We start from the raw sequence: 55,882 nt of genomic DNA on the forward strand, positions 1-55,882 counted from the left end.
TGGGCCGTGGCCGGCCGGCGGGCAACCCGGCGAGGCGTGGCCGGCCGGCGGGCAACCCGGCGGGCCGTGGCCGGCGGGCGGGCAGCCGGGTGGGCCCGCGGGCGGTTCCCGGCCCGGCGTCGGGCGGCGCCTCGGGCAGGCGCCCCCGCTGGCGTTCGTCGCGGCGGGCACGGTGGTGCTGCTCCTGCTCACCCTCGCGGCCTACGCGATCGCCTCGTCCTTCGGCAACGACGACGACCCCGGCTCCAACGCCGGCGCCCCCACCCCCACGGCCACCAGCGCGTCCCCCAGTGCCTCGCCGAGCGCGTCGCCGAGCGCGAGCCCACCCGCCGGTCTCTCGTCCGAGGAGCAGGCCCTCTGGTCGACGCTGAGCGGCCGCGGCATCACCAAAGCCGGCTGCCGCTCGGGCCCCGCCCCCGACGGCGTCGACGTCGAGGCCACGCTCGTGTGCGACACGGTCGGCGCCGTCCAGACCCAGGTCAGGTACTTCAAGTTCGCGGGCTTCCGCGACTACCGGGACCACTTCGACGCCGTGAACGACTACTCGGGCGACGACGACCCGAACCACGACTGCAGCACCGTCGGCAACGAGGGCTACGGAAGCTGGAACTCGACCGGCCTGGCCGCCTGCTACTACACCGACAACAGCACCTGGTGGATCACCTGGGGCGACCGCACCTCCCTGGTCGCCGCGGAGATCCAGGACGGCGACACCTCCGGCGTGGCCGACTGGTGGCGCCAGAACAACGCCCTGACCGCCTGACCGCCTGACCGCCTGACCCCGGCCCGGTCGACGCGGGCGGTTCGAAGCCAGGCCCGGGGGCCGGTCCGGGGGCGCTCGCGCGGGACGGTCTCAGAGCTCAGCGCGCCGGCCTGGGTGCAGGTCGGCCCGCGAACCGGAACGGGACCGCTTGTTGCGGCCCGGTCGGAGGTGGGCCGGGCCGGATGCAGACCGATCGCTTCGAGCCGAACGCAGGTCAGCCACCGTGGCCCGGACGATGGGCAACCCACGCGCGCTGAACCGAGACCAGGCGCCACGCACTGAACCGAGACCAGACGCCACACGCTGAACCGAGACCAGGCGCCGCGCACTGAACCGAGACGGGGCGCCGCGCGCTGAACCGAGACCAGACGCCGCGCGCTGAACCGAGACGGGGCGCCGCGCGCTAAACCGAGACCAGGCGCCACGCTGGATGTCGCCCGCCGCGGACCGGATTGCCGAACGGCACCGGGGGCCGGCCGGAGATCAGGCCGTGGGCCGATCGAAGGTCTGCCGCCGCGGACCCGTGGACGGCCGCTGGAAGCCGACCGGTGAGCACGACCGTGCTGTCCCCGGGGGGGCGATGGCGACGGCCCCCGCCAGCGTTCCGGCGTGCACTCGGCCGCGGGCGGTCGGCAGCGGGCCGCGGAGCGGAAGCGGGCCCCGGAGCGGAAGCGTGGATGCGGCCGGGAGAGCGGTCAGCTGCCACTCCCCCGCCGCCGGGCCGCCAGGACGCCTGGAGCGCATCCCACCGCGGGCCGGTCTCAGAGGTCAGCCGGCACAGGTCAGTCGAAGGTCAGCACGTGACCCGGGCGAAGGTCGGCAGACGATCCGCCGAAGGTCGGTCCACGACCTGGGCCCAAGCCGGTCGGCGGCGCGAACGCACGAGCCCCACCGGGCCAGACCCACAAGCCCCACCGGGCCGGACGCACGAGGCCTGCGGCGCGAGCGAAGACCGGCCCCGTTGAGCTGGGGTCGCAGGTGGCCGCCGCAGGGCGGTGGAGACGGCCGGGGAGCCGACCGCACCGGCGTGAGCACGCCCGTGCTGGGCCCCGCGCGGTGGCGATGGGGCCGACCGACCGTCCGGTGTGCACGCGGCCGGTGATGGCCGGAGCAGTCGGCCGCAGAATGTGCGCCTCACTGCGGCCGTGGAACGGGGTCGGGCGCGCTCCCCGCCGCCACCACTCGGCAGCGCCCGGGGCGCGCGGCGGGCAAGCCATCGACGAGCAGGAGCGTCGCCACCGCCGGTGGGACCCCGACCCCCTCGCGCGTGCACCACGTTCAGCGTGGCCGCGAGCGCTCACGCCACCAACGGCACGTCCAGCGGGAGGTGGACGCTGATCTGGGTGCCGGTGGGTGAGCTGTCGATCGCGGCCCAGCCGGAGAGGACCCGGGCGCGGTCGACGATGCCGGCCAGGCCGCCGCCGGCCTTCGTGGCGGCGCCGCCCGGGCCGTCGTCGACGACGAAGCCGGAGGCCCAGCCGTCGGAGACGGCCACCCGGACGGTGACGGACGCGCCGCGCGCGTACTTGGCGACGTTGGTCAGGCCCTCGCAGAGAGCGAAGTACAGCGTGGCCTCGACCGCGGGCGGGAGCCGCTCGGGGTGGACCTCGACCGTCGCGGTGAGCCCGAGCCGCGCCACCACCGCCTCCAGCGCCGGGCCCAGGCCGCGTTCGGCCAGCGCGGCCGGGAGCAGCCCGCGCGCGAGGGCCTCCAGCTCGCCGACCGTGGCCAGCACCTCGCGGCGGCACTCGCCGGCGAAACGCAGGACGGCCGGGTCGGACGTGTGGTCGGTGAGCCCGTGCAGCTGGCGCTCGAGCAGGCCGAGGCGGTGCTGGGCGCCGTCGACGAGTTCCTGCTCGAGCCGCTGACGCTCGGCGAGCTCACGCTCGGCCAGACGCTCCTGGGCCGCGAGCACCTGCGCGAGGTTGGCGCTCGCCGCGGCTTGGAGCTGGGCGGTGAGCAGCGCCGGGCTGCCGGCCCGCAGCACCGCGTCGACGAGCAGCGGCCGGTCGCGCAGGGCCGCGTCGACCTCGACGACGGCGAGCGGGTGCTGGTGCCCGTCGACCGCGATGCGCCAGCGCCGGTCGTCGGGGGACGCCGACGGCACGGCGGGCAGGCCGCGCACGTCGACCCAGCCGTTCTCGGCCGGGGCCCAGAAGTACAGGCGCAGCGACCGGTCGCGCAGCGCCTCGGCGAGCGCGACGCGCACGGTGGCGACCGACGTGCCGGACGAGGTGATGCGCACGACGCGGTGCGGCGCGCTCAGCTCCCACCAGCGGTCGCGCAGCGCGCCGGAGACCAGGGCGGTGGAGACGACGAGCGCGATGACGCCCTGGTTGAAGTAGAACGCCTGCAGCTCCGACCGGGTGGTCCAGGCACTGGTCTTGACGGCGGCCTGCACCGAGCTGAACAGGACGAGCGCCGCCGCGGCCAGCAGCACCGGCACCGCGATGCGCCGGTCGAGGTGGGACAGCCAGCGGGCGCGCACCCAGAGCAGCGCGGTGAACCACGCGGCCAGCACCACCTGGGCCGCGGCGAGGACCCGGATCCACGCGCCGAACACGGCCCGGTCGGCGAAGACACCGGGCCAGGAGACCGTCGTGGGCAGACCGAGCCACTGCGGTTGCGACACCAGCAGCAGCACGACACCACCCCCCAGCATGACCACCGCCGCGCCCGCGACGAACGCCCGGTACCGACCGGCCACCAGTACACCGGTGGGGTACGACAGAATCGCGGCGCCGGCCAGCACCCAGAAGAGGCCCTGGCAGAGATAGGACACCGCCGGCCCGGGGCCGCGGTCGAAGGAGACGAGCCAGGCGAACGGCCAGCAGAACCCGGCCGCGAGCAGGAGCCGCCCGGTGAACAGGCGACGTGGGCCGCCGGTGGCGAGCAGGGCACCGGCGGCGGCGAACCCGGCGCACGCGAGACCGGCCACCAGGCCGCGGAGCGGATGGGACTGCCAGTAGGGCGCGCCGGTGGCCGCGACCAGGCAGCCGGAGAGGAGCGCGCAGAGCAGCACCCGGACGATCTGGTCGCGCGACACTCGCGCATGGTACGGACGTCACCGGCCGGGCGCTGTCCCCCGTTCGGTGGGTCACCCGGGGAGCAGGTGCTCGAGCTGCCCCACCTCCTCGATGTTGTGGCGCACCCAGGCGCGCACCATCTCGTCCGGGAAACGGCGCCGCAGCACGCGGTTGACCACCGGCAACGCCCGGGCGCCGAGGTCGAGGACGCTGACGTAGTGGGTGCGGTCGCGCCCCGGCGACCAGGTGTGTTCGAGCTGGAGGACGATGACCCCCGCCACCCGCTGGACGAGGCGGATCCCGGTCTCGTCGAGCTTCTCGACCCGGTCGACGACGTCGACGCGCCACTCGGGTCGCCCGGCGAACTGTTCGACGATGCGGAAGCGCGCGCCCTCGGCCGCGCCGCCGCCGGGTGCCGGGCGGGCCAGCTCCCACCGGATGTGGTCGATCGGGTGCCAGGCCAGGTAGCGGGGCACGGTCCGGCCGCCGTACTCGATCGTGCCGTCCAGTCCGGAGAACCAGCCGAGCAGGTCGGACGGGGTGACGTTCGCGAGCGGCCGGTGATCGATCGTCACCCGCCGCCGCCCGCGCGGCAGGCGCGTGTAGGTGACGGTCGCGGTGTCGACGGTGCGGAACTCAGGCACGAGCTTCATGAGACGGTAAGATACGGTCAAGTTTCTTATCGGGGTGGTGGGATGTCGGGTTCACGACGGCGCGGTGCGGCGCTGGAGACCGCGATCGTCGACGCGGTGCTGCGCGTCGTGGTGCGGAACGGGGTACCCGCGGTCACGATGGAGGCGGTCGCGGCCGAGGCCGGCACGAGCAAACCGGTGCTCTACCGCCGCTGGCCCGACCGCGGCGCGCTGCTGCGTCACGCGCTGCTGCGCCAGGCCACCCGGAGCGTCCCGGTCGCCGACACCGGCAGCTACCGCGGCGACATGCTGGCCGTGCTCCGCGGCTGGGCCGCGCTCTTCACCGGGCCGGAAGGGCCGGCCGTCGCCGCGATCGTCCGCGCGATGGCCGACGATCCGCAGCTGGCCGACGCGTTCCGGGACGGGGTGATCGGCTGGCGCAAGTCCGAGATGGCCACCCTGCTGGAGCGCGGGATCGCGCGCGGCGACGTACGGCCCGACGTGCCCGTCGACCTCCTGCGCGAACTCGGCCAGTCCGTTCTCTGGCACCGGTTCCTGATCACCGGCGACCCGCTCGACGACGACGTCCTCGTGCGCATCGTGGACGAGGTCCTGGTACCGCTCGCTCGTCAGGTGACCCCCGGCTTCTAGCCTCCGGTGGCGTGTCACTCGCGTTCCCTCTCCCCCGGCGACGGTTCCTGGCCGCCGGCGCCGCCGGGCTGCTCGTCCCGGTGTTGCTGGCGGCCGACGGTGACGCGGTACGGGTGCGGTCGGCGCGACCGGTCCGGGTCCCCACCGGCGCGTTCACGCTCGGGGTGGCGTCCGGGGACCCGCTGCCCGACGGCGTCGTGCTCTGGACCCGGCTGGCTCCGCGCCCGACCGACGGCGGCGGGATGCCACCGGAGCCGGTCGAGGTGCGCTGGGAGGTGGCCACCGACGAGCGGTTCCGCCACGTCGAGCGCCACGGCACCGCGGTGGCGCGGCCGAGCCGGGCGCACGCGGTCCACGTCGACGCCCGCGGACTGCGCCCGGGGCGCGAGTACTACTACCGCTTCCGCGTCGGCACCGAGGCCTCACCGGTCGGCCGCACCCGCACCGCGCCGGCCCCGGACGCACGGCCGGCCCGGCTCCGCTTCGCGACCGCGTCGTGCCAGAACTGGCAGGACGGTTTCTACACCGCGTACCGCGGGATGGCCGAGGAGGACGTGGACTTCGTCGCGTTCCTCGGCGACTACATCTACGAGGTGGGGCCGGGCGCCGACCGGCTGCGTGACCACACCGGGAGCGGGCAGACGTACACGCTCACCGACTACCGCAACCGCCACGCGCAGTACCGCACCGACGCCGACCTGGCCCGCATGCACGCGGCCGCGCCGTGGATCATGACGATCGACGACCACGACGTGGACGACAACTGGACCGGCGACCACCCGGCCGACCCGGGCGTGCGCGAGCCGGTGTCGTTCCCGGCCCGGAAAGCCGCCGCGCTCCGCGCGTTCGTCGAGCACATGCCGGTCCGGGTGGGGCCGGGGTTCCGGCTCTACCGCCGGTTCCGCTTCGGGCGGCTGGCGACGCTGCACGCCGTCGACACGCGTCAGTACCGGTCCCGGCACCCACGGACGCGACGCGAGGCCAACGACCCCGGCCGGACGATGACCGGGCCCGCGCAGGAGCGCTGGCTGGTGCGTGGCCTGGCCGGGTCGTCGAGCGCCTGGAACCTGGTGGCCAACCAGGTGATGATCGCCGCGGCCGGGTACCCGGGCACCCGCCTCGGGTTCGACGGCTGGAACGGCTACCGCGCCCAGCGTCACCGGCTGCTGGAGTTCCTCGGCACCGGCGCCGTCTCCAACCCGGTCGTGCTCAGCGGCGACCAGCACGCCACGCTCGCCTGCGACCTGCGCCCGGACTTCGACTCCCCCACCTCGCCGGTCGTCGCCGCGGAGCTGGTCGGCACGTCGATCACGTCCGGCGGGGACGCCGACGTGGCGGCCTTCCAGCGCGAGCACGCGGCCGAACGGGCCGCCAACCCGCACTGGAAGTACCTCGACAACCGGCGCGGGTATCTGGTCGGCGAGCTCTCCCCGGGCCGGCTCGACGCCCGGCTGCGGGTGGTGGGCACGGTGCTCAGTCCCGGCGACACCACCGTGACCACCGCCGCCCGGTTCGTGGTCGAAAGTGGACGTCCGGGCGTATCCCTGGATTCACTGGCCGGCTGAGCATTGATCGGTGAGCGTGCGCGTCACGCGCGGTAGTGGCATGCTGACCGGTGATTCCGGGACCGGAATGGGTCGTGTCGTCCGAGCGATGGTGGTAGGTCAATGCAGACGGGCCGGTTCGACCACGCCGCCCTCATCGTCGACTCCGACGACACCGTCGAGCGCCTCCTGGTGCCGGTGCTCCGCCGGCACGCCGCGGCCCGCCAGCACGCGCTGGTCATCGTGAACCCGGAGACCGAACGGGTGCTGCGGGCGCGGCTCGGCGCGGACGCCGGCCGCGTCGAGTGGGGCGTCCCGGACGCGTTCTACGGGCGGCTCGGCTTCGCGTTCGCCGGTTTCCGCCAGTACCTGCAGGCCCAGCACGCGCAGGGGCGCACCGTCCACGTCATCGCCGAGCCCGACGTCGCGACCGACCTCGAGGCGCCGGTGGACCGCGTCGCGGCCTACCTGAGCTACGAGGCGATGTGCAACGACGTGTACGCCGGCTACGGCTGCCCGGTCACCTGCATCTGGGACAGCCGCCGCCACCCGACGCTGGTCATCGAAGGTGTCCGCAGCATCCACGACCACGAGCTGACCGTCGAAGGCCGGCGGGAGAACCGGGCGTTCGTGCCGGCCACCGAGTACCTGCGCGGCCGGGCCGAGGTGGCGATGTCACCGGAGCCCGACGTCAGCGACCTCGACGTCACGGTCACCGGCCTCGGCGAGCTCACCCGCTGCCGGGTGGGGCTGTGGGCCTGGGCGGTGGAGTTCGGGTTCGCCGACGCCGCCGCCGACCAGGTGACGTCCGCGGCGAACGAGGTCGTCACCAACGGCCTGCAGCACGGACGCCCGCCGGTCCGCGTCCGCGCCTGGCACCACGACAAGACGCTGATCGTGCAGATCGACGACGACGGCGGCCGGGCGCTGCCGGTCGACGCGGGGTACCGCCCGCCCGGCGGTCCCGGCGACGGGATCGGGCTGTGGCTCGCCCGCCAGCTCGCGGACGTGCTCCTCACCCGCACCGACGCCGGCCGGACGTCGGTGCGGCTGTACTTCCCGTACGCCGTGACCCACCGGGAACTCGACGTACACGCCTAAGGAGCGACCGACCCGAAGTCCCGGAAGCCGGACGGGTCGTGGCGGCCGATGCTGGCGTGTTCGAACAGGCCCCAGCCGACCTGACCGTCGATCGTGGCGCGGGCCGGGTGGTCGACGACGCCCCACGGCACGCGGCCGGCGTTGGCCGGGTCGCTCATGTCGTAGCGGTCGGCCCGCGACCACTCCCGGCCGTGCCAGGTGCCGTGGGTCCAGTCCGGATCCCCGCCGTACCCGGCGCCGACGTGCAGCGGGATGCCCCCGAGCGACTCGACCTCGACGGTGAGCGGCTTGCCGTCGGGCGTGGTGCAGTGCAGGCGGGCGCCGGTCGGCACCCGGGTGCCGCTGGTGTAGCTGATCTCGATGCGTGGCCAGCCCAGCTGCTCGACCCGCCCGTCCGGGAACACCCGGGTGGCGTCGTTGAGCGTCCGGTAGCCGTCCGGCGTCTCCTGCACGATGACGATCAGTGCGAAGTCGTCGAACCGCAGCGGGACGTAGAGCCACCAGAGGCCCTCGTTCGCGTCGTCGAGCGGGCGCCCGGCCGGGATCGACTCGCCGACCGGCCGGATGCCCCAGGACCGGTCCCGGCTGCCCAGCCAGACGTCCGGGTCGACGTCGAACTCGGTGCCGTCGACGACCAGCCGGCCGCTCCACGTGCCGAGCTGCGCGAACCGGTTCGCGTCGAGCGTCACCCTCGGGCCGCTGTACATCAGGTGCGACTGTTCCAGCACGGCCGGGAACGAACCGTCCCAGGTGAGGTCGAAGCCGACGCCGAGGTCGGTGGCGTCGCAGATCAGGCGGATCCGCTGGAGCGGGTCGACGACCTCCACCCGGTACGGCCCGACCCGCTGGTCGAGCCCGCGGGCCTCCAGCGCGTCGGAGAACTTGACCGAGTAGTGCACGTCGCCCCGGCGGACCAGCGCGAACGCGTCGATCACACCCAGGTGCGGGTACGTGCCCAGGCCGGTGATCAGCGCGATGTCGCCGGTGCGGTCGTGGGCGAGGAAGTAGCTGCGGTCGTAGAAGTGGCGGTCGCTGGTCGCCGCGCGCGCGATCGGCAGCGGGGCCTGATGGATCGGGTACTCGTCGAGCGGCGTCGGTTTCACTCGCTCATCCATTCCGCGCGGCCCTCGATCATCGACCGCAGCAGCGGGTGGAACATGACGTACTCGTCGGGAGTGGGTGGCACGGGATCCTCCCCGAAGTGGATCATCCGGCGTTTGATGCGGCTCATCACGATCGCGTGCCGCAGCGCCGCGTACACGAGGTAGAAGTCGAAGTTCCGCACGGTCTCCCCGGAGGCGGCCTCGTACGTGCCGACGACGTCGGAGACGCGGAACAGGCCGGGGATGCCGGGCGTCCCGAAGATCTCCGCGATGTCTTGGAAGAACCGGTGCAGGAACACCAGCCAGGCCAGGTCGACCTCGCGCGGGCCCACGCCGCACATCTCCCAGTCGAGCACCGCGACCGGCCGGAACCCGTCGAAGATGACGTTGCCCGGGCGGGCGTCGCCCCAGCAGAGCACCGGCTCGCCCGCCTCGTCGGGCCAGTGCGCCTCCAGCCAGTCGAACGTGTCCTCGACGACCGGGATGCGCAGGCCGTCCTCCTGGTGGCTCCACCGGTAGTAGTCGCGCTGGGCGTCGACCATCGTGCGCAGCGGATCGGCGCCGGCCTCCGCCTCGAGCGCGGCCGGGCGCGGGGTGCGGTGGATGCCGGCGAGCGCACGCACGACGCCGTCCTGCAGCGCGCGCTGGTCGTCGGGCGCGGCCTCGAGCAGCCAGCCACCGAAGACGTACGGCGGGTTGTCGGTCGGGATCCGGCCGTCGACGCGTTCCATGACGATGAACGGCGAACCGAGGACGTCGGGTGACTCCTCGAACCAGTACAGCGGCGGCACCGGCACGTCGGTGTGGCGGGCGACGGCGGAGATCACGTCGTACTGGCGCCGCAGGTCGTAGGAGGGGAACACCGGGTAGGCGCTGCTGTCCGGGGGGATCCGGACGACCAGGCCGCGCCGCACCGGCCGACCGTCGGCCAGCCAGGACGCGTCGAGCAGGAGCGAGACGCTGGACAGGCCGTTCTCGGCCGGACGGTGGATCTCCCCGATGTCGGCCCGGCCGCCGGTGACCGTGGTGAGCCAGCCGGTGAGGCGGCGGCGCAGATCGGCCAGGTCGGTGATCGTGGTGGTCATGGTCTTGGGGCCCCGTTCGGGGCCGTCGGACACCGCCATTGGACGCCTCCCGTCATTGGAACGCGTTCTGATTTCGCGGAGAGTAGGCGTGGCCGAGCGCTCGGGTCAAGGGGTCCTGATGCTGGCCAGGGTCCGCTCGACCTCCCAGTAGGCACGCATCAGCTCGATGCGCCCGGACTCGTCGAGCCGGTAGACGCTCACGAGCTCGGTGTCGGCGAGGCTGCCGTCGGCCATCTCGGTGGTGAACGTGGCGACGTTCGCGCAGTGCGGCCCGTTGGCGAACGAGTCGTGGACGGTGAAGTGGAAGCGTTTCACCGGCCCGATCGCCAGATCCCAGAACGCGGCGACGCCCTCGCGGCCGCGGTGGCCCTTGGCCTCGGGGTCGAAGAAGGACGGTCCGACCGGGTCCTCCAGGACCGCGTGGTCGGCGAAGAGCGCGAGCCACTCCTCCTTGGCCTTGCGGCCGACCGCGTCGTAGGAGCGTTGCGACGCCGCCCGGGCCGGGTTCTCCCCGTCGGGCGCGTTCCAGGTGATGAACTCGGAGTCGATCATCTCGGTACTGTAACGCGTTCTAATAGGGGCCATGACGATTCGCCTGGGCTACCAGATTCCGAACTACAGCTACCCCGATACACCGGACGACCGGCTGTTCGACGTGGTGATCGCGCAGGCGCGGGAGGCCGAGGCGTCCGGGTTCGACACCGTGCTGGTGATGGACCACTTCTACCAACTGCCGGGGCTCGGCTCCCCGGACCGGCCGATGCTGGAGTGCTACACCGCGCTCGGCGCGCTGGCCGGCGTGACCTCGACGGTGCAGCTCTCGGCGCTGGTCACCGGCAACACCTACCGCAACCCGCCGATGCTGGCGAAGACCGTGACGACGCTCGACGTCGTGTCGAAGGGGCGCGCGATCCTCGGGATCGGCGCGGGCTGGTTCGAGCGCGAACACGACGACTTCGGGTACGAGTTCGGAACGTTCACCGACCGGTTCGAGAAGCTCGAGGAGTCGCTGACCATCGTCGCGCCGATGCTGCGCGGTGAGGCGCCCTCGTACGCCGGCAAGTGGTACACGGTGAAGAACGCGATGAACAACCCGCGGGTGCGCCCGACGATCCCGATCATGCTCGGCGGCTCCGGTGAGAAGAAGACGTTCCGGCTGGCGGCGCTGTTCGCCGACCACCTGAACGTCATCTGCGCCCGGGAGGACATTCCGCGGAAGGTCGCGGCGCTGCGTCAGCGCTGCGAGGAGGCGGGGCGGGACCCGGCGACGCTGCCGACCAGTTTCCTGGCCTCGGTGGTGGTGGCCGAGAGGTCGGCGGAGCTCGAGACGCTGCTCGACGGGGTGCCGCCGCGGGCGCGGGCGCGGATGATCTGCGGGACGCCGGACGAGGTCGCCGCGGTGGTGCAGAAGGAGATCCTCGACCCGGGCATCACCGGGTTGACGATCAACATGCCGCTGATCGGCCACCGCCCCGGCGCGGTCGCCCTGGCCGCCCGCGCCCTGGCCCCGCTGGTGACGTGACGGTGCGTCGACCGGCCCACGCGCGTCCCGCTCGGCCGCGCGTGCCCGCAGCGGCCGAGCGGCCCTAGTTCGGGGGGAGCTTGACGCTGCGGGCGACCCAGATGATCGCGACGACCTCGACGGCAGCGGCAAGCAGCAACACGACCATGCCCCCACCTTCCCACAGCGGTCGGTCAGATCTCGATCAGGACCTTCCCCACGGCGCCGTTCGCCACCGCCTCGTGGGCGTCGCCGGCCGACGCCAGCGGGTAGCGCAGGATCGGCAGGCCGTGCTCGGTGCCCACCGGCAGCGCCCCGTCGGCCACCGCCCGGGTGATGTCCTCGGCCGCGGCGTCCAGCGCCGGCTGCCCCACGGTGTAGAGCAGCAGGAACTGGTAGCGCACGTTCGCGGCGAAGTGCGCGATGACGTTCAGCGTCACCTCGTCGCCACCGTCGTTGGCGTAGACCGCGACCGACCCGTGGTTGGCCAGCACCGCCTGGTTGAGCGTCGCGTTGCGCGCCGGCGACACCTCCACGACCTGGTCGACGCCGCCGGGAGCGAGCCGCCGGATCTCGGCGGCCGCGTCCTGTTCCCGGTAGTTGACGACGTGGTGCGCGCCGGCCGCGGTGGCCAGCGCCGCCTTCTCCGGGCCGCTGATCGTGGTGATCACGGTCGCGCCGGCCCACCGGGCGAGCTGGATCGCCGCGTGCCCGACCGCGCCCGCGCCGCCGGCGACCAGCACGGTCCGGCCGTCCAGCGCCCCCGGGGCCAGGCGGGTCGGACCGTGCTCGGCCACGGTCAGCGCCCGGTGCGCGGTCATCGCCGGCACCCCCAGCGAGGCGCCGAGCTCCAGGCTCGCGCCGTCCGGCAGCCGCACGACGTGCTCCACCGGCTGCACCGTGTACTCGGCCGCCGTCCCGCCGGGCCGCTGGTGGGCCGAGAGGTAGGTCCAGACGGAGTCACCGGGCGCCAGGCCGGACACGCCCGGCCCGACCGCGTCCACCACACCCGACCCGTCCTGGTTCGGCACGATCTCCGGGAACGGCAGGTCGCCGGGGCGGGCCCGCGCCTTCCAGTCGGTGGGGTTCACGCCGGAGAACGCGACCCGGATGCGGACCTCACCCTCGCCCGGCTCCGGAACCGGCCGGTCGACCAGGGCGAGCACTGACGGATCACCGGTCCTGCTGTACACCACGGCTCTCATGACACCTAGTGTGCCCGTGCTCTTGAATGGGGTTCTCGCCACGGCACCTCCGGGAGTGACAATGAAGATCGTCGGGATCCGCCGCACCAGCACGTCGCCGGTCGAGGTGGCCGACCTCTCCGAGGACGGTTCGACGGTGACGGTCCTCGCCGGGCTCGACGACTTCTGGGCCGACGCCGGGACGCTGATCGCGCGCCCGCCGGCGGGTGACCGGCTGGCCCGGGCGGACGTCGAGCTGGTACCGCCGGTGCTGCCGGGCGCGCGGGTGATCTGCATCGGGTTGAACTACCTCAAGCACGTCGCGGAAGGGACGTTCGCCGCGGAGGGCGTGCCGCCGTACCCGACGCTGTTCGCCCGCTGGACCCGGTCGCTCACCGTGGACCGGGCCCCGGTGCCGGTGCCGTCGAACGAGCCGGGGATCGACTGGGAGGGCGAGGTCATGGCCTGGGTCGGGGCGACGCTGACCGACGCCGACCCGGACACGGCGCTCGCGGCCGTCGTCGGCTACTCGGCGTTCAACGACCTCACCGCGCGCACCGCCCAGAAGCTCACGTCGCAGTGGATCCTGGGCAAGAACGGCGACCGGTCCGGGCCGCTCGGGCCGCTGGTGCCGGCCGCCGAGGTCGGTGACCTGCGCGACGGGCTGCGGGTGGTCACCCGGGTCAACGGCGAGACCGTGCAGGACGGGCGCACCGACGAGATGGTCTACACCGTCGGCGACACGCTCGCGCTGATCTCGCACACGTTCACGCTGTACCCCGGTGACCTGCTGGCCACCGGCACGCCCTCGGGCGTCGGCTACGCCCGCGACCCGCAGTGGCTCCTGCACCCCGGCGACGTCGTCGAGGTGGAGGTCGAGCGGATCGGCGTGCTGCGCAACCCGATCGTCGGAAACGACGAACGCCGACCGGCCCCACCCCTAGGCTAGAACACGTTCTATTTCGACGTGGAGGTGCGCATGAGGCACGGGGTGGTGCTGTTCGCCAGCGACCGGGGGATCCGGCCGGCCGACGCGGCGCTGGCCGCCGAGCAGGCCGGGTTCGACGCGTTCTACGTGCCCGAACACACCCACATCCCGGTGCGCCGGGAGGCGCCGCACCCCGGCACCGGCGGCGCCGCCCTGCCCGACGACCGCTACTCGCGCACGCTCGACCCGTGGGTGGCGCTCGCCACCGCCGCCCAGGTCACCACCCGGATCCGGCTCGCGACCGCGGTCGCGCTCCCGGTCGAGTCCGACCCGATCACGCTCGCGAAGACGATCGCCACGCTCGACCACCTCTCCGGCGGGCGGGTCACGCTCGGCGCGGGGTTCGGCTGGAACACCGACGAGCTCGGCGACCACCGGGTCGACTCGCCGCGACGGCGCACCGTGCTGCGTGAGTACGTCGAGGCGATGCGCGCGCTCTGGACCCAGGAGGTCGCCGAGTACCAGGGGGAGTACGTCGCGTTCGGCCCGTCCTGGGCGTACCCGAAGCCGGCCCAGGCCCACGTGCCGCTGATCATCGGGGCCGGTGGGGGCCCGAAGACGTTCGCGTGGATCGCGCGCACCGCGGACGGTTGGATGACCACGCCCACCGAGACCGGTCTGGGCGGGAAGGCCGACGCGCTCCGCGAGGCCTGGTCGGCCGCCGGACGGCCCGGTGAGCCGGAGATCCACGTGCTCGCGACCTCGCGCCCCACGCCCGAGCTGCTCGGCTCCTGGGCCGACGCCGGCGTCACCGACGCGATCTGGGGGCTGCCCGACCGCTCCCCCGACGAGGTCGTCGCCTCGCTCGGACGCACGGCCGAGCGCCTGGGGCTGGCCGCCGCCCGCCCGTAACGCTCAGCTCGCCCCACCACCCGCCGATGAGAGACCGGGGTCTCGAATCGACGGATGGGGTGGCCCGGGTGCGCTGGACGATCAAGCGGAAGCTCGTCGGGATGGGTGCGGTCGCGCTCGTGGGGGTCGCGGCCATGGCCGGGGTGCAGTACTACACCGGTCATCAGTCGAGCGCCGCGCTGACCGAGATCGCCGACAACAACTATCCGTCGGTGCGGCTCGCGCTCGAGATGGAGGTCGCCAAGACCGGCCAGGCCGACGACCTGGCCAGCTACGTGGCCAGCGGGGACACCAAGCACGTCACCGAGTGGCAGGCCGACGAGGCCGAGTACGAGAAGTACCTGGAGCAGTACGCGAAGCTCGACAACACCACCGAGGAGGTCGAGCTCGTCGCGACGCTGCGCGAGCTCGAGACCCGCTACGACGCGGCCGCCCAGCAGGTGACGGCCCTGGTCGAACGGGGCGACCGCACCCGGGCAGCGCAGGTCTCGGACACCACGCTGGGCCCGATCGAGGACGCGATGTTCGCGAGTCTGACCAGGCTCGAGGACATCAACGCCAGTTTCCTCGACCGACAGAACGCCGCGGCGAAGTCGAGCGCACGCACCGCGCTCTGGTTCTCGCTCGGGCTGGCCGCGCTGATCGCCGCGGTCACGCTCGTCGTCTGCGCGCTCGTCGTCCGCTCGATCCTCGCCGCGCTGGCCCGCACGTCGGCCGTGCTCGGCGCGGTCGCGGCCAACGACCTGACGCGCAGCGTCGAGGACGTGGGCGACGACGAGATCGGGGAGATGAACGCGTCGCTGAACACCGCGATGACCTCGGTGCGCAAACTCGTCGGCGCGGCCGGCGAGTCCGCGCACGCGCTGGCCGCCGCGGCCGAGCAGCTGACCGCCTCGGGCGTGCAGATCGCCCACAGCGCCGAGGAGACCTCCGCGCAGGCGCAGGCCGTCGTGCGCGCCGCCGAGCAGGTGGCGATGAACGTGCAGACGGTCGCGGCCGGCTCGGAGGAGATGAGCGCGGCGATCCAGCAGATCTCGGAGAGCGCGAACGAGGCCGCGACCGTCGCCGCCGAGGCCGTGCAGGCCGCCGAGTCGACCAACTCGACGATGCACCAGCTGGGTGACTCGTCGATCGAGATCGGCAACGTGGTCAAGGTGATCACCTCGATCGCCGAGCAGACGAACCTGCTCGCGCTCAACGCCACGATCGAGGCCGCGCGCGCCGGCGAGTCCGGCAAGGGGTTCGCGGTCGTCGCCAACGAGGTCAAGGACCTGGCCCAGGAGACCGCGAAGGCCACCGAGGACATCGCGGCGCGGGTGGAGGCCATCCAGGCCGACAGCCGGACCGCGGTGGGCGCGCTGGACGCGATCCGCGACGTCATCGGCCGGATCAACGACTACCAGGTGACGATCGCGGCGGCCGTCGAGGAGCAGGCCGCGACGACCGGCGAGATGAACCGGAACGTGTCCGGCGCGTCCGAGGGCGTCGGGGAGATCACCGCGAACATCAGCGGGGTCGCCGAGGCCGCCCAGATCACCGGGCAGGGCGTCACCGAGTCGGCACGGGCGACCGCCGACCTGTCCCGGATGAGCAACGACCTCCAGCGGCTCGTCAGCGCGTTCCGTGTCTGACGCTGAGGTCGAGGGTTAGAGGTCCAGCTCCAGGGTGTCGGTTTCGCTGCGCGAGACGCAGCACATCACCGCGGTGCCGTGCTCGGACTCGTCCAGGTACTCGTCGCGGTGGAGGGGCGTGCCGGCCAGCACCGGGGTCCGGCACTCGCCGCAGATGCCCTGGCGGCACAGGTTCGGCACGGCCACGCCCGCGCGCTCCAGCGCGTCGAGCAGGCTGGTTCCGGACGGCACGACGACGTCGCGCCCGGATCGGGCCAGGCGCGCGACGAACTCGGTGCCGGGCTCCAGGTCGGCGGGCACGAAGCGTTCGAGGTGCAGGCGCGGTGGCACCCACCCGGCGTCGGCGGCGTCGGTGAGCACCCGGTCGGTGAGCCCACCCGGGCCGCAGACGTAGAGGTGCGTGCCGAGCGGCTGGGCGGCGAGCGCGTTCCGGGTGACGCGCACGAACTCGGCGCGCCCGGTGACCCGGTGCAGGCGCGGCCCGAGCGTCGCGGCCAGCTCCGCCGCGAACGCTCCGGCGTGCGGCCGGTGCACGTAGATCAGTTCGACGTCGCGGTGTCGGCGCCGGGCCTCGCGGACGTGGGCGACCATCGGGGTGATGCCGATCCCGCCGGCGATCAGCAGGTGCTTGCGTGCGGTGCGGACCGGGGCGAACGCGCTGCGCGGGCGGGACGCGGCGACGCGGTCGCCGGGTCCGAGGCCGTGCAGGTGGGTCGAGCCGCCGCCGCGGCGCAGCACGGCGATCGTGTACTCCCCCGGCGCGGTGCCGTCGTTCGTCAGCGAGTACGCGTTGCGTGCGGGGCCGCACTCGAGCACCAGGTGGCTGCCGGCCGGGTGCGGCGGGAGCGGGCCGGCGTCGGCGGCGGCGAGGGCCAGCTCGCGGATGCCGTCGGCGAGTTCGGTGGTGCGCCGGACGACCAGGTCGAGCACGCTCACGCGGCCGAGCCCAGGTAGGCGGCGTGGACGCGGGAGACGTGGGCGTGCACCACGAGCGTGCGGCCGCACCCGGCGCAGCGCACGTGTTCGTCCGGGCGGACGTCGGCCTCGGTGGTGGCGGTGCAGTGGGCGCAGCGCACCCGGCGGCGCCGGTCGTCGGTCACCAGGACGCGCAGCTCGGCGTCGAGCGCGCCGCCGTCGAGCGCCACCGCGTGCGCACGCAGGACGTCGATCTCCGGGCCGGCCAGCAGGAGACGCCAGCCGACGGTCGCGGTACGGAGCCGCTCGGCGAGCGCGGAGAGCGCGTCGTCGTCGGCCCGGTCGCCGCGCTTGACCCAGAGCGGGCGGCCCAGCGAGCGGCTCCGCTCGCACCAGCCGGCGGCCACCCCGGCGGCGTCCCCGCCGAACGCCATCACCGCGTACGCGCGGCCGCTCCCGTCGATTCCGGGATCGGTCCTCGGCCAGCGCGGCACGCTCGTGTGCGGTGCACCCATCCCCCCAGGGTCCCAGTCGTACGTCAGACGTCCGACGTGAGGAGCCGGAAGAAGCGGCGCCGCCCCACCTTCGCCTCGGCCTCCTCGGTCGCCACCAGCGCCGCCGCGACCGTCTCGGCCACCGGTGCGGGTACCGTCCGGTCGGCCGTCGGCGCCGGGGTCGCCCGGTCGGCCGGCGGGACGCCGGGTACCGGCACGGGCATCGGCGCCGGGGTGGGCACGGAGCCGGGCGCGGGGGCTCCGATGAGCTGGTCGTCGTCGACGTCCGGGGAGCCGTTCATCAGGTGTTCGATGCGCGCCGCCAGCTCACGGGGGCTGAACGGTTTGGCCAGGAAGTCGTCGGCGCCGGAGTTGAAGCTCTCGCCGATGTACTGCGGCTGGCTGTGCGAGGTCACCATGATGACCGGAACCCTGGCGGTCGCCGGGTCCGCCCGGATGAGCCGGACGACGTCGAGGCCGGAGAGCCCCGGCATCTGCATGTCCAGCACCACGACGTCCGGTACCGACCGCTTGACCGCGACGATCGCGGCCGCGCCGTCCTCGGCGGCCGTCACCTGATGACCGGCCCGGGACAGCTTCTGGGTGATCATCGCCCGGATATCGGGGTCGTCCTCCGCGATTACAATCGCCCCCATATACCCCTCCTTTTCCGCTTCATACCGATCTTGGCGCGGCACTGTCTCGGAAAAGTTGCAAAACGGGTGCAGCCCGGGAGCGGCCTTCGTCGTCGGACGGGTGACACCCTTCCCGCACCCGAACCGAAGCCACCCGGCACCCCACGCCGTCGATGATCGAGCCGTCGGGGTGACGAACGCGGAATCGGGGTGGGCATGGCCAGGTGGACCGTCGGACGGCTGGTGGCCTTCGGCTACGTCCTCGCGATGCTCGTCACCGCCGTCCTCGGCGGCAGCGCCTACGTCCGCATCGAGTCGATGAGCCACACGCAGGCCTCGGTCGAACACAGCTACCAGGTGCTCGACCGCATCGCCGCGCTGCGCGCCCAGCTGCAGGACGCCGAGCGCGGCCAGCGCGGATACCTGCTGACCGGCCGGGACACCTACCTGGCGCCGTACGCGAGCGCCGTGCGCGACGTGACCGCGACGATGAGCGGGCTGGCGTCGGCCGCCGCCGGCGATCCCGTGGCCCGGCGGGCGCTGACCGACCTGCGACCGGTCGTGGCGGGCAAACTCGACGAGCTCGCCGAGACCGTCCGGTTGCGCCGCGTCCAGGGCTTCGCCGCGGCCCAGAGCGTCGTGCTCACCGACCGCGGCGACCAGGAGATGGACCGGATCCAGACGATCATGGCCGGCCTGGAGCGCCACGAGCGCTCCGTGCTCGCCACCAACCGGGCGGCGCGTGCCGCCGGCGCCACCGCCACCCAGCAGCTGCTGCTCGCCGGCTCGGCGTTCGCCGCGCTGGTGATGGGCGGCGTCGCCGCGTGGGTGACGCGTTCGCTGACCTCGCCGGTCCGCCGGATCACCGCCGCGGCCGACCAGGTCAGCGCCGGTGACCTGGGCCAGCGGGTCCGGCCCACCGGCCCGGTCGAGCTGCGTCGCGCGGCCGAGGCGATCAACGCGTCGGTCGACGCGATCTCCGCCGCCCGCGACGAGGCGATCGCGGCCACCGCGGCGAAGTCCGCGTTCCTCGCGACGATGAGCCACGAGATCCGCACCCCGATGAACGCGGTGATCGGCCTGACCGGGCTGCTCCTGGACACCGAGCTGGGCGACGACCAGCGGCGGCTGGCCGAGACCGTGCGCGACAGCGGCGAGTCGCTCCTCGCGATCATCAACGACATCCTCGACTTCTCCAAGATCGAGGCCGGTGAGCTCGGCCTCGAGCACACCCGGTTCGACCTGCAGGAGTGCCTCGACACCGCGCTGAGCCTGGTGGCGCTGCCCGCCCACGCCAAAGGACTGGAGCTGGTCGGCTCGCTCGCCGACGACTGCCCCACGTTCCTGAGCGGCGACGTGACGCGGCTGCGCCAGGTGCTGGTCAACCTGCTGTCGAACGCGGTGAAGTTCACCGAGCGCGGAGAGATCGCGGTGTCCGTCGACGGGCGCCGGATCCCGGGCGGCACGGTCGAGCTGGAGATCAGCGTCCGCGACACCGGCATCGGCATCCCGGCCGACCGGATGGACCGCCTGTTCCGGGAGTTCAGCCAGGTCGACGCGTCGACGACCCGGGTGTACGGCGGCACCGGGCTGGGCCTGGCGATCAGCCGGCGCCTGGTCACCGCGATGGGCGGTGACCTGCGGGTGACCAGCGAGGTGGGCGTCGGTACGACGTTCACGTTCACGGTGCCGCTGACCGCGCACGCCGACCGTCGCCGCACCGCGGCGCCGGCCGCGCTCGCCGGGAAGTCCGTGCTCGTCGTCGACGACAACCCGGCCGCCCGGCGGATCCTCGCCGCGCGCCTGGCGTCCTGGGGTCTGCGCTGGGCCGAGGCCGACTCGGCCGAGGCCGCCGTGCTGGCGCTCACCGACGGCATCGGCTACGACGCCGCGCTGATCGACGCGAGCCTGCCCGGAACCGACGGGGCGCGCCTGGCCCGCCGGCTGCGCGACCTGCCCGCCGGGCGGGACCTGCCGCTGGTGCTGCTCACCGGCGCGACCGGGCAGCCGGACCTCACCGGCGACGGCCTGTTCGCCGGCGTGCTCACCAAGCCGCTGCGCCCGGCGCTGCTGGCCGCGACGCTGGGGCGGCTGCTCGACCCCGACCACGTCGAGACCGGGCGGCGCTCCACCGACCTGGCCGAGGCGCCGGTCGCCACCCGGCGGCTGCGTGTGCTGCTCGCCGAGGACAACCCGATCAACCAGCAGGTCGCGCAGTTCATCGTGGAGAAGCTCGGGCACCGGATCGACACCGTCGGCAACGGCCAGGAGGCGGTGGAGGCGTTGGCACGCACCCGCTACGACGCGGTGCTCATGGACGTGCAGATGCCGGTGCTCGACGGGCTGGAGGCCACCCGCCGGATCCGGGCCGAGGTGCCGGTCGAGCGGCAGCCGCACATCATCGCGATGACCGCGAGCGTGCTGGTGGAGGACCAGGCCGCGTGCCGGGCCGCCGGGATGGACTCCTACCTGCCCAAGCCGGTGCGCGCCGCCGACCTGGCCGCGGCGCTGGCCGCGGTGGGCGGCGGCGCTCCGGCGCCGGTGGTGCGGGCCGAGGTCGCCACCGACGACGACGACGCCGGTGCGCAGAACACGGCCGACATGCGGGGACGGCTGGAGGACCTGATCGAGCCGGACTCGGACGCCGACGAGCGGGCCCTGATCGGGCGGATGTTCACGTCGTTCGTGCAGCGGCTGCCCGGGGCGCTGGAGAGCGTCGAGTCGGCGATCGGCGCCGGTGACGCGCCCGCGGTGGCGACCACCGCGCACAGCCTCAAGGGGATGGCGTCGAACGTCGGGGCGATGCGGCTGTCCCGGCTGGCCGCGTCGATCGAGGACGCCGCCCGCTCCGGCGCGCCGGTGCCGGCGGACGTGTGGTCACGCCTGTCCGGCGAGGCCGGGGACGCGGCGGCCGCCGCCGAGGCGATCGGGGCCGAGCTCGCCCCCGCCGCGGCCGCGGTCTGACCGGGCTCAGCCGAGCATGGTGACCGCGGCGGTGATGCCGCCCAGGACGACGAGGACACGCAGGAGGGTGGCCGGGAGGCGGCGGCCGATCAGGGCGCCGACGTAACCGCCGCCCGCGGAGCCGAGCGCGAGCAGCCCCGCGGCGGCCCAGTCCACGTCGGCGATCACGACGAACAGCACCGACGCGACGACGTTCCCGGCCGCGATCGAGAGCGTCTTGAGCGCGTTCACCACCCGCATCTCCAGATCGGCGCCGAAGCCCAGCACCGCCATCATCATCACGCCGGACCCGCCGCCGAAGTACCCGCCGTACACCCCCACGAGGACGCAGGCCACGGTGGTCGCCGCGGAGAGACGCCCCCCTCCGCGGTCGCGGCGCCGCAGCCGCCCCGAGACGAACGGCTGCGCACCGACGAGCAGGCAGGTGACGAGGATCAGGTACGGCACGACCGCCGCGAACACCCCGGGCGGCAGCGCCAGCAGCAGCACCACGCCGAGCACCGCGCCGCCCGCGCACGTCACCAGCACGACCGTCGTCACCAGGGGCTTCTCGCGCAGTTCGCGGCGGTAGCCGAACGAGCCGGACAACCCGGCCGGCGTCAGACCGATGGTGTTGGCGACGTTCGCGACGACCGGCGGGAGCCCGACCGCCAGCAGCACCGGGAAGCTCAGCAGCGACGCGAACCCCACGGTGGAGATCAACACCCCGGAGCCGAGCCCGGCCAGCAGCACCAGCGCGTACTCGGCCGGTGAGTTCACCGCAGCAGTATACCTAAGTGACCCTAGTCACTCTAAACTGGACACACCGACCGGGAGGTGTGTCATGGGACCGGAATGGGTGGCGATTCTCGCGCTGATCGCGCTGTTCGTCGCGGGTACGGCGTTACCGATCAACATGGGCGCGCTGGCGTACGTGGCCGCGTGGCTCGTCGGCATGTACTCGCTGGGGCTGGACGAGAAGGAGATCCTCGCCGGGGTCAGCGGCGACCTGATCCTGACGTTGATCGGCGTGACGTACCTGTTCGCGGTGGCCCGCGACAACGGCACCGTGGACGTGATCGTGAACTCGGCCGTGCGTGCCGTGGGCGGGCGGGTCGCGCTCATCCCGTGGGTGATGTTCGCGGTGACCGCGGTGCTCACCGCGATCGGCGCCGCGAGCCCGGCGGCGTGCGCGATCATCGGCCCGATCGCGCTCGGGTTCGCCGGTCGGTACGGGATCAACCCGTTGATGATGGGCATGTTCGTGGTGCACGGCGCGCAGGGTGGGGGCTTCTCGCCGATCAGCATCTACGGCACGATCACCAACTCGGTGATGGAGGAGGCCGGTCTCCCGACCGGGGAGATGACCGTGTTCCTCGCGAGCCTCGTGATCAACCTGGTGATGGCCGGGATCCTGTTCGTGCTGTTCGGCCGCGGGCTGCTCCGCCGCCGGGTGACGACGGACCCCGCCGCCGACGCGGAGGTGGCCGTGCCCGCCGGAACCGCGCCCGCCGGGACCGCGCCCGCCCGGATTGCGGCCACCGGGACCGCGACCACCGGGACCGCGACCACCGGAGCGGGGCCCGACGGGGAGCGCACCGCGGACGACCCGCCGGACGACGGCGCCGGCGGGAGCACCCGGCGGCGGACCGTCGGGACCGGGGGAACCGGGGCGTCGGCGGAGACCGACGACGCCGAGCACACCGGCAGCCGGCGCGACCACGTGCTCACGCTCGTCGCGTTCGCGCTGGTGGCGATCGTGGCGCTGGCGTTCGACAAGAACATCGGGTTCGTGGCGATCACCGCCGCGGTCGTGCTCGCGATGCTCTCCCCCACCCGGCACCGCGACGCCGTCCGGCAGATCGCCTGGCCGACCGTGCTGCTCGTCGCCGGCGTCAGCACGTACGCGACGGTGCTCAACGAGGCCGGGTCACCGGAGTTCGTCGGGAAATGGGCGGCCGGGCTCGGCGCGGTGGTGATCGGCGCGCTCGTGCTGTGTTACGTCGGCGGTGTGGTCTCCGCGTTCGCCTCGTCCACCGCGCTGCTGCCGGTGATCATCCCGATCGGGGTGCCCCTCGTCGTCGAGGGCGGCATCGACGCGGCGCTGTTCGTGGCCGCGCTCGCGATCTCCTCGACGATCGTCGACGTCAGCCCGTTCTCCACCAACGGCGCGCTGATCCTCGCCAACCGTCCGGACGCGGTCCCGGAGGCCCGCTTCTACCGGCAGATCCTCACCTACAGCGTGATCGTGGTGCTGGTGGGACCGCTGCTGGTGTGGGCGGCACTGGTGCTGCCCGCGTAGCGCGCCGCCGACGTTTAGCCCGGCTCGGTGGGGTATGCCGCCCGCTACCGCAGACCGAGAGGTGGCTGTCCCATGCCAGGAACACGCGTTGTCACGACGGTGGCCGCGGTCGGGGTGACCGGGTGGGCCGCCCGCCGGGTACTGACCCGGCGGGCCGCGCGCAACAGTTCGGTTCCGAACCGCTGGCGGTTCGTCACGGTCAACGTCTCCCCCGACCGGGTGACGCCGTATCCGGAGCCGCTCCGCAGCCTCGGCCCCGACGCGGAGATCGTGGTTCGTCCGGCGCCCGGCGGCAAGGGCACCGAGATCGGCGTCCGGCTGGCCGAGGGTGAGCCGACCGGCGCGAAGGCGGCCGCCCAGCGGTTCGCCGGCACCGATCCGCGCCAGGCCGTGCGTGCCGCGCTGCGCGATGCCAAGCAGCTGCTGGAGGTCGGCGAGGTGCTCTCCCCCGACCGTCCCGGCACGACGGAGAAGACGCTGACCGGCAAACCGCTGGAGCTGGCGATCGCACATGCGAAAGGAGAGGGCCGCTCGTGAAGGCACTGACCTGGCAGGGCGTCAACAAGCTGTCGGTCGAGGACGTCCCCGACCCGCAGCTGATCAACTCACGCGACATCATCGTCAAGGTGCGCAAGACCGTGACCTGCGGCTCCGATCTGCACCTGCTGGGCGGCTACATCCCGTTCATGAAGAAAGGCGACGTCCTCGGCCACGAGTTCGTCGGCGAGGTGGTCGAGGTCGGCCCCGAGGTGCGTAACCACACTGTCGGCGACCGAGTCGTCGTCTCGTCGTTCATCGCCTGCGGGAAGTGCTGGTACTGCTCCCAGGAACTGTTCTCCCTGTGCGACAACGGCAACACCAACCCCGCGATCACCGAGGAGCTCTGGGGCTACGCGCCGGGCGGCTGCTTCGGCTACTCGCACGCGATGGGCGGCAACGCCGGCAGCCACGCCGAGTACATCCGGGTGCCGTTCGCCGACGTCGGCGCGTTCTCGATCCCCGACGACGTCAGCGACCTGCGTGCGCTCTTCGCCTCGGACTCCGCGTCGACCGGCTGGATGGGCGCCGACCTCGGCGGCGTCCGGCCCGGCGACGTCGTCGCGGTGTGGGGCGCCGGCGCGGTCGGGCAGATGGCGGCGCGGGCCGCGGTCCTGCTCGGCGCCGAGCGGGTCGTCGTCGTCGACCGGTACGAGTACCGGCTCGAGGCGGTCCGCCGTCACGTCGGCGCGGAGACGCTCAACTACGAGAAAACCGACGTCGGGGGCGAGCTGCGGGAGCGCACCGGTGGGCGGGGACCGGACGTCTGCATCGAGGCGGTCGGCATGGAGGCCCACTCCACCGGGCCCGACTACGCCTACGACCAGGTGAAGCAGCAGCTGCGCCTGCAGACCGACCGGCCCACCGCGGTCCGGCAGGCGGTCCACCACTGCCGCAAGGGCGGCTCGGTGTTCGTCCTCGGCGTGTTCGCGGGCGTGGTCGACAAGTTCCCGCTCGGCGCGATGATGAACAAGGGCCTGACCATGCGGGGTGCGCAGATGCACGGCCAGCGGTACATCCCGATGCTGCTCGAGCGCATGCGCACCGGTGAGCTGGTGACCGAGCACCTCGCCACCCACACGATGCCGCTGACGGACGGCCCGAAGGGCTACGAGCTGTTCAAGGAGAAGGAGGACGACTGCGTCCGCGCCGTCTTCGAGCCCTGAACCGCGGCCGGCCGGCGTCACGCGAACAGTGACGCCGCGCCGGCGGCGAACATCCCGGCGACCACCAGCCCCGCCAGCACCCGGGTCACCGGCGAGAGCCGCCAGGCGCCCATCGTCCGCCGCTGCGCGGAGAACCAGACCAGCGGCACCAGCACCAGCGGCAGCGCCACGGTGAGCAGCACCTGGCTCCAGACCAGCACCGTCACCTGCGGCAGGCCGCTCCCGGCGATCAGCGCGGCCGGGATCAGACAGGCGATCCGGCGGACCGCGGGCGGGGCCGGGAACCCGGGCACCAGCCGGCTGATCACGTCCGCGCTCACCATGCCGTTCGCGGTCGAGGACGCCAGCCCGGCGCCGATCAGCGTGATCGCGAACAGGACCGTGGTGACCGCGCCGACCGAGCCCAGCGCGTCGGCCAGGTCGGTGCCGCTGCCCGCGCCACTGGCGGTGATCGACATGATCGCGCAGTTGACCGCGAACGCCACGCCGAGCGCGGCGCCGGTGGTGATCAGCGAACGGCGGCTCAGCCGGGCCAGCCGGCGCGGGGTGGCCCGCCCGCCGTCCGTGCGGTCGGCGGCCTCGCGCAGGTCCCGGGCCAGTGCGCTGTGCAGCAGGATGTTGTGCGGCATGACGACCGCGCCGATCAGCCCGGCCGCGACGACGATGCCGCCCGGGGGCAGCGGCGCGGGGCGCAGGCCCGCGACGACGTCACCCACGCCGTGCTGGAACAGCACCGACAGGTAGACCGCGCCGACGAGCCCGAGGCAGGTGTAGACGGTGCGCCGGCCGACGCCGGGTGGCGCGACGAGCACCGCGAGGATCAGGGCGGTCGCGACGGCCACCGAGGCCCCGGTCGACCAGCCGGTGAGCAGCTGGACCCCGATGACGACGCCGAGCACCTCGACGATCTCGGTGATGACCAGCACCCCGAGGATCGGGGGGACGAGCGCGGCGCGGGCCGGGCGGGGCAGCCGGGTGCGCAGCAGCGACGCCAGGTCCTGGCCGGACGCCAGCCCGAGCCGGGCCGAGAGGTACTGCAGGAACAACGCGAGGACGGTCGCGAGCGCGAGCACCCAGACCAGCCGGTACCCGAACTGGGCCCCGGCCGCGACGTCCGTGCCCCAGTTGCCGGGGTCGACGTACCCGGCCGAGACCAGCAGCGCCGGGGCGATCGTCCCGGCGCTCGCCGGGAGCAACCGCCGTGACGCCCGGACGGCCGGGGCGTCGACCGCCACCGCGGTCACGGTCGTCCCCCGCGGGCCGCCGCCAGGCGAACTCGGAGTCCCAGGACCAGAAGGAGCACGAGCCCGGACACCACCAGCGCCGGGTGCCGCGACCAGGCGGCGAGCGGAACGAGCAGCGCCACCAGCACGACGAGACCGGGCCGGTGGCGGGCCACCACCAGGAACGGCGCCTCGAGAGTGTGGGAGATCAACGGAGCCTCCAGGGCAGGCCGCGGTGCCCGGCGCCGCGACGCCGGGCACCCGCGGGATCAGTCGGTGCCGGTGACCTTCTTGACGACGTTCGCGATGCCCTGCGCGGTCGAACCGGCGGCGGTGCCCGGCTTGCCGCGGCCCTGCGAACCGTCGTAGGTGGCGTACAGCTTCGGGTCCGGCGGCGGCAGCAGACCGATGTCGTCGCTGGGTACGGGCGGGTTCTGGACCAGGATCTCCTGCTCGTCGACGAGCGTCAGCCCGCGCGCCCAGCGTCCCTCGGGGCCGGTGCTGTCCTCGTCGAACACCCAGTAGGTGTGGTCCTGGACCTTGTCCTCGTTCTCGAAGTTGGAGTCCTCGATGATGTCGGCGAGGCCGTCCTCCTGAAGCTGCTCGATGCCCAGGAGCCACTGCTGCTGGTGGAAGGTGTCCCGCGCGAGGTTGAACTTCAGCATGCCGCGGATACCCGCGTCGTCGGTCATGTTGTAGATGCGGCTGGTCTGCAGCCGGCTCTGCGCCTCGGCGTGGACGTTGGAGCGGAAGTCGGCCAGCAGGTTGCCACTGGCCACGATGTACGCGCTCTGCCACGGCACGCCCTGGCTGTTGAACGGCAGCGCGCCGCCACCGGAGACGATCGCGTGCTGCGGGTTCATGCCGCCGAGCACGGCCCCCAGAACCGGGTTGGCCGCGGCGGCCTTCTCCGTGGTCTCCGACGGGGCGCCCTCGAGCAGCCGGGCGATCATCGTGCTGAGCATCTCGACGTGGCCGATCTCCTCGGTGCCGATGTCGAGCAGCATGTCCTTGTACTTGCCGGGGATCCGGCAGTTCCAGGCCTGGAACAGGTACTGCATCATCACGGTCATCTCGCCGAACTGACCGGCGACGAGTTCCTGCAGCTTCATGGCCATGATCGCGTCCGGCTTCTCCGGCTTGGCCTCGAACTGCAGGTTCTTCACGTGGCGGTACACGGGTGCGCTCCTCGCGTCGGGGTGGCGGCCGGCGGATCCGGTCGCTGCGAGGACACTCGCGGACACTCGTCGCCCACTCGTCCGTCCGCTCGTGCGCGGCCCGCCCCGGTTCGCGGGCGATCGGCGTTCGCGCCGCGTCCCCGGCGCGTCTCCCGGGCGTCCACGACGCGTGAATTCCTGCGAAGGATCAGGTGTAGACGATCGGCGACGGGTCATCCCGCCGCATGCCGTGAGGCGCTCGGGACACGGGGCGGACACGCGGCATCCGCGACGAAGGGTCGACCTCCGATGACGTCCTCGCGCCCGAGCGGCATGGCGCTCCGGCTGCTCAACACGTTCGACCTGAGCCTCGACGAACAGCCGGTGCGGGTGTGCGGCTCGGCGCAGCGCCTGCTGGCGTTCCTGGCGCTGCACCGCCGGCCCGCGCACCGGCGGACGCTGGCCTCGTCGCTCTGGCCGGACCTGACCGACAAGTCGGCCGCCACCCGGCTGCGCTCGACGCTGTGGCGGCTCCCGTCACCGGACGGGGGGCGTCTGGTCGATTCCGACGGTGGCCAGATGCGACTGACGCCGGTGCTGGAGGTGATCTGCACCTGGTCGAGGACGACACGATGGCCGAGCGGGTCGACATCACGCAGCTCGTCGGTGAGGTACTGCCCGACTGGGACGAACCGTGGGTGGAGGCCGAGCGCGAACGGTTCCGCCAGCTGCGGTTGCACCGCCTCGAGGAGGCCGCCGACCGGGCCCTGGACGACGGGCACCACCACCTGGCCCTGCAGGCGGCGCTCTCCGCGTGCGCCGCCGAGCCGCTCCGGGAGAGCGCGCACCGGCGGGTGATGCAGGTGCACCTGGCCGAGGGCAACCCGGCCGAGGCGCTGCGCCACTACCACACGATCCGCCGCCTGCTCCGGGACGAACTCGGCCTGCCCCCGGCGTCGGCTACCCGCGCGGTCGTCTCCCACCTGCTGGGCCGCCCGGTCGACACCCGATCCGCGTGAGCGCCGTAGTGCGCTCGAGCACCGGTCCGCCCGAGCACCGATTCGCCTGGGCACCGATTCGCCCGAGCACCGATTCGCCCGAGCACCGATTCGCCCGAGCACCGATTCGCCCGAGCACCGATTCGCCCGAGCACCGATTCGCCTGAGCACCGATTCGCCTGGGCACCGATTCGCCTGAGCACCCGCGGTTCGCCGGAGAACCGGTCGCCGGAGAACCACCGTCCGCCTGCACCCGAAGGAGAGCGTCATGGCCACCGCACGCGACGAACTGGCGTTGCCCGACTACGACCGTCTGACCGCGGACGAGCTGCGTGAACGGCTGGAGCCGCTCACCGCCGCCCAGGTCGAACGGATGCACCGGCACGCCCGCGACGCCGACGCACCGAACGCGACCGTCGAGATCCTGGCCGAACGGTCCGAGGCGCTGCGCGACGCCCTGAGCACCCCGCCCACCGACGACGCCCCGGCGTTCCCGCACCACGGGGCGGGCACACCGGGCGGCACCGTCTCCCCCGCCACCAGCACGGCGCCCCCGATCAACCCGCCCTCCCACGGCGACCCCACGAACCCGTCCCAACCCCGCGGGTGAACCATCGGCGCAGCCCGGCGAGCGTGCCACCCGCTCATCCCGCGAGAGCCGCTCGCTAACCCGGCGAGCGAGCCGCTCGCACACCCCCGCGAGCGAACCACCCGCACAGAGCCCATGGGTGAACCGCCCGCACAGCCCCACGGGTGAGCCGCCCGCACAACCCCGCGGGTGGAGCGCCGGCTCAGTGGGCGCGGAGCTGGTCGCGTTGCTGGAGGCTGAAGAGCAGCGCGAGGGACGGCACGACGATCACGAACGCGATCGCGGCGACGATCGTCAACGCCCAGAGCGTCGGGGCCGGCGCGGCGGCCTCGGCGATCGTCACGTGGGTACCGAGCACGTACGGGTACTGCGCCACGCCCCAACCGGCCACGATCGTGCCGGCCGCGGTGATCGCGAGCCCTTGGAGCAACCGGGGCGCCGCCCGCCCGAGCAGCAGCAGCGCCGCCACCCCGCACGCGCCGGAGGCCAGCACGAACGGCAGCCCCCGGGCCAGCAGGCCGTCGAACAGGCGCGGTGAATCGGCGTGCAGTACCGCGATACCGGCGAGCGCGACCACCCCGGTGACCACGGCGGAGATCCGCGCCCGCCGGGTGAACCACCGCCCGAGATCGGCGATCTTCCGGCGCTCCAGCTCGGCGGCGGGCACCGGACGACGCCGGGCCTCCGCGGTGAGGAACACCGCGGCGACGAACGCGCACACCAGCACCGCGAGCACGCCCCCGAGCAGCGACGTCGGGTTCACCCAGCTGGTGATCGCGTCGCCGTGCCCGCCCGCGGGCACCCGCCCGGACGCGATCCCCCCGGCCACCGTGCCGAGGAAGAACGGCGTGATGACCGACGAGGTGGCGAACGCCGCCCCGGTGACGCGCTGCTGTTCGGTGTGCACGACGACTTTCCGGAACGCGAACCCCGAGCCGCGCACGACGATGCCCAGCGCCGCCAGCCCCAGCGGAACGTAGAGCGTCGTCGTGATCGCGGCGAACGCGGCCGGGAAACCGGTCCACAGCATCACCAGGCAGAAGATCAGCCAGACGTGGTTGGCCTCCCAGACCGGCGCGAGCGTGGTGTCGATCAGGTGCCGTGGTTCGCGGCCCCGCCGGGCGCCGCCCGCGGTGAGGTCCCAGAAGCCGGCGCCGTAGTCGGCCCCGCCGAACACCGCGTAGGCGACGACGCCGACGAACAGCACTACCGCGGCGAACGTACTCACGAGGAGGCCCCCGGTCCGTAGGGCACGGCGGTCTCGGTCTCGGTCTCGGTCTCGGCGCCGGTGCCCTCCGCCGCCGCGTCGTCGTCGGCGCGCCACCGTTTGCGCAGCAGGCCGAGCACGTAGAAGGTGGCGACGCCCACCGCGGCGTAGAGCACGACGGTGGCGGCGAAGAGCAGCCAGATGTTGCCCTCGGTGGTCACCGCGTCCCGGGTGAGCAGGTGCCCGACGACCGTCCACGGCTGCCGACCGACCTCGGTGACCACCCAGCCGGCCTCCAGCGCGACGATCGCGGCGACCCCGCTGAGCGCCGTGGCCCGGAGGAACCACGGGCTGCGGGGCAGGTCACGCCGGCGCCACCAGGCCCAGCCGAACCACGCCGACAACCCCAGCAGCGCGGTCCCGATGCCCACCATCACGTCGAAGCTCAGGTGGACGACGGTGACCGCCCGATCGGTGGGCCGGTACTGCGGCGGAATCTCCTCCAGGCCCCTGATCTCGGTCGACGGCACGTACCCGGAGAGGATCGACGCGCCCCACGGGATGCCGACGCCGTAGTGCACCTTCTCGTCGGAGTACCAGCCGCCGAGCACCTCGGGCACGTGCGTGTCGGTCTCGTACAGCGCCTCGATCGCGGCGAACTTGGCCGGCTCGTTGCGGAACACCTCGCGGGCGGCCACGTCACCGACGACGATCTGCACCGGCGTGACGAGCGCCGCGACGGTCAGCGGGATGAGGAGCCCGAGCCGGTGGTAGCGGTCCCGGCGGCCACGCAGCATCCCGACGGCGTAGACCCCGGCGACGGTGAACCCCGCGACCATGTACGCGGCCAGCAGCATGTGCAGCGCCTCGTACCAGAACGCGTCGTTGAACAGCACCTCCACCGGGCGCACGTCGACGATCTGCCCGTCGCGCAGGGTGAACCCGGCGGGCTGGTTCATCCAGGCGTTCGCGGCGACGACGGACGAGGTGCCGCCGACCCCGGACAGGACCACCGGAACACCCGACCAGAAGTGCGGCCAGGGTTTCATCCGGTTCCAGCCGTAGATGTAGATCGCGACGAAAATCGCCTCGATGAAGAAGAACAGGCCCTCGATCGCGAACGGGATGCCGAACGCGGCCCCGTACGTGCCCATCAGCCCGGGCCAGAGCAGGCCGAGCTCGAAGCTCAGCACCGTTCCGGAGACCGCGCCGACCGCGAACAGCACCGCCGCGACCTGCGACCACCGGCGGGCGAGCCGGAGCGCGACCTCGTCGCCGTGCCTGATGCCCCGGTAGTTGGCGATGAGCATCAGGAACGTGAACGCGACTCCGAACGGCACCAGGATGATGTGGAAGCCGAGCGTGAACGCCATCTGCTCGCGGGCGGGCCAGAGCTGTTCCGGGTCCGCGGCCAGCACCCACTCCATGGGACCTCCCGATTCGGTCGGTACTCACCGTAGACACGTGCGTCGGTTGCGCCGGGGGACGACGCGCACCATGTATTGACGCGACGTCGCCGGGTAACCGTCCCCATGGCTACCAGTACCCACCGACAGGATGTCGTCGACCTGCTGATCGAGCAGCACGAGCAGGTCAGGTTCCTGTTCACCGAGGTGAAATCGGCGTCCGGCGACGCCCAGCGGGACGCGTTCGGGCGGCTCGTGCGGCTGCTCGCCGTGCACGAGAGCGCCGAGGAGCTCCTCGTGCACCCGGCCGCGCGGCAGTCGGCCGGCGACGAGGTCGTGAGCGCACGCCTGCACGAGGAGCACGACGCGAAGAAGGAACTGTCGGAGCTGTACGACCTCGGCGTCGGCGGAGCCGGGTTCGACAAGCGGTTCGCCGCGTTCGAGCGGGCCGTGCTCGACCACGCCGCGCACGAGGAGAGGGAGGAGTTCCCGGAGCTGCGCCGCACCGTCGACGCGAAGCGGCTGGTCGACATGGCCGGCGCGGTGCGGGCCGCGGAGGCCGTCGCGCCGACCCGTCCGCACCCGGCGGCGGGTGAGTCCGCGCTCGGCAACCTGCTGGCCGGCCCGCCGCTCGCCCTCTTCGACCGTGCACGCGACGCGGTCGGCGACTGGACCCGCGGCAACCGTCCGTGAGCCGGGTTCCCCGCCGGGCGCGATAATCGGGCGGTGGGCGGTACGCGGATCGGGGTCGTCGGGGCGGGGATCGTCGGGCTGGCGATCGCGCGCCGGCTCGCGCGGCGCGGCGCGGACGTCGTCGTGTTCGAGAAGGAAGCGGACGTGGCCCGGCACCAGACCGGGCACAACTCCGGCGTCGTGCACGCGGGCATCTACTACACCCCCGGGTCGCTGAAAGCGACGCTGTGCCGGCGCGGGGTGTCCCTGCTCGCCGAGTTCTGCGCCGCCCACGACCTGGCCTACCGCGAGATCGGCAAGGTCGTGGTCGCGCGGGACGAGGCCGAGGTGGCGCGGCTCCAGGACATCGAGGAGCGCGCGCACGCGAACGGGGTGCCGGGCGTGCGGTGGCTGTCCGCGGCCGCGCTGCGTGAGATCGAGCCGCACGTCACCGGGGCGGCCGCGCTGCACTCGCCGACGACGGCGATCGTCGACTACGTGGCGGTGGCACGGGCCATGGCGGCCGATCTGTCCCGGGCCGGTGGCGAGGTGCGGCTGAACGCGCCGGTCACCGCGATCGAGCCGGCCGGCGACCGGCTGCGGGTGCGCGGCGAGGTGCTCGACCGGCTCGTGCTCTGCGCCGGGCTGCAGTCCGACCTCGTCGCGCGGCTCGCCGGGGACGATCCGGGGCCGGCGATCGTGCCGTTCCGCGGGGAGTACTACCGGCTGACGCGGCCCGGCCTGGTCCGCGGCCTGGTGTACCCGGTGCCGGACCCGGCCTACCCGTTCCTCGGCGTGCACCTGACCCCGCGCGTGGACGGCACGGTCGACGTGGGCCCGAACGCGGTGCTCGCCACCGCGCGTGAGGGCTACCGCCGCCGGGACGTCGACCTGCGCGACCTGGGCCGGACGCTGGCCTGGCCGGGGTTCCGCCGGCTGGCCGCGAGACACTGGCGCGCCGGGGTGCGCGAGATCCGCGGGTCGGTGTCGACGGCGGCGTTCGCGGCCGCGGCCCGGGACTACGTGCCCTCGTTGACGCCCGGGGACCTCGTTCCCGCGCCGGCCGGGGTGCGCGCGCAGGCCGTCGACCGCGACGGTGCGCTCGTCGACGACTTCCGGATCAGCACGCTCGGCCCGATCACCGCCGTGCGCAACGCCCCGTCCCCCGCGGCCACGTCGTCGCTGGCGATCGCGGAGTACGTCGTCGACCGGATCTGAAACCGGCGTCGACCGGGGGCGTCACGGTACCGATTGACAGGCAAGTAGCCACTTGCCTATGGTTCCCGGCATGGCGGACGTGTTCAAGGCGCTGGCCGACCCCACCCGCCGCACCATCCTCGACGAACTGCGTGAACGCGACGATCAGACGCTGTTCGAGCTCTGCGGCCGGCTGACGATGAAACACGGCCTGAGCTCGTCGCGGCAGGCGATCTCGCAGCATCTCGACGTTCTCGAGGAGGCCGGTCTCGTCACCACCCGGCGCGAGGGCCGCTACAAGTACCACCGGCTCGACACGTCACCGCTGCGGGCCATCGTCGAGCGATGGCCGCTCACCGACCAGGAGTAAGCGATGAAGATCTACCTCACGAACGTCTTCGTGGACGACCAGGCCACCGCGCTGGCCTTCTACACCGACGTGCTCGGGTTCGCCACGAAGGAGGACATCCCGCTCGGCGACGACCGGTGGCTCACCGTGGTCTCCCCCGACCAGCCCGACGGGCCCGAGCTGCTGCTCGAGCCGTCCGGGCACCCGGTGGTGCGCCCCTACAAGGAGGGCCTGGTCGCCGACGGCATCCCGGCCGCGTCGTTCGCGGTGGACGACGTCGCCGCCGAGTTCGCGCGGCTGTCCGGGCTGGGCGTGACGTTCACGCAGGAGCCCACGGATCTGGGCCCGGTCGTTCTGGCCGTCCTCGACGACACCTGCGGAAACCTCATCCAGCTGGTGCAGCGCAAGTAACGCGGGCCCGGTCCCGTTGCGGGGCCTTGTCGCAACGGGACCGGTCCCCAGTTGGTCAGGCCGGATGTGCCGCCACCTCGGCCGCACCGGGCCGGCGCGCCCGGCGCCACCGCCGCCACCCGCGGAAGCGGCCGGCGCCGAGTCCTCCGGTCACCCGGTCCAGGAAGATCGCCAGGATCACCACCGCGAGCCCACCCTCGAACCCGGTGCCGATGTCCAGCTGCGTCACCCCGCGCACCACGATCTCGCCGAGGCCGCCGGCCCCGACCATCCCCGCGATCACCACCATCGACAGCGCCAGCATGATCACCTGGTTCACCCCGGCCATGATCGACGGCAACGCCAGCGGCAGCTGCACCTGACGCAGCACCTGCCCGGGCCGCGACCCGAACGCGTGCGCGGCCTCGACGATCTCCGGGTCGACCTGGCGGATCCCCAGCTCGGTCAGGCGCACCGCGGGCGGGATCGCGAACACCGTCGTCGACACCGTGCCCGGCACCACGCCGATGCCGAAGAAGAACACCGACGGGATCAGGTACACGAACACCGGCAGCGTCTGCATGAAGTCCAGCACCGGCCGCACGATCGCACCCGTCCGTGGGCTCCGCGCCGCCAGCACCCCCAGCGGCACCCCGATCAGCACCGCGGCGAGCGCGGCGATCAGCACCACGGTCAGCGTCTGCATCGCCGCGGTCCACAGCTCCATCGACACGACCAGCAGGAACGCGGCCACGGTGAAGACCACCAGCTGCCACGACCGCGCCGCGACCCAGGCCAGCACCGCGAACACCGCGATCACGACCCCGTAGGGCGGCGTGTGCAGCACCCGGTACAGCCCGTTGATCACCTGCGTCACGACCGACGCCAACCCGTCGAACACCCCACCGAAGTGTTCGAGCAGGAACGTCACCAGCGCGTCGACCCACTCGCCGACCGGAACCCTAGGCACGGACACCTCCCAGCGCCGTCAGGAGGTCGCGGTCCGAGACCACGCCGACCAGCCGACCGTCGTCGACGACGACCAGCGGCGCCGACACCGCCAGGTGCGCGAACTCCACCAGCGGCCGGTCCGGCGGCACCACGTGGTACCCGTCGGCCACCCGCGCCGAGAGGTCCGGCTCCCCCGCGTCGAGAGCGGCGGCCACGTCCGCGGACCCCACCAGGCCCAGCAGCTTGTCGTCGGCGTCGAGCACGAACACGTCGGAGCCCAGGACGTCGGCCGGAGCGGTGGAGAGCACCGCGGTCGAGGGCGCCGGGCGCATCACCGCGGACGCGGTCAGCACCCGGGCGCGGTCGACGTCGGCGACGAACTCACCGACGTAGTCGTTGGCCGGCGCGGCCAGGATCTCCGGACCGGTGCCGCACTGCTGCACCCGCCCGTCCTTGAGCACCATGATCCGGCTGCCGATCCGCATCGCCTCGTTGAGGTCGTGGGTGACGAACACGATCGTGCGCGGCCGGTCGGCCTGCAGGTCCAGCAGCAGGTCCTGCATGTCCCGGCGGATCAGCGGGTCCAGTGCGCTGAACGGTTCGTCCATCAGCAGCACGTCCGGGTCGGTGGCCAGGGCCCGGGCCAGCCCGACCCGCTGACGCTGGCCGCCGGAGAGCTCCTGGGGCCGGGCGTCCCCGCGGTCCCCCAGCCCCACGCGCTCCAGGGCCCGGTCGGCGCGGTCCAGCCGCTCCGCGAGCGGAACCCGACGGACCTCCAACCCGTACGCCGCGTTCTGGCGCACCGTCCGGTGCGGAAACAGCGCGAAGTGCTGAAAGACCATGTTGACGCGCCGGTTACGCAGTTCGCGCAGCTCCGCCGCTCCCAGCCCGGCCAGGTCGACGCCGTCGATCGTCACCGTGCCCGACGTCGGCTCGACCAGGCGGTTGATCATGCGCAGCAGCGTCGACTTGCCCGAGCCGGACAGGCCCATGAGGACGAACAGCTCGCCGGCCTCGACGGTGAAGTCCACGTCGTCGACGGCCCGCTTCGTCCCGTAGACCTTCGTGAGGCCGGTGCCGGTGATCATCCGCCCACCACCGCGGCCACGCCGTCCTTGCCGTCGACGGTCTTCACGCCGTCGAGCCACGTCGTGACGACGTCCTTGTTCGCACCGAGCCACGTCGACGCGATGTCCTTCGCGGGCTTCTTCTGCGGGCCGAACGCGTCGATCCACTGCGACGCGGTCTCGGCGTCGACAGTGATCTGGGACAGGAACCTCGCGAGGTTCGGGTCGTCGGACCCGAGGCCCTTGCGGGTCAGCACCCGGATCTCGCCGGCGCCCGGCCACACCTTCTGCGGGTCGTCGAGGAACGTCACGTCCCACTTCACCACCATCCAGTGCGGCTTCCACGCCAGGAACACCACCGGCTGGTTCTTCGCCACCCGGCGGGTGACCTCGGCGAGCATCGCCTCGGTGCTGCTCGGGGTCAGCGTCCAGTCGCCCAGCCCGTAGGCGTCCGTCTTGATCGCGTCGAGAATGGCCTGGTTGCCGGGGGTGCCGGGCTCGATGCCGAGGACCTCCTTCTTGAAATCGGCGGCGTGCCGGTCCAGATCGGCCAGCGACGTGACGCCGAGCGTCGACGCCTGGTCGCCGGGGACGCCCGGGGCGTACCGGGTGCCGGTGAGCAGCGTGCCGGTGACCTCGACCGACCCGGCGTCGATCAGCGTGCCGAACACCGACTCCTGCGACGGCCACCAGTTGCCCAGGTAGGCGTCGGCCTTGCCGGTGGAGAGGGCCTGGGCGCCGAGCGGCACCGCGACCTCCTGCACGGACGGCGCGTAGCCGAGCTTGGTCAGGATGTCGCTGACGATCTGGTTCTCGACGATCAGGTCCTCCCAGGGTTGCTGGACGAGCCGGACCGTCTTCGTCGCGTCGCCACCGTCGTTCTCGCCGAACGCGGTGTCGCCGGAGTCCCCGCAGGCCGCCAGCACCGCGGTCAGGGCGAGGGCGCCGGCCAAGAACCGTACTTTCATCGAGTCTCCTTAGTCGGTGTCCACCCACACCGGGGAGGACCAGGCCATCTCGCCGTCCACCTGGATCACGCGGACGTAGTAGTAGGCGCCGTCGCCCACCTCGTCGGTCCAGTGCAGACGCTGCTCGCGGGCGCCGAGCGAGGTGAGGCCCCCGGTCGCGCGGAGGACGGTGAGCCGCCCGCCGTCCCCGCCGGGAAGTTCCAGGCCGACGAGCGTCTCCAGGCTCGTGCGGGCCCCGTTGAGGGTGACCGTCGCGTCGGGCGGGCCCACGAGCGTCAGCTCGACGCCGCCGCGCTGGGCGCCGTAGGGCTCCCCGAACGACTTGGTCGACGCGTGCCAGCGGGCCGTCGTGCCGGTCACCGCGGTGAGCTCGGGCGACAGGTACGGCGTGGCCAGTATCTCGCCGCCGGCGATCGTCAGCTCACCGGACCAGTCGGTGGTGACCGCGCTGCGGCCGAACTCGATCCGGATCGGCAGCTCGAGGTGCCCGTCGGGCAGGCCGAGGTCGGGGCGCAGCTCGCGTACCGTCTCGCCGTTCCGGACCAGCTGGACGCGGGCCAGGTCGCGGTACCCGCGGGCGTAGACCTCGATGTCGACCGGGCCGCTGCGCCGGATCTCCGAGCCCATGAACGCTCCGCCGACCCGCACGTCGACGAGCACGTCGCGGGTGGTGGCGCCGAAGACGCGCCGGCCGGTCAACGCGGTGAAGACGCCGTCGCGGGTGAGCCGGTCGGCGAACGCACCGACGTAGCTGGCGCCGTTGCCGTGGTCGGAGCTGGCGATCAGGCCGAACCGGTGGCCCCGGCCCAGCCCGTCGGCGACGAACGTGCCGTGCCGGGTGGCGTCGGAGTACTGGCGGAAGACGCCGTCGGCCTCGTAGTTGCCGCGGCAGGCCTGGAAGACCTCGACCAGGCGCAGGTACTGCGGGTCGGCGTAGTCCCAGTCGTAGGGGATCATCGCCGAGCCCGGGTGGTGCGGGATCGTGAGCGCCGGGTAGTCGGGGTGGCGGCGCAGGCTCGCCCAGAGCTCGTCGGGGGTGCGTGAGCCCTGCGCGAAGCTCGAGTAGATCGGGGCGCCGCGCTCCACCGAGCCGTAGATGACGTTCTGGTGGCCGGTGTCACCGGTCCACTCGAAGCCGTAGAACGGCACGAACCGGTCGTCGACGCGGAACAGGTCGGCGATCTTCTGGATCGACCACCACTGGTAGGCGCTGCTGTTCTCGGAGTGGTCGGTGACCGCCCAGAAGTCGTAGTCGCAGACGTCCCAGCCGTAGCGGTAGAAATCGTCGAGCGAGGGTTCGTCGCCGGACGTGCAGCGGCTCACCAGCGAGTGCCGGTGCAGGTCACCCCAGTAGAGCGTGAGCGTCTGCCCGTCGACGTCGGTGGTGTACCGGTCGGTGTCCGCGCCGAGCCAGCCGCGGACCTCGCGGCGGGTGCTGCTCCCGGCGAGCGGGAGCGGACGCTCGGCGCGCGCGGGCCCCGCGGCGCCCGGCCGGGTGGCCGAGCGGATCACGCCCACGCCGTGCAGGCCGTGCCACACCACCGAGCCGAGGTGCTCGAGCAGCACCGGGCACTCGCGCCCGCCGAAGCCCTCGGTCCAGGTGAGGCTGCGCTCCAGGCGCCCGTCGGCCTGCCAGGCCACCCGGACGCCGTCCGGGGCGGCGCAGACCGCGGGTTCCTCCAGCGTGCCGTCGCTGCCGCCGAACGTGACCGGAGCCGACCAGCCGTCCGGGCCGAGGGTCTGGGCCGCGACCTCCCAGTAGTAGGTCATCAGCGGCAGCTGGCGGTGCACCCGGTAGGCCACGGTCAGGCCGCCGTCCGGGTCCGCGGCCAGGCGCGGCAACCCGCCGGGAACGACGTTCAGACCGGGCGCGAGGACACCGCGGGCCTCCCGGAGCCCGTCGTCGCCGACGCGCACCACACGCAGCGCCGCGGTGACGTCGGGAAGGAGTTCGGGCGGGACCGAGTCGCCGGACTCGCGGGCGCCGACGACCGCGGGTGCGTCGGCGAGCTCGGCGGCCGGGCGCAGCCGGGTGGGCCCGGAGCCGCCGTGCCCGTGCACGGCGATGAGGTCGAACGCGCACCAGATCGCGCCGTCGGTGGTGACCGCGAGGCTCGGGTGCAGCGCGTAGTCGGTGCCGGAACTCACCGGGCGGGCCGGTCCGCCGCCGGTGCGCACGACGACCCGGTACGACCCGTCGACGTACTCCGACCACGCGTGGACGCTGCGGCCGTCGGGCGTCACGGCCACCGCCGGGTCCCAGGCGTTGCCCGCGGCGCCCGCGCTGGCGAGCACGGTCTCGCCCCAGACCCCGTCGCGGTACCGGCGCGACCAGATGCCGAAGCCGGTGCCGTGCGGGCCCTGCCAGACGACCTCGAGGCCGTCGGGGGTCGCGGTCACCTCCTGGTTGAAGCTCGGGTGCCCGCTGCCGCTGATCCGCTCCGGTGCGCCGCCGAAGCGCTGCGCGTGCACGGCGACGTGCCCGGCGTCGTCGGACCGGCCGTAGAGGACCCAGGCGACGCCGTCCGGGTCGAAGACCGCCGACGGGCGGAAGCAGTCGCCGGGCTCGGGGGTGAGCACGAGCCGCTCGCCGTCGAGCTCGGCGACGATCCGCTCCCCGGCGCCCTCCTCCCAGTCGATCCAGACGTACAGCTCCCGCCCGTCGGGCGCGACGGCCACCGCGGGCCGCGCCGCCGCGCTCCCGGCCCGGGCGGAGACGTCGTGGCCGGGTACGCGGTGGTGGCCGGGGAGGCGGGGTGCCGCGGCGAGGTGGGCGTCGGCGGTGGCCAGGTAGTCGGTGAGGCGGCCGCCGCCCTCGTCGACCCACATGTAGCGCAGCGGATCCGGATCCAGCACCGCGACGACGTCGCCGACGTCCCGTGACTCGTCGATCGCCGCCGCGAGACGCCGGTTGAACGCCAGCACCCGCTCCAGGTCGGCGCGCTGGCGGTCGGTGTACCCGTCCGCGTGATGGTCGAGACCGCAGCACTCCATCATGGGCAGAACCTTCTCGTCCGGCGTCGAACGAGAACAATCCCCTGGAGCCGGGGGACCGATACCAATTCCCTACCGACCCCATAGGATTTACGAATGGACCGCCGCCAGCTGGAGTACTTCCTCGCCATCGTCCAGACCGGCGGCTTCACCAGCGCCGGCCGGCGCCTGCGCGTCGCCCAGCCCTCGCTCTCCCAGGCGATCCGCGCCCTCGAACGTGACCTCGGCACCCCGCTCTTCGACCGGCTCGGGCGCGGCGTCGGCCTCACCGCCGCCGGCGAAGCCCTGGTCCGGCCGGCCAAGCAGGTGCTGCGTGACTTCGCGACCGCCCGCGCGTCGGTGGAGAGCGTGCTCGGCCTCACCGGCGGGCGGCTCGACATCGTCGCGCTCACCACGCTCGCCGTGGACCCGCTCGCCGCGCTCATCGGCCGGTTCCGCGCCGCGCACGAGCGCGTGGACGTGCGGGTCACCGACCCCGAGCTCGACAACGCGGTCACCGGGATGGTGCTCGAGGGCGACTGCGAGCTCGGGCTGGCCGAGTCGCCCGGCGGCGTCGAGGGCCTCGACCATCTGCGCCTGCGTGACCAGGAGTTCTTCGCCGTGCTCCCGCCGGGCTCGGCGATCGACCCGGCGCACCCGATCGAGGTGGCGGAGCTCGCCGGCTGGGCCCTGGTGTCCACGCCGGAGGGAACCGCGATGCGTACGCTCGTCGACCGCGAGCTCGGCCGGTGCGGCGCCGCGCCCCGCGTCGCGGTCGAGACGACGCACCGCGCCGCGATCGTGCCGCTCGTCCTGGCCGGGGCGGGCGCGACCGTCTTACCGCCGCGCCTGGCCGAGGACGCGGCCGGGCGCGGCGCCGTGGTCGTGCCCACCACCCCCCGCCTCGTGCACGGCGCGGTGATGATGTGGCGCAGCGGCCAGCTCTCCCCCGCCGCCCGCGCGTTCGTCGAGCTGGCCCGGCTCGACGAGACCGCGCTCCCCCCGGCGGGCACCGCCGGCCCGACGCGGTCACCGTGACCCGGACCCACCCGGCCGGCGCCGAGTCGATCACGTGCTCGCTGCGCGGGTCGGGCGGCGAATAAGCTCCCGGTATGGCTCCCGAACCGACCCCGGCCGAGGTGCTCGTCCTCCGGCGGGCACTGGAGGGATCGGTGCTGCCGCGCCACCAGGCCGGTGGCTCGCCGCAGCGTTTACTCACCAGCCTGCTCGGCGAGCACTGGCTCGACGTGGACGCCGCGGTGCCGCTGGGGGTGCTGATCGACCTCGTCGCGGAGTTCGGCATCAGCGAGACCAGCGCGCGGGCCACCGCGAACCGGCTGGTCAAACGGGGTGCGCTGGAGGCGGGCAAGGTCGGGCGCCACGCCTACTACCGGCTGTCGGACACCGGCAGGCAGGACATCCGGCACAAGACCGGCACCGTGCTCGGCTTCGGCCCGTCGGCCCGGCCCTGGGACGGCCGGTGGACGCTGGCCGCGTTCAGCGTGCCCGAGGAGCAGCGCCGGCTGCGGCACCAGCTGCGCAGCTACCTGCGGTGGCTCGGGTTCGCGCCGCTCTTCGACGGCCTCTGGATCTCCCCGCACGCCGGGCTCGACGCGCTGCGCGAGGTGTTCCAGGCCGTCGGCGTCGACAACCTGAGCGCGTTCCGGGTGGTGGAGACCGCGGTGGGGTGCGCGCCGCTGACCGCGTGGGACCTCACCGAGATCCAGGCCGCCTACCAGACCTTCGTCAAGGACCACGGCGCGCTGCCCGAGCAGCTCGAGGCCGGCACGGTGACGCCGGCCGCCGCGCTCGTGCAGCGCACCCACCTGATCGAGACCTGGCGGATCTTCCCCGGCCTCGACCCGGACCTGCCGGCCGAGCTGCTGCCCTCCGACTGGCCCCGGCCGGCGGCCCACGCGCTGTTCAGCGAGCTCTACGACGGGCTCGGGGAGCTGGCGACGCTCCGCTTCCGGCAGATCGTCGCCAAGCACGAACCCGACCTCGCACCGCTCGTCGGCCACCACACCGTCGCGAGCTGGACCTAGGGCTCAGCCGACGCCGGGCAGCGCGATCAGCCCTTCCTCGCGGCGGAACTCGGTGTCGAGGCCGGCCCGGCGCGTGATGTCCTCGATGTAGTCCGCGACCCGGTCGTCGGTGGCGGGCCGGGGCACCGCGTCGCCGTCGATGTAGAACGGGATCAGCCCGGCCGAGACGAGCCGGCCGTCGTCGGCGAACGTGCACGTCGCGAGCGCGGTGTTCCGGCTCTCGGGGTGGAACGGGTAGGTGGGCATGGCCGGGTCCGGTGCGAAGCCGAACAGCTCCACCCGGCGCTTGGCCCAGGCGGTGCGCTCGGCGCTCTCGCCGCCGGTCGGGTTGAGCGCCTGGGTGACGGTGACGAAGTTGCCGAGCCCGTGGTAGATCGGCGCGCCCCGGTAGATCTCGACGCCGCGCATGATGTGCGCGTGGTGGGCGATCACCACCGACGCCCCGGCGTCGACCGCGGCCCGCGCGACCTGCGGCTCGTACATCTCGATGGCGGCCGGGGTGTGCCCGACGCCCTTGTGGAGAGCGACCACGACGGCGTCGGCGCGCTCCCGGGCGGCACGCACGTCGGCGGCCATCGCGTCCAGGCTCGCCGGGTCGGCGAACGTGAAGATCTCGGGCGGGCCACCCGGGCTGGCGTGGTCCAGCTCGTAGTGGGTGAGCACCCGCACGTAGGCGCACCCGGCCTTCTGGCTGCGCGCCCACGAGTCGCGCGGTCCGACGCAGTTGTAGCTGAGCACCGCGATCGTCGGGCCCGCCGTCGGCACGATCGCCGGGGTCCGCGCCTCGGTGAGGTTCGCGCCGGCGCCCGCGGTCACCAGCCCGGCGTCCCGGCAGGCGGCGATCGTGTCGAGCACACCCTGCTCACCGACGTCGAACACGTGGTTGCCGGCCAGCGTGGCGACGGTGAACCCGGCCGCGCCGAGCGCCTTGAGGTGCGCCGGGTCGGCCGGCGGCGCGGGCACGTCGGTGGAGAGTTGCGCGGTCGACGTGCTGTGCGGGACCTCGACGTGCCCGATCACGACGTCCGCGCCGCGCAGGACGTCGCGTGCGCCGTCGAAGAACGAGTCCGGGTCCGGCTCGTCGAGGACGAGGTCGCCGGTGGCGAGCAGGGTGGTCATCGGGCGGCTCCCAATCTGAAGCGTGCGAGGAACTCACGCAGGCGGGGTGTCTGGGGATCAGTGAACAACTCGGCCGGCGGCCCGGTCTCGACGACCCGCCCCGCCGCCATGAACACGACGCGGTCGGCGACGTCGCGGGCGAACGCCATCTCGTGGGTGACCAGCAGCATCGTGGTGCCGGCCGCGGCCAGGTCACGGACGACCCTGAGCACCTCGTCGACCAGCTCCGGGTCCAGCGCGCTGGTGGGCTCGTCGAAGAGCATGATCCGGGGACGGGTGGCCATCGCCCGCGCGATCGCGACCCGCTGCTGCTGCCCGCCGGAGAGCTGCCGCGGGTACTTCCCCGCGTGGTCGGACAGTCCCATCGTGGCCAGCAGTTCCTCGGCCCGCGCGGTGGCCTCGGCCCGCGGCGTGCCGTGGACGAGCACCGGCGGGTCGACGACGTTCTGGCGCACCGTGCGGTGCCCGAACAGGTTGAACTGCTGGAAGACCATGCCCATCCGGCGACGCTGGGCCGCGACCGCCTTCTCCGGCAGCACCCGCAGGCGCGCTCCGGTGCGCCGGTGGCCGAGCAGCTCACCGTCGAGGTACATCGCGCCGTCGTCGATCGGCTCGAGCTGGTGCACGCAGCGCACCAGCGTCGACTTGCCCGACCCGGACGGCCCGATCACCGCGACCACCTCGCCGGCGTCCACGTCGAGGTCGACGCCGTCGAGCGCGACCTGGTCGCCGTAGCGTTTGCGCAGGCCGCGGACCGTCAGTACCGGGGTCATCGGTGCGCTCCCCGGCCGAAGTACCGCTCCAGGCGCTGCTGGCCGAGGCTGAACAGCGAGACGACGACCAGGTACCAGAGCACCGCGACGATCAGCAGCGGCACGACCTGGTAGGTGCGGCCGTAGATCGTCTGCACCGAGTACAGCAGGTCGGCCATCGCGATGACGCTGACCAGCGACGTGCCCTTGAGAACGGTGATGAACTGGCTGCCGGTGGGCGGGATGATCGTGCGCATGGCCTGGGGCATCGTGACCCGCGCGAACGTCTGCCACCCGCTGTAGCCCAGCGACTTCGCGGCTTCCCGCTGGCCCCCGTCGACGCCGAGCAGGCCGCCGCGGACGATCTCGGCGAGGTACGCGGCTTCGTTGAGGCCGAGGCCCAGCACGGCGGCGGTGACCGGGGTGATTAGGTCGTTGCTCGACCAGCCGGCGAACTCCGGCCCGAACGGGACGCCGACCGAGATCCGCGGCAGCAGGTAGCCGAGGTTGAACCAGAAGATCAGCTGCACCAGCGGCGGGATCGACCGGAACACCGTGACGTAGGCGGTGCCGGCCCACCGCAGCGGTGCGAACGCCGAGAGGCGGCAGGCCGCGATCGTGGTGCCGAGCAGCAGCCCGACGAGCATCGCGGCGACCGCCAGCAGGATCGTGGTGCCGAGGCCGCGCAGCACCGCGGGGTCGAACAGGTACCGGCCGACGACGTTCCACTCGAACGCCGGGTTGAACACCAGGAAGCGCACGAGCTGGGCGGCCAGGACGAGCAGGACGACGCCGACGGCCCAGTGGCCCCATCGCACGTGCCCGGTGGCCCGCCCGGCGTAGTCGGCGGTGTCGGGGGGCTGGTGCGCCGTGAGCGTCACGGCTTCGCGGCCACGTTCAGCGCCGGGGCGTCGACCGCGACGTCGGTGAGGCCGTAGGCCTTCATGATCCGGTCGTACTGCCCCGACTCGAACAGCACCCGGAACGCGTCGAGCAGCACCGGCCCGAGCCCGCCGGTCTTCGGGGCCAGCAGCGCGAGCTGGTCGACGCCGGCGCCCTGCTCGTCGCGCTGCAGCACGTACTTGTACTGGCCTTTCGCGGCGTTCTGGATGTCGAGCACGCCGGCCTGCGTCGCGCCGAGCGCGTCGGCCCGGCCGGAGCGCACCGACAGGACCGTGGCGTTGGTGTCGGCGAGCGGCTGCCCCTTGACCGCGGGTTTCGTCGCTTTGGCGCACCAGGTGGAGAGGCCCTCGAGCTGGCCCTCGACGATGCTGCCGGACACGTAGGCGACGGTCTTGCCGCAGAGGTCGGCGGCGTCCTTGACGTCGGAGTCCTGTTTGAACAGGTACGCGGTGCGCGAGGTCATGTAGACGACGTTGTCGAAGTCCTTCTCGCGCGCCGGGGTGTCCTTCACCGGGCCGTTGAACGCGTCGAACCGGCCGGCCTTCATGCCGGTGAGCGCGGCGGGCAGCCCGGCGATCACCTCGATCCGGGTCTTGACGCCGAGCACGGCCCCGAGGGCTTTCTGCAGGTCGGGGTCGAACCCGGTGACCGTGCCGTCCTGGGCCACGACCCGGTAGGGCGGGTGCGGGTCGCCGGCGAACACGATCTCGCCCTTGTCCTGGATCGCTTTCGGCAGCTTGTCGTGCAGCTCCGGCCGGAACAGGGCCTGGGCGTCGACCGAGGGAGCTTTCGCGCCGGACGGGGTGGTGTCGGAGCCTCCGCCGCAGGCCGAGAGGGCCAGCACGACGATTCCCAGCGCTCCGGCCAGGGCGAACCTCGCTAACGTCATCATCTCTGACCCCTCTGTCATTGAGACGTATTGTTTGACGCGCGCCAGGATGACTGTCACACGTCGAGGTGCTGAGTGTCGTATGCCGCACCCCCTCCGCGTCAAGAGGTCGGGCGGAAACGAGGCCGTAGAGTCGTCGTGTGACAGTTTCGTCGTCGAACGTGCTACCGCGCGCACGGGTTGGGGCCAACCCGCAGCATCTGCTGGTGACGGTGCTGGGTGACTTCTGGCTCGACGAGGACGCCGAGGTGCCGCTCGGAGCCGTCGTCGAGATGATGGGCGCGTTCGGCACGTCGGCCGCGAGCGCACGGCGGGCGATCGCCCGGCTGGCCGACCGCGGGACCGTACTGAGCACGCGCGCGGGGCGGCGCGCCCGGCTGCGCCTCTCCCCCGCCGCGCGCGCGAGCGTCCGGGAGGCCGCCGGGCGCATTCTGCGTTTCGGCCGCCCCGACGACGACTGGGACGGCCGCTGGACGCTCGTCGCGTTCAGCGTGCCGGAGGAGCGGCGTCAGGTGCGTCACCAGGTACGCACCGCGCTGCGCTGGTTCGGGTTCGGGGCGCTGTTCGACGGCGTCTGGATCTCGCCGCGGGCCTCGGTCACCGCGGTCGAGGACGTGCTGCGCGCGCACGCGCTGGACACGATGTCGATCTTCCGGGTGGAGACGGTGGGCTCACCGCCGCTCGGGGCCTGGCCGCTGCGTGGCGCCGAAGCGGCCTACCTCGACGTGCTGGCGACCTACCGGCCGATCCGCGACCGGGTGCGCGCGGGCGCGGTCGGCGCGGCCGAGGCGCTGGTCGCGCGGGTGCGGCTGATGGACGCGTGGCGGCGGATCCCGGCGCTCGACCCGGGGTTACCGGACCGGCTGCTGCCCGCGTCCTGGCCCCGCGCCGCCGGGTACGCGCTGTTCGCCGAGGTCTACGACACGCTCGGCCCGCTGGCCGAGTACCGCGCGCGCCAACTCGTCACCCAGCACGACCCGGACCTGACTGCCCTGACCCGCCACCACACCTCGGCGGACTGGGACTAGGGCCTGTTTCAAAGGTTCAGGCCGCCGTGGGCGTGGTCCAGGCGGCGAGCGGCAAGGCGGAGGTCTTTCCGGATACCGCTGTTGTATCCGGAAAGACCGACAACGCGGCCGGTCGTCGCCTGGGCCGCGGCCACGGTGGGCTGCTGGCCTTTGAAACAGGCCCTAGGAGACCTCGGCCCGCAGGATCGCGGCCGCGTCGGCGAGGGCGCGCATCTTGCCCTGGGCGGACGCGCGGGGCAGGTACTTCATGCCGCAGTCGGTGGAGAGCACGATGCGCTCCGGCGGCACGTGGTCGAACGCGCGGCGCACCCGGTCGGCCACGACCTGCGACGACTCCACCTCGGGCGTCGACAGGTCGATGACCCCGAGGATGATCGTCTTGCCGGCCAGGTCCTCGAGCACCCCCAGGTCGAGCTTCGACTGCGCGGTCTCGATCGAGATCTGGTCGGCCGTGCACGCGGCCAGCTCCGGCAGGAACGAGTACCCGGCCGGCCGCTCGTGCACCAGCGCCGCGTACCCGAAGCACAGGTGCACGGCGGTGGTGCCGACGACGCCCTCGAGCGCGCGGTTGAGGGCCCGGACGCCGAACTCGCGGGCGATCTCGGGGCGGGCCTGCAGCCACGGCTCGTCGATCTGGACGACGTCCGCGCCCGCGGCGTGCAGGTCCTTGATCTCGGCGTTCACCGCGGCCGCGAGATCCATCGCCGCGGACTCGGCGTCCGGGTAGTGGTCGTTCTGGGCCTGCTGCGACATCGTGAACGGCCCCGGCACGGTGATCTTGATGATCTTGTCGGTGTGGGCGCGCAGGAACTTCACGTCCTCGACCTGGATCGGCGCCGGCCGGCTGATCGGCCCGGCGAGCCGCGGAACCGGGTACGGCTCGCCGTTGCGGTTGATCGTCGTGCCCGGGTTGTCGATGTCGACGCCCTCGAGCGCGGTCGCGAAGTGGTTCGAGTAGCTCTCCCGGCGCATCTCGCCGTCGGTGAGGATGTCGAGCCCGGCCTCCTCCTGCGCCCGGATCGCCACCAGCGTCGCGTCGTTCTGGGCCTCGGTGAGCTGGTCGGGCGCGACCCGCCACAGCTCCTTGGCCCGCACCCGCGGTGGCATCCGGCCGGCCAGCTTGGACCGGTCGATCAGCCATTCCGGCTGCGGGAGACTACCGACCACCGACGACGCGAGCAGCATGGGCCGAATTTACGCCAGGCTTTCCTCGACGAGTCCGGGCGGGGCCGCGTCCAGCATCCGCAGGATCGACTCGGCCAGCCGGCGGGCCGCCGCCGGGTCGAGCTCCACCGCCACCCGGGCCGCGGCGCCGCGCTCGGGGTTGCGGAAATCGATGTTGAGCGTGTGGGCCTGCGGCGCCGACACCGGGTGGTCGAAGTACACGGTGGCGTCGGTGAGCGGGAACCAGCCTTCGCGGCCCTTGCCGGCGCCGCTGATCGTCAGCGTGGCGGTCTCGTAGGTGCACATCGTCAGGCCCCCAGGTGCTCGCCGAAGAAGGTGTGGATCCGCTGCCAGCCGTCCACCGCGGCCTCCGGCCGGTAGGAGGGGCGGTCGGTGGCGAAGAACGCGTGGCCGGCGCCGTCGTAGCGGTGGAACTCGTAGGGCTTCCCGGCGTCCTTCAGGGCCTGCTCGAGTTCGTCGACGTGCTCCGGGCTCGGGTACTTGTCGTCGTTGCCGAACAGGCCGAGCAGCGGGGCCCGCAGCTCCGGCGCGCGCTGCACCAGCGGGCCGACACGCAGCGGGAATCCGTCCGGCGGCGTGCCGACCACGAACGCGCCGTAGCAGTCGACGGCCGCGTCGACGTCGATGCTCAGCGCGGCCAGGAACGACTGCCGGCCGCCGGAGCAGTAGCCGATCGTCCCGACCTTGCCGGTGGAGCCGGGCAGCCCGCGCAGGTGGGCGACCGCGCCGGCCGCGTCACCGACGAACCGCTCGTCGGGCACGCCGCCGTTCGCCCTGGCCACCGCGGCCGCGTCGTCCGGGTCGGCCCCGGGCGCCTCCCGGCTGTAGAGGTTCGGGCAGATCGCGGCGTAACCCAGCGCGGCGAAGCGCCGGGTGATCTCCTTCGTCGCCGCGTCGTAGCCGGGCAGGTGGTGGATGACGACGACGCCGCCGCGCGGGCCGTCGTCCGCCGGGAGCGCCAGGTAGGCCTCGATCTCGTCACCGTTCGCACCCTCGATGCGCACGGTGTCCGCTCGCAGATCGCCGATCAACGGAATCCCCTTCGTCGGTTGCTCCGCTCAACCCTAGTCTTGGACGTAATTACGTAGTTGCGTAATAATGGAGGAGTGACCGACGAATCGCTCGCTGACCGGGTGGCCGCGCTGGAGCGCAGGCTGGACGCGCTCGAGAGCACCGGAGCAGCCGCTCCGCCCGTCCCGGACGACGTCTTCTGGGCCCTGGACGGGCTGAAAGCACGCACCGACAACGGCGTGCTGTTCACCGGGACGGTCGAGCTACCCACCGGCGAGCACTACGACTGGCAGTACGGCACGCCCGTGCCCGCGCTGCTGGAGGCGGACTGGTCGGCCTGGGCCGACCGGCTCGCCGCCCTCGGTCACCCGGTGCGCCTGAGGTTGCTCCACCGGATCCTCACCGGCGCACGCACCACCGCGGAACTGGCCGACGACGAAGAGCTCGGCACGACCGGCCAGCTCTACCACCACCTCCGCCACCTGGTCGCGGCCGGCTGGTTGCAGTCGGCGGCCCGCGGACGCTACGCCGTGCCGCCGGAACGGGTGGTGCCCCTGCTCGTCATCCTGTCGGGAGTGAGGACATGACCGCCACCGTCACCGAAACCCCCCGCGCACCGGGACACCGCGCGCTGACCGGTATCGCCGTCGGCGTCGTCGTCGCCGCACTGGCGTTACTCGGAGGGCCGGCGCCCCACCACCTTCGCGACACCCACCGCGGCGACGACGCACTGGCCCGGCGGGTGCTCGACGTCGTCGGCGACGAGGCCGGCGGCTACCGCGGTCTCGCGGTCGCGCGGGTCGACCGGTCGGGCACCGCGACCACGCTCGTCGGCGACGACGCCGGCGGACCCCGGTTCGAGATCGGCTCGATCGGCAAGGTGTTCACCGGCATGCTGCTCGCCGACCTGGTCGCCGCGGGCGACGTCCGCGCCGACGAGACGCTGCGTACCGCGTTCCCCGACGTCCGGTTCACCGACCCGGCCGTCGGCGACGCGACGCTCGCCGAGCTCGCGAGCCACCGCTCGGGGCTCCCCCGGCTGGGCGGCGGACCCGCGACCGTGCTGTCCGGCGCCTGGACCAACGTCACCGGCGGCGACCCGTACGGCCAGAGCGTCGAGGACCTGCTGCGTGAGGCCGCGGGCACGTCGGTGGGCGGCGGGCGCGGCGAGGTGCGCTACTCCAACCTGGGCCTGGCGCTGCTCGGCCACGCGCTCGCCGCCCGCACCGGCACGCCCTACCCGCAGCTGGTCACCGAGCGGATCCTGCGTCCACTCGGGATGTCCGGCACGACGATCGACGCCGGCCCGGACCGCGGGTGGGCCGAGGGCGCCACCGCGTCGGGCCGCCGCACCGCCGCCTGGACCGGCCTCGGGTACGCCCCGGCCGGCGTCGGCGTCCGCTCGACCGCGGCCGACCTGGCGAAGCTCGTCACCGCGACGATGGACGGAACCGCGCCCGGCGCCGACGCCACCACCCCGCGGTGGGCCGACGGCGACGAGCGGCGCGTCGGGTACGCGTGGTTCACCGACGGCGACATCACCTGGCACAACGGCGGCACCGGCGGTTTCCGGTCCTACGTCGGCCTCGACCGGGCGGCGGGCGAGGGCGTGGTGGTGCTCGGCAACACCAACCGGGACGTCGAGTGGATCGGCATCCGGATGCTGGGCGCCGACGCCGAGCCCTCGGGCACCGCGCTCGTGCCCTGGCAGTGGGCGGTGACGGTTCTTCTCGTGCTGTACCTGGCGCTCACGCTGCCGCTCCTGGCGGTCGCCCGGCCCGGCGAGGCGCACCGGTACCGGTCGGCGCCCGATCGGCTGCGCGTGGTGCAGTCGGCGCTCGCGGCCGTGGCGGTGGCGCTGCTGGCCCACCGGCTCGGTGACTGGCTGACGATCCCGCCGGTGTTCTGGTCGCTCGGCGCCGGCGCCGCGGCCGGTGGCGCGGTGCTGCTCGCCCTGCGCTGGCGCGACCTGCCGGTGCGCGCGGGCGGCCACGCGTGGGTGCGGTGGCTCGGGTTCGCGGGATCGGCCGCGGCGAGCGTCGTCGTAGCGGTGGTGGTTCTGCTGTAGACGAATCAAGGCCCGCGTCCGGCACGGATGCCGGGCGCGGGCCCTGAGAGCGAAGTCTAGTTACAGCGGCGTGATGTTCGACGCCTGCGGGCCCTTCTGGCCCTGCGTGATGTCGAACTCGACGGACTGACCGTCGGTCAGCTCCTTGTAGCCCTGTCCCTGGATCGCCGAGTAGTGGGCGAAGACGTCAGGTCCGCCTCCATCCGGGGCGATGAACCCGAATCCCTTCTCCGAGTTGAACCACTTCACGGTGCCAGTAGCCATGCTTTGTATTCCTCCGAAAAAAAACCACACGCCCCGAACGGGGACGCCGCCCTCAGCTTTCCCCATCTGTCAAACCAATGGGTGAAGGCACGCCGAAGATTACGCCGGTCTACGTGGTGGGCGCCACTCCTGAGCGACACGAGTCAAAATATTTGCGTCAGGTGACGCGCCGGGCAGCCGCTCGCACCCGCTCCGCAGCCCGTCGAGCGCCACCGCGAGGTACCGCCGCCACAGCCCCGGCGCGGCGTTCTCGGAGTACTCCAGCACCGCCGCGACCATGAACTGCAGCATCACCAGGTCGCCGCCCGCGACGCCGGGCCGCAACGCACCGGCCGCGTGCGCACGGGCCACCAGGTCGTCGATCTCCGGCTCCAGGCGCGCCCGGGCCCGCTCGACGTGCTCGCGCCCGTGGACCCGGCTGAACACGACGTCACGCAGGCCCCGGTCGGCGGCCATGTCCGCGGCCGAGAGCTCGGCGAAGCGCACCAGCGCGGCCCAGGGGTCGGGGTCGGCGCGCGCCTCGGCGGCCAGCGCGACCAGCCGCTCGAGCCGCTCGGCGAACAACGCCTCGACGAGCAGCTCGCGGCTCGGGAACCGGCGGTAGACCGTGCCCACCCCCACGCCGGCGTGGTGCGCGATGTCGTCGAGCGTCACGTCGACGCCCCGGGCGGCGAAGACCTCGCGGGCGGCGGCCAGGACGCGCTGCCGGTTGCGCTCGGCGTCTCGCCGCAACGGCCGGTCGGGCATGCTGCTCAGCCTAGCCATCCGGCGGGGTTGCATGACCATGCACCACTATGCATATACTTGCTTCGTGTCCAAGGTGCTGACCTCCCTCCCTGTTGGCGAACGCGTCGGAATCGCTTTCTCCGGCGGCCTCGATACCTCCGTGGCCGTCGCGTGGATGCGTGAGAAAGGCGCGGTGCCGTGCACCTACACGGCCGACATCGGGCAGTACGACGAGCCCGACATCGCGTCGGTGCCCAGCCGTGCCGGTACCTACGGCGCCGAGATCGCGCGCCTGGTCGACTGCCGTGAGGCGCTGGTCGAGGAGGGCCTCGCCGCGCTGGCCTGCGGTGCGTTCCACATCCGCTCCGGCGGCCGGGCCTACTTCAACACCACGCCGCTGGGCCGGGCCGTCACCGGCACGCTGCTCGTCCGCGCCATGCTGGAGGACGGCGTCCAGATCTGGGGCGACGGCTCCACGTTCAAGGGCAACGACATCGAGCGGTTCTACCGCTACGGCCTGCTGGCCAACCCGTCGCTGCGGATCTACAAGCCCTGGCTCGACGCCCAGTTCGTCACCGAGCTCGGCGGCCGCACCGAGATGTCGGAGTGGTTGCTCGCCCGCGACCTCCCGTACCGCTCCAGCGTCGAGAAGGCGTACTCCACCGACGCGAACATCTGGGGCGCCACCCACGAGGCGAAGTCGCTCGAACACCTCGACACCGGCATCGAGATCGTCGAACCCATCATGGGCGTGCGCTTCTGGGATGCGTCCGTCGAGATCGCCCCGGAAGAGGTCACGATCGGCTTCGAGCAGGGCCGCCCGGTCACGATCAACGGCAAGGAGTTCGCTTCCGCCGTCGATCTGGTGCTGGAGGCCAACGCGATCGGCGGGCGTCACGGCCTGGGCATGTCCGACCAGATCGAGAACCGCATCATCGAGGCGAAGAGCCGCGGCATCTACGAGGCGCCCGGCATGGCGCTGCTGCACGCCGCGTACGAGCGGCTGGTCAACGCGATCCACAACGAGGACACGCTCACCAGCTACCACGTGGAGGGCCGCCGCCTCGGCCGTCTCATGTACGAGGGTCGGTGGCTCGACCCGCAGGCGCTGATGCTGCGCGAGTCGCTCCAGCGGTGGGTCGGGTCCGCGGTCACCGGGCAGGTCACGCTGCGCCTGCGCCGCGGTGAGGACTACACGATCCTCGACACCACCGGCCCGGCGTTCAGCTACCACCCCGACAAGCTGTCGATGGAGCGCACCGAGGACGCCGCGTTCGGCCCGGTCGACCGCATCGGCCAGCTGACCATGCGCAACCTCGACATCGCCGACTCGCGGGCGCGGCTCGAGCAGTACGTCGGCCTGGGCATCGTGGGCACGGTGCCCGCGCGCACCGACCGGCCGAGCCTGACCGGCGCGGCCCAGGCGGCCTCCACCGGCCTCATCGGCGCCATGTCCGAGGGCGGCGCCGAGGCCATCGCCGCGGGCGGCGCCCGCACCCGCCGAAGCGACGTCCCCGGCGACGACGAACTGCTCGACCTGGCCGCCTTGGAGTCGGGCACCGACTGACGGGGCGGCGGCGGTCGGCTAGGTCGCGGTGCCCTGAACGACCGGTGGCCGATGGTCAGCCCGCCACCACCCGCGAGGGTGACCCAGAGCCTCGAGCGGACAGGCGGGCCTCGGGCGCAGACGATGCGCCCGAGTCCGACGCGGCGCGGTCAGCCGCCCGGCGGCTCGGCTGCGGCCGCGCTGAGGGTCGCGGCCCTGTAGGTACAGCTGCAGGACAGCTGGGGCCGGTGGGCGCCTGGCACCTCCAGAGCAGCTGGCGGCTTCGGGTCGGCTAGCGGCTTCGGGTCGGCTAGCGGCTTCGGGTCGGCTAGCGGCTTCGGGTCGGCTAGCGGCTTCGGGTCGGCTAGCGGCTTCGGGGCGGCTAGCGGCTTCGGGGCGGCCTCACAGCAGCTGCGGCCCCCCGCGGCGGCGGTCGAGCGCAGCTCCACTGCGGCTGCGGCCCACCGCGGCTGCGGCCCCTCGGGGCGGTGGCCTAGGGCGGCTCCCCTGCGGCTGCGGTCCACTGCGGCTGCGGCTCAGCAGCGGCATGCGGAAGCGTGCGATGGGAGCCACCACCGTCACGATCGAGGCCGCGGACCGCGTCGACCGGCCCGGCGATGGCCGCTACCGCCGCGGAACACGGCATACAGCCCGCCGTCTCCGCCGGCGCCTTCCAGGGCAGCGACCCGTGTTTCAATCCCACCTGCGCGGCCGCGCCCACTACGAGACAGCGCGACCCCGGCGATCGCGCCCACCCGCGCGATCGCGCCCACCTTCGCGACCGCAGTCGCTGCCCCGATCGCGCTGTCATTTCCGGGCTGGCCGCGGCCACCACCCACCCGGCTGTCATCTCCGGGCTGGCTGCGGCCACCACCTACGCGAATCGGACCTGAGCCCGATCCCGGTCACGAACGGGCTGATCGCCGGCCTGGCCCAGCACATCTGCGGCTCGCCATTTCCGCCCGCGTCGTCCCGGGCCGCAGGAGCGCACCTTCCGGGGCCTACGACGGCCAACCGGGCCTACGACGGCCAACCGGCCCTACCGGGGCCCGCGTAGCCCCAAGAACCCGTCGAAGCCCCGATAACTCGTCGGCACCGACGGGGTGCACCCACGTTCATAGGCACCGCACCGGTCACCATTCACACACCGTGCCGCCGGTCCACCCACGGCGCGGTGCCGCTCATCACCGGCATTGGCAGCGACGTACCGGACATGCATCTCGGCCGCCCGACCACGTCGTCGCGCTCACCCGGCTGCGCGGCCCTCATGGCGCGGTCGTGGAGCAGCGCACTCGCGGCCGGTCACCGCGGTCACCGCCGAACTCATCAGCCTGATCAGCGGACCGCTCCCTCACGAGCCCCACCAGCCGTCTCCCTCACCGGGCTCACCGGGCTCACCCACCCAGCAGAATCACGCCCCAGCAGAGCCACGCCCCAGCAGAGCCACGCCCAGTGAACTCACCGCCCAACGAACTCACCGCCCACCGGGCCCGATCGGCTCACCCTCACCCGGCTCGTTGGGCGCAGGCCTCGGAGCGCGCCACGACCTCCACTCCGCTCGCGCTGGCCTCGGGTTTTGCGGGGCCCGGTGGGTTCGTGGGCCGGGAAGCGACCGCTGCGGGAACTCCTGTCGTACCCCGCACGTAGGGTTTAGCTGTGAGGACGACTGGATCCGGATGGCGGGAACGGCTCACCGGGGCCGTGCACCGGCTACGGAACGAGCCCGGCACGACCGACCTGACGCCGCTGCAGCCGCTGGTCGACGCGGCCGACACGCGGCGGGACGAGTTCGCGGAGCTCGACGACGACGCGCTGCGCGAGGCCGCGCGGGCGCTGCGTACCGGTGAGGCGCTGGGCGACACCGACCTGGCCGAGTTCTGCGCGATCGCCCGCGAGACCGGGCGCCGGGTCTGGAACCTCGACGCGTTCGACGTCCAGTTGCTCGCCGTGGTCAACATGCTGCGCGGCCGGGTCGTCGACATGGCCACCGGTGAGGGCAAGACGCTCGTCGGGGTGCTGGTGGCGGCCGCGTTCGGGTGCGCCGGGCGCCGTGTGCACGTCCTGAGCGTCAACGACTACCTGGCCCGGCGGGACGCGGCCTGGTCACAGCCGTTCTTCGACGAGTTCGGGCTCACCGTCGCGTCGG

Annotated in this window: 52 protein-coding genes and 1 pseudogene (1 of these 53 cut by a window edge); 25 read left to right on the forward strand and 28 right to left on the reverse strand. The window is 73.1% G+C overall.

The genetic code is table 11. The features are described 5' to 3' along the window. Nucleotides 1-763: pseudogene (locus ABD437_RS19525) on the forward strand (hypothetical protein); the annotation flags it as partial. 1,297 nt (nt 764-2,060) lie between these two features. Here ABD437_RS19525 and ABD437_RS19530 read toward each other — a convergent pair. Next, nucleotides 2,061-3,809, reverse strand: a complete 1,749-nt coding sequence (locus tag ABD437_RS19530) for a sensor histidine kinase (protein WP_344650304.1) — start codon at nt 3,807-3,809, stop codon at nt 2,061-2,063. A 51-nt stretch (nt 3,810-3,860) separates the two neighbouring features. Next, complete coding sequence (locus ABD437_RS19535) at nt 3,861-4,442, reverse strand: hypothetical protein (protein WP_344650305.1); 582 nt, start codon at nt 4,440-4,442, stop codon at nt 3,861-3,863. 42 nt (nt 4,443-4,484) lie between these two features. Between ABD437_RS19535 and ABD437_RS19540 the strand changes: the two genes are divergently transcribed. From ABD437_RS19540 to ABD437_RS19550, 3 genes are all read left to right on the forward strand, one after another. Continuing rightward, nucleotides 4,485-5,072 (forward strand): TetR/AcrR family transcriptional regulator, encoded by a 588-nt coding sequence (locus tag ABD437_RS19540; RefSeq protein ID WP_344650306.1) that lies wholly within the window; start codon nt 4,485-4,487, stop codon nt 5,070-5,072. A gap of 11 nt (nt 5,073-5,083) precedes the next feature. Next, a complete protein-coding gene (locus ABD437_RS19545; RefSeq protein ID WP_344650307.1) occupies nt 5,084-6,637 on the forward strand; it encodes an alkaline phosphatase D family protein in 1,554 nt (517 codons plus the stop codon). 102 nt (nt 6,638-6,739) lie between these two features. After that, the gene (locus ABD437_RS19550) at nt 6,740-7,717 is read left to right on the forward strand and encodes an MEDS domain-containing protein (protein WP_344650308.1); all 978 of its coding nucleotides are present in this window, start codon (nt 6,740-6,742) and stop codon (nt 7,715-7,717) included. On the opposite strand, the gene ABD437_RS19555 is transcribed toward ABD437_RS19550, so the two are convergent. The 3 genes from ABD437_RS19555 to ABD437_RS19565 all read right to left on the reverse strand — a co-directional run bounded on the left by ABD437_RS19555 (nt 7,714) and on the right by ABD437_RS19565 (nt 10,457). Then, nucleotides 7,714-8,820, reverse strand: a complete 1,107-nt coding sequence (locus ABD437_RS19555; RefSeq protein WP_344650309.1) for an Rv3169 family protein — start codon at nt 8,818-8,820, stop codon at nt 7,714-7,716. The genes ABD437_RS19550 and ABD437_RS19555 overlap by 4 nt on opposite strands. Further along, a complete protein-coding gene (locus tag ABD437_RS19560; RefSeq protein WP_344650310.1) occupies nt 8,817-9,944 on the reverse strand; it encodes a phosphotransferase family protein in 1,128 nt (375 codons plus the stop codon). Before ABD437_RS19560 ends, ABD437_RS19555 begins: the two co-directional genes overlap by 4 nt. Nucleotides 9,945-10,010: 66 nt before the next feature. After that, the gene (locus tag ABD437_RS19565; RefSeq protein WP_344650311.1) at nt 10,011-10,457 is read right to left on the reverse strand and encodes a nuclear transport factor 2 family protein; all 447 of its coding nucleotides are present in this window, start codon (nt 10,455-10,457) and stop codon (nt 10,011-10,013) included. Between the two features lie 31 nt (nt 10,458-10,488). Between ABD437_RS19565 and ABD437_RS19570 the strand changes: the two genes are divergently transcribed. Then, on the forward strand, nt 10,489-11,427 hold the full coding sequence (locus ABD437_RS19570) for an LLM class F420-dependent oxidoreductase (RefSeq protein ID WP_344650312.1): 939 nt from the start codon (nt 10,489-10,491) through the stop codon (nt 11,425-11,427). Nucleotides 11,428-11,600: 173 nt separating this feature from the next. On the opposite strand, the gene ABD437_RS19575 is transcribed toward ABD437_RS19570, so the two are convergent. Next, nucleotides 11,601-12,611 carry an NADPH:quinone reductase gene (locus tag ABD437_RS19575; RefSeq protein WP_344650313.1) on the reverse strand — a complete coding sequence of 337 codons (1,011 nt, stop codon included), beginning with the start codon at nt 12,609-12,611 and terminating at the stop codon, nt 11,601-11,603. Between the two features lie 61 nt (nt 12,612-12,672). On the opposite strand from ABD437_RS19575, the gene ABD437_RS19580 reads away from it, so the two are divergent. From ABD437_RS19580 to ABD437_RS19590, 3 genes are read left to right on the forward strand one after another with little or no spacing between them, the layout of a single operon-like run. Then, nucleotides 12,673-13,539, forward strand: coding sequence for a fumarylacetoacetate hydrolase family protein (locus ABD437_RS19580; protein ID WP_344650314.1), 867 nt, complete (start codon nt 12,673-12,675; stop codon nt 13,537-13,539). Nucleotides 13,540-13,569: 30 nt separating this feature from the next. Continuing rightward, nucleotides 13,570-14,430 (forward strand): LLM class F420-dependent oxidoreductase, encoded by an 861-nt coding sequence (locus ABD437_RS19585; RefSeq protein WP_344650315.1) that lies wholly within the window; start codon nt 13,570-13,572, stop codon nt 14,428-14,430. A gap of 26 nt (nt 14,431-14,456) precedes the next feature. Then, on the forward strand, nt 14,457-16,061 hold the full coding sequence (locus tag ABD437_RS19590) for a methyl-accepting chemotaxis protein (RefSeq protein ID WP_344650316.1): 1,605 nt from the start codon (nt 14,457-14,459) through the stop codon (nt 16,059-16,061). 15 nt (nt 16,062-16,076) lie between these two features. Here the strand turns inward: ABD437_RS19590 and ABD437_RS19595 are convergent, their stop codons facing one another. The 3 genes from ABD437_RS19595 to ABD437_RS19605 are packed head-to-tail and all read right to left on the reverse strand — an operon-like array spanning nt 16,077 to nt 18,126. Next, nucleotides 16,077-16,997, reverse strand: a complete 921-nt coding sequence (locus tag ABD437_RS19595; RefSeq protein WP_344650317.1) for a PDR/VanB family oxidoreductase — start codon at nt 16,995-16,997, stop codon at nt 16,077-16,079. Further along, nucleotides 16,994-17,491 (reverse strand): dimethylamine monooxygenase subunit DmmA family protein, encoded by a 498-nt coding sequence (locus ABD437_RS19600; RefSeq protein ID WP_344650318.1) that lies wholly within the window; start codon nt 17,489-17,491, stop codon nt 16,994-16,996. Before ABD437_RS19600 ends, ABD437_RS19595 begins: the two co-directional genes overlap by 4 nt. Nucleotides 17,492-17,514: 23 nt before the next feature. Next, nucleotides 17,515-18,126 carry a response regulator transcription factor gene (locus ABD437_RS19605; RefSeq protein ID WP_344650319.1) on the reverse strand — a complete coding sequence of 204 codons (612 nt, stop codon included), beginning with the start codon at nt 18,124-18,126 and terminating at the stop codon, nt 17,515-17,517. A gap of 195 nt (nt 18,127-18,321) precedes the next feature. Between ABD437_RS19605 and ABD437_RS19610 the strand changes: the two genes are divergently transcribed. Next, nucleotides 18,322-21,069, forward strand: coding sequence for a hybrid sensor histidine kinase/response regulator (locus tag ABD437_RS19610; RefSeq protein WP_344650320.1), 2,748 nt, complete (start codon nt 18,322-18,324; stop codon nt 21,067-21,069). Nucleotides 21,070-21,075: 6 nt separating this feature from the next. On the opposite strand, the gene ABD437_RS19615 is transcribed toward ABD437_RS19610, so the two are convergent. After that, the gene (locus tag ABD437_RS19615) at nt 21,076-21,828 is read right to left on the reverse strand and encodes a sulfite exporter TauE/SafE family protein (RefSeq protein WP_344650321.1); all 753 of its coding nucleotides are present in this window, start codon (nt 21,826-21,828) and stop codon (nt 21,076-21,078) included. A 64-nt stretch (nt 21,829-21,892) separates the two neighbouring features. On the opposite strand from ABD437_RS19615, the gene ABD437_RS19620 reads away from it, so the two are divergent. The 3 genes from ABD437_RS19620 to ABD437_RS19630 all read left to right on the forward strand — a co-directional run bounded on the left by ABD437_RS19620 (nt 21,893) and on the right by ABD437_RS19630 (nt 25,053). After that, nucleotides 21,893-23,350 (forward strand): SLC13 family permease, encoded by a 1,458-nt coding sequence (locus ABD437_RS19620; RefSeq protein ID WP_344650322.1) that lies wholly within the window; start codon nt 21,893-21,895, stop codon nt 23,348-23,350. Between the two features lie 72 nt (nt 23,351-23,422). Next, nucleotides 23,423-23,887, forward strand: a complete 465-nt coding sequence (locus tag ABD437_RS19625; protein ID WP_344650323.1) for a hypothetical protein — start codon at nt 23,423-23,425, stop codon at nt 23,885-23,887. Continuing rightward, the gene (locus tag ABD437_RS19630) at nt 23,884-25,053 is read left to right on the forward strand and encodes a zinc-dependent alcohol dehydrogenase (protein ID WP_344650324.1); all 1,170 of its coding nucleotides are present in this window, start codon (nt 23,884-23,886) and stop codon (nt 25,051-25,053) included. Before ABD437_RS19625 ends, ABD437_RS19630 begins: the two co-directional genes overlap by 4 nt. 17 nt (nt 25,054-25,070) lie before the next feature. On the opposite strand, the gene ABD437_RS19635 is transcribed toward ABD437_RS19630, so the two are convergent. Genes ABD437_RS19635 through ABD437_RS19645 form a run of 3 tightly spaced genes read right to left on the reverse strand, consistent with a single transcriptional unit; the run spans nt 25,071 to nt 27,454 of the window. Beyond that, complete coding sequence (locus ABD437_RS19635) at nt 25,071-26,297, reverse strand: Nramp family divalent metal transporter (RefSeq protein ID WP_344650325.1); 1,227 nt, start codon at nt 26,295-26,297, stop codon at nt 25,071-25,073. Beyond that, nucleotides 26,294-26,488, reverse strand: coding sequence for a hypothetical protein (locus ABD437_RS19640; protein WP_344650326.1), 195 nt, complete (start codon nt 26,486-26,488; stop codon nt 26,294-26,296). Before ABD437_RS19640 ends, ABD437_RS19635 begins: the two co-directional genes overlap by 4 nt. A 57-nt stretch (nt 26,489-26,545) precedes the next feature. Next, nucleotides 26,546-27,454, reverse strand: a complete 909-nt coding sequence (locus ABD437_RS19645) for a manganese catalase (RefSeq protein ID WP_344650327.1) — start codon at nt 27,452-27,454, stop codon at nt 26,546-26,548. Nucleotides 27,455-28,065: 611 nt separating this feature from the next. On the opposite strand from ABD437_RS19645, the gene ABD437_RS19650 reads away from it, so the two are divergent. Then, complete coding sequence (locus tag ABD437_RS19650) at nt 28,066-28,452, forward strand: AfsR/SARP family transcriptional regulator (RefSeq protein WP_344650328.1); 387 nt, start codon at nt 28,066-28,068, stop codon at nt 28,450-28,452. A 247-nt stretch (nt 28,453-28,699) separates the two neighbouring features. Beyond that, nucleotides 28,700-29,041 carry a hypothetical protein gene (locus tag ABD437_RS19655; RefSeq protein ID WP_344650329.1) on the forward strand — a complete coding sequence of 114 codons (342 nt, stop codon included), beginning with the start codon at nt 28,700-28,702 and terminating at the stop codon, nt 29,039-29,041. Between the two features lie 181 nt (nt 29,042-29,222). Here ABD437_RS19655 and ABD437_RS19660 read toward each other — a convergent pair whose 3' ends face one another. Together ABD437_RS19660 and ABD437_RS19665 are read right to left on the reverse strand one after the other, a co-directional pair. Then, nucleotides 29,223-30,248, reverse strand: coding sequence for a cytochrome d ubiquinol oxidase subunit II (locus tag ABD437_RS19660; RefSeq protein ID WP_344650330.1), 1,026 nt, complete (start codon nt 30,246-30,248; stop codon nt 29,223-29,225). Beyond that, complete coding sequence (locus tag ABD437_RS19665) at nt 30,245-31,654, reverse strand: cytochrome ubiquinol oxidase subunit I (protein ID WP_344650331.1); 1,410 nt, start codon at nt 31,652-31,654, stop codon at nt 30,245-30,247. The genes ABD437_RS19660 and ABD437_RS19665 overlap by 4 nt, the downstream gene beginning before the upstream one ends. A 105-nt stretch (nt 31,655-31,759) precedes the next feature. Between ABD437_RS19665 and ABD437_RS19670 the strand changes: the two genes are divergently transcribed. The 4 genes from ABD437_RS19670 (at nt 31,760) to ABD437_RS19685 (ending at nt 34,262) form a co-directional block, all read left to right on the forward strand. Then, the gene (locus ABD437_RS19670; RefSeq protein WP_344650332.1) at nt 31,760-32,326 is read left to right on the forward strand and encodes a hemerythrin domain-containing protein; all 567 of its coding nucleotides are present in this window, start codon (nt 31,760-31,762) and stop codon (nt 32,324-32,326) included. 33 nt (nt 32,327-32,359) lie between these two features. Further along, a complete protein-coding gene (gene lhgO, locus ABD437_RS19675) occupies nt 32,360-33,523 on the forward strand; it encodes an L-2-hydroxyglutarate oxidase (protein WP_344650333.1) in 1,164 nt (387 codons plus the stop codon). A gap of 70 nt (nt 33,524-33,593) precedes the next feature. Further along, on the forward strand, nt 33,594-33,872 hold the full coding sequence (locus ABD437_RS19680) for an ArsR/SmtB family transcription factor (RefSeq protein ID WP_425558186.1): 279 nt from the start codon (nt 33,594-33,596) through the stop codon (nt 33,870-33,872). Nucleotides 33,873-33,875: 3 nt separating this feature from the next. Next, complete coding sequence (locus ABD437_RS19685; RefSeq protein WP_344650335.1) at nt 33,876-34,262, forward strand: VOC family protein; 387 nt, start codon at nt 33,876-33,878, stop codon at nt 34,260-34,262. Between the two features lie 55 nt (nt 34,263-34,317). Here ABD437_RS19685 and ABD437_RS19690 read toward each other — a convergent pair whose 3' ends face one another. Genes ABD437_RS19690 through ABD437_RS19705 form a run of 4 tightly spaced genes read right to left on the reverse strand, consistent with a single transcriptional unit; the run spans nt 34,318 to nt 40,224 of the window. Next, nucleotides 34,318-35,211, reverse strand: a complete 894-nt coding sequence (locus ABD437_RS19690; RefSeq protein ID WP_344650336.1) for an ABC transporter permease — start codon at nt 35,209-35,211, stop codon at nt 34,318-34,320. Further along, a complete protein-coding gene (locus ABD437_RS19695; RefSeq protein ID WP_344650337.1) occupies nt 35,204-36,280 on the reverse strand; it encodes a quaternary amine ABC transporter ATP-binding protein in 1,077 nt (358 codons plus the stop codon). Before ABD437_RS19695 ends, ABD437_RS19690 begins: the two co-directional genes overlap by 8 nt. Continuing rightward, nucleotides 36,277-37,227, reverse strand: a complete 951-nt coding sequence (locus ABD437_RS19700; RefSeq protein ID WP_344650338.1) for a glycine betaine ABC transporter substrate-binding protein — start codon at nt 37,225-37,227, stop codon at nt 36,277-36,279. Before ABD437_RS19700 ends, ABD437_RS19695 begins: the two co-directional genes overlap by 4 nt. 9 nt (nt 37,228-37,236) lie before the next feature. Further along, nucleotides 37,237-40,224, reverse strand: coding sequence for a DUF3604 domain-containing protein (locus ABD437_RS19705; RefSeq protein WP_344650339.1), 2,988 nt, complete (start codon nt 40,222-40,224; stop codon nt 37,237-37,239). Between the two features lie 93 nt (nt 40,225-40,317). Here ABD437_RS19705 and ABD437_RS19710 point away from each other — a divergent pair, with 93 nt between their 5' ends. Further along, the gene (locus tag ABD437_RS19710; protein WP_344650340.1) at nt 40,318-41,238 is read left to right on the forward strand and encodes a LysR family transcriptional regulator; all 921 of its coding nucleotides are present in this window, start codon (nt 40,318-40,320) and stop codon (nt 41,236-41,238) included. A gap of 74 nt (nt 41,239-41,312) precedes the next feature. After that, nucleotides 41,313-42,245, forward strand: coding sequence for a PaaX family transcriptional regulator (locus tag ABD437_RS19715; RefSeq protein ID WP_344650341.1), 933 nt, complete (start codon nt 41,313-41,315; stop codon nt 42,243-42,245). Between the two features lie 3 nt (nt 42,246-42,248). Here the strand turns inward: ABD437_RS19715 and ABD437_RS19720 are convergent, their stop codons facing one another. From ABD437_RS19720 to ABD437_RS19735, 4 genes are read right to left on the reverse strand one after another with little or no spacing between them, the layout of a single operon-like run. Further along, nucleotides 42,249-43,364: a CapA family protein gene (locus tag ABD437_RS19720; RefSeq protein ID WP_344650342.1), complete on the reverse strand. Its 1,116-nt coding sequence runs from the start codon at nt 43,362-43,364 to the stop codon at nt 42,249-42,251. Continuing rightward, nucleotides 43,361-44,137, reverse strand: a complete 777-nt coding sequence (locus ABD437_RS19725; protein WP_344650343.1) for an amino acid ABC transporter ATP-binding protein — start codon at nt 44,135-44,137, stop codon at nt 43,361-43,363. The genes ABD437_RS19720 and ABD437_RS19725 overlap by 4 nt, the downstream gene beginning before the upstream one ends. Then, nucleotides 44,134-44,997, reverse strand: a complete 864-nt coding sequence (locus ABD437_RS19730; RefSeq protein ID WP_425558187.1) for an amino acid ABC transporter permease — start codon at nt 44,995-44,997, stop codon at nt 44,134-44,136. The genes ABD437_RS19725 and ABD437_RS19730 overlap by 4 nt, the downstream gene beginning before the upstream one ends. Beyond that, nucleotides 44,994-45,911 carry a transporter substrate-binding domain-containing protein gene (locus ABD437_RS19735; protein WP_344650344.1) on the reverse strand — a complete coding sequence of 306 codons (918 nt, stop codon included), beginning with the start codon at nt 45,909-45,911 and terminating at the stop codon, nt 44,994-44,996. Before ABD437_RS19735 ends, ABD437_RS19730 begins: the two co-directional genes overlap by 4 nt. A gap of 203 nt (nt 45,912-46,114) precedes the next feature. On the opposite strand from ABD437_RS19735, the gene ABD437_RS19740 reads away from it, so the two are divergent. Then, entirely contained in the window at nt 46,115-46,936 is an 822-nt protein-coding gene (locus ABD437_RS19740; protein ID WP_344650345.1) for a PaaX family transcriptional regulator, read from the forward strand. Nucleotides 46,937-47,098: 162 nt separating this feature from the next. Here the strand turns inward: ABD437_RS19740 and ABD437_RS19745 are convergent, their stop codons facing one another. Genes ABD437_RS19745 through ABD437_RS19755 form a run of 3 tightly spaced genes read right to left on the reverse strand, consistent with a single transcriptional unit; the run spans nt 47,099 to nt 49,152 of the window. Next, nucleotides 47,099-48,121 (reverse strand): uroporphyrinogen decarboxylase family protein, encoded by a 1,023-nt coding sequence (locus ABD437_RS19745; RefSeq protein WP_344650346.1) that lies wholly within the window; start codon nt 48,119-48,121, stop codon nt 47,099-47,101. Between the two features lie 9 nt (nt 48,122-48,130). Then, nucleotides 48,131-48,406: a DUF6295 family protein gene (locus tag ABD437_RS19750; protein ID WP_344650347.1), complete on the reverse strand. Its 276-nt coding sequence runs from the start codon at nt 48,404-48,406 to the stop codon at nt 48,131-48,133. Nucleotides 48,407-48,408: 2 nt separating this feature from the next. Continuing rightward, the gene (locus ABD437_RS19755; protein ID WP_344650348.1) at nt 48,409-49,152 is read right to left on the reverse strand and encodes a dienelactone hydrolase family protein; all 744 of its coding nucleotides are present in this window, start codon (nt 49,150-49,152) and stop codon (nt 48,409-48,411) included. Between the two features lie 75 nt (nt 49,153-49,227). Here ABD437_RS19755 and ABD437_RS19760 point away from each other — a divergent pair, with 75 nt between their 5' ends. Next, nucleotides 49,228-49,719 (forward strand): ArsR/SmtB family transcription factor, encoded by a 492-nt coding sequence (locus ABD437_RS19760; RefSeq protein ID WP_344650349.1) that lies wholly within the window; start codon nt 49,228-49,230, stop codon nt 49,717-49,719. After that, a complete protein-coding gene (locus tag ABD437_RS19765; protein ID WP_344650350.1) occupies nt 49,716-51,200 on the forward strand; it encodes a serine hydrolase domain-containing protein in 1,485 nt (494 codons plus the stop codon). Before ABD437_RS19760 ends, ABD437_RS19765 begins: the two co-directional genes overlap by 4 nt. A 60-nt stretch (nt 51,201-51,260) precedes the next feature. On the opposite strand, the gene ABD437_RS19770 is transcribed toward ABD437_RS19765, so the two are convergent. Together ABD437_RS19770 and ABD437_RS19775 are read right to left on the reverse strand one after the other, a co-directional pair. Beyond that, nucleotides 51,261-51,464, reverse strand: a complete 204-nt coding sequence (locus ABD437_RS19770) for a cold-shock protein (RefSeq protein ID WP_035855122.1) — start codon at nt 51,462-51,464, stop codon at nt 51,261-51,263. Nucleotides 51,465-51,563: 99 nt separating this feature from the next. Next, nucleotides 51,564-52,211 carry a TetR/AcrR family transcriptional regulator gene (locus ABD437_RS19775; protein ID WP_344650351.1) on the reverse strand — a complete coding sequence of 216 codons (648 nt, stop codon included), beginning with the start codon at nt 52,209-52,211 and terminating at the stop codon, nt 51,564-51,566. A 64-nt stretch (nt 52,212-52,275) separates the two neighbouring features. Here ABD437_RS19775 and argG point away from each other — a divergent pair, with 64 nt between their 5' ends. Then, complete coding sequence (gene argG, locus ABD437_RS19780) at nt 52,276-53,757, forward strand: argininosuccinate synthase (RefSeq protein ID WP_344650352.1); 1,482 nt, start codon at nt 52,276-52,278, stop codon at nt 53,755-53,757. Nucleotides 53,758-55,392: 1,635 nt separating this feature from the next. After that, nucleotides 55,393-55,882: the beginning of an accessory Sec system translocase SecA2 gene (gene secA2 / locus ABD437_RS19785; RefSeq protein ID WP_344650353.1), read on the forward strand. It continues 1,820 nt past the right edge of the window; the window shows 490 of its 2,310 coding nt (coding positions 1-490); it begins with the start codon at nt 55,393-55,395; its stop codon lies off the right edge, out of view.

Origin of the sequence: Cryptosporangium japonicum (assembly GCF_039524755.1) — a bacterium.
Taxonomy (GTDB): Bacteria; Actinomycetota; Actinomycetes; order Mycobacteriales; family Cryptosporangiaceae; genus Cryptosporangium; species Cryptosporangium japonicum.

What these genes read in the sequence shown, in the direction of transcription:
- ABD437_RS19600 (WP_344650318.1), bottom strand. Translation starts at nt 17,491, where the DNA reads ATGGGTGCACCGCACACGAGCGTGCCGCGCTGGCCGAGGACCGATCCC.
- ABD437_RS19655 (WP_344650329.1), top strand. Translation starts at nt 28,700, where the DNA reads ATGGCCACCGCACGCGACGAACTGGCGTTGCCCGACTACGACCGTCTG.
- ABD437_RS19540 (WP_344650306.1), top strand. Translation starts at nt 4,485, where the DNA reads ATGTCGGGTTCACGACGGCGCGGTGCGGCGCTGGAGACCGCGATCGTC.
- ABD437_RS19605 (WP_344650319.1), bottom strand. Translation starts at nt 18,126, where the DNA reads ATGGGGGCGATTGTAATCGCGGAGGACGACCCCGATATCCGGGCGATG.
- ABD437_RS19650 (WP_344650328.1), top strand. Translation starts at nt 28,066, where the DNA reads ATGGCCGAGCGGGTCGACATCACGCAGCTCGTCGGTGAGGTACTGCCC.
- ABD437_RS19775 (WP_344650351.1), bottom strand. Translation starts at nt 52,211, where the DNA reads ATGCCCGACCGGCCGTTGCGGCGAGACGCCGAGCGCAACCGGCAGCGC.
- ABD437_RS19735 (WP_344650344.1), bottom strand. Translation starts at nt 45,911, where the DNA reads ATGATGACGTTAGCGAGGTTCGCCCTGGCCGGAGCGCTGGGAATCGTC.
- ABD437_RS19670 (WP_344650332.1), top strand. Translation starts at nt 31,760, where the DNA reads ATGGCTACCAGTACCCACCGACAGGATGTCGTCGACCTGCTGATCGAG.
- ABD437_RS19625 (WP_344650323.1), top strand. Translation starts at nt 23,423, where the DNA reads ATGCCAGGAACACGCGTTGTCACGACGGTGGCCGCGGTCGGGGTGACC.
- ABD437_RS19535 (WP_344650305.1), bottom strand. Translation starts at nt 4,442, where the DNA reads ATGAAGCTCGTGCCTGAGTTCCGCACCGTCGACACCGCGACCGTCACC.
- ABD437_RS19750 (WP_344650347.1), bottom strand. Translation starts at nt 48,406, where the DNA reads ATGTGCACCTACGAGACCGCCACGCTGACGATCAGCGGCGCCGGCAAG.
- ABD437_RS19710 (WP_344650340.1), top strand. Translation starts at nt 40,318, where the DNA reads ATGGACCGCCGCCAGCTGGAGTACTTCCTCGCCATCGTCCAGACCGGC.
- ABD437_RS19715 (WP_344650341.1), top strand. Translation starts at nt 41,313, where the DNA reads ATGGCTCCCGAACCGACCCCGGCCGAGGTGCTCGTCCTCCGGCGGGCA.
- ABD437_RS19700 (WP_344650338.1), bottom strand. Translation starts at nt 37,227, where the DNA reads ATGAAAGTACGGTTCTTGGCCGGCGCCCTCGCCCTGACCGCGGTGCTG.
- ABD437_RS19610 (WP_344650320.1), top strand. Translation starts at nt 18,322, where the DNA reads ATGGCCAGGTGGACCGTCGGACGGCTGGTGGCCTTCGGCTACGTCCTC.
- ABD437_RS19590 (WP_344650316.1), top strand. Translation starts at nt 14,457, where the DNA reads ATGAGAGACCGGGGTCTCGAATCGACGGATGGGGTGGCCCGGGTGCGC.
- ABD437_RS19585 (WP_344650315.1), top strand. Translation starts at nt 13,570, where the DNA reads ATGAGGCACGGGGTGGTGCTGTTCGCCAGCGACCGGGGGATCCGGCCG.
- ABD437_RS19685 (WP_344650335.1), top strand. Translation starts at nt 33,876, where the DNA reads ATGAAGATCTACCTCACGAACGTCTTCGTGGACGACCAGGCCACCGCG.
- ABD437_RS19575 (WP_344650313.1), bottom strand. Translation starts at nt 12,611, where the DNA reads ATGAGAGCCGTGGTGTACAGCAGGACCGGTGATCCGTCAGTGCTCGCC.
- ABD437_RS19725 (WP_344650343.1), bottom strand. Translation starts at nt 44,137, where the DNA reads ATGACCCCGGTACTGACGGTCCGCGGCCTGCGCAAACGCTACGGCGAC.
- ABD437_RS19765 (WP_344650350.1), top strand. Translation starts at nt 49,716, where the DNA reads ATGACCGCCACCGTCACCGAAACCCCCCGCGCACCGGGACACCGCGCG.
- ABD437_RS19560 (WP_344650310.1), bottom strand. Translation starts at nt 9,944, where the DNA reads ATGGCGGTGTCCGACGGCCCCGAACGGGGCCCCAAGACCATGACCACC.
- ABD437_RS19720 (WP_344650342.1), bottom strand. Translation starts at nt 43,364, where the DNA reads ATGACCACCCTGCTCGCCACCGGCGACCTCGTCCTCGACGAGCCGGAC.
- ABD437_RS19705 (WP_344650339.1), bottom strand. Translation starts at nt 40,224, where the DNA reads ATGATGGAGTGCTGCGGTCTCGACCATCACGCGGACGGGTACACCGAC.
- ABD437_RS19565 (WP_344650311.1), bottom strand. Translation starts at nt 10,457, where the DNA reads ATGATCGACTCCGAGTTCATCACCTGGAACGCGCCCGACGGGGAGAAC.
- ABD437_RS19580 (WP_344650314.1), top strand. Translation starts at nt 12,673, where the DNA reads ATGAAGATCGTCGGGATCCGCCGCACCAGCACGTCGCCGGTCGAGGTG.
- ABD437_RS19745 (WP_344650346.1), bottom strand. Translation starts at nt 48,121, where the DNA reads ATGCTGCTCGCGTCGTCGGTGGTCGGTAGTCTCCCGCAGCCGGAATGG.
- ABD437_RS19620 (WP_344650322.1), top strand. Translation starts at nt 21,893, where the DNA reads ATGGGACCGGAATGGGTGGCGATTCTCGCGCTGATCGCGCTGTTCGTC.
- ABD437_RS19770 (WP_035855122.1), bottom strand. Translation starts at nt 51,464, where the DNA reads ATGGCTACTGGCACCGTGAAGTGGTTCAACTCGGAGAAGGGATTCGGG.
- ABD437_RS19680 (WP_425558186.1), top strand. Translation starts at nt 33,594, where the DNA reads ATGGCGGACGTGTTCAAGGCGCTGGCCGACCCCACCCGCCGCACCATC.
- ABD437_RS19695 (WP_344650337.1), bottom strand. Translation starts at nt 36,280, where the DNA reads ATGATCACCGGCACCGGCCTCACGAAGGTCTACGGGACGAAGCGGGCC.
- ABD437_RS19570 (WP_344650312.1), top strand. Translation starts at nt 10,489, where the DNA reads ATGACGATTCGCCTGGGCTACCAGATTCCGAACTACAGCTACCCCGAT.
- ABD437_RS19550 (WP_344650308.1), top strand. Translation starts at nt 6,740, where the DNA reads ATGCAGACGGGCCGGTTCGACCACGCCGCCCTCATCGTCGACTCCGAC.
- ABD437_RS19665 (WP_344650331.1), bottom strand. Translation starts at nt 31,654, where the DNA reads ATGGAGTGGGTGCTGGCCGCGGACCCGGAACAGCTCTGGCCCGCCCGC.